Raw genomic sequence first — 56,265 nt, forward strand, 5'->3', positions numbered from 1 at the left:
GTTCGCTCGGTGCAGCGCCGAGCACGGTTCTCCCATGGCGCCGATCGCGCGCATCAACGGCGTCGGCGCGGCCTCCACCACGGTCACCGGGAGACCGCGTTTGCGCGCTGCCGAAGCGACTTCCGAGCCGATGAACCCAGCGCCGATCACCACCGTGCGCGCACCGGCGTCGAGGGCCGCGCGCACGGCGAGCGCGTCGTCGAGGGTGCGCAGCGTGTGCACGCCGGCCAGGTGGCTCGTGCCGGGCAGCGTCCGGGCGGTCGCGCCGGTGGCGATCACAAGGCCGTCGTACGGGATCTCCTTCTCGCCCGCGTGCACCACGCGCTCGGCCGGGTCCAGCGCGTGCGCCCGGGTGCCGAGCACGAGCTCGACGCCGAGCTCGTCCCGCAGCACCTGCTCCTCGCGGAACACCGGCGCGGCGACCGGCCCGTCGAGGAACGCTTTCGACAGCGGCGGCCGGTCGTAGGGCAGGTGTTCCTCGGCGCCGACGAGCGTGACGGGCCCGGTGAACCCGGCCTTGCGCGCGCCCTCCACGGCCCGCAGCCCGGCCAGGGAGGCGCCGACCACCACGAGACGTGTCACTTCTCAAGCCCCGTCACTTCTCAAGCCCCGTCACTTCTCAAGCCTCAGTGCCTCGGTCGGGCACCCCGTCACGGCTTGCTCCACTTCGGACTCCAGCCCGTCGGGCACGGTCTCGGACGAGAGGACCAGGTCACCGTTGTCGTCCACCTCGAACACCTCGGGCGCGAACGACTCGCAGATGCCCAGCCCGGTGCAGCGGGCGCGGTCCACGACGATCTTCACGTGCTCACTCCTTCCGCGCGGAGGGAACCAGGACGGGCTTCACGACCTCGCCCTTCAGGCTCGCCTGCTCGGCTTCGTTGATCTCCTCGAACGGGAACGTCTCCACGAGCCGGTCGAACGGGAACCGGCCCTGGCGCCACAGCTCGATCAGCCGCGGGATCATCACTTGCGGCACAGCGTCGCCCTCGAGGATTCCCATCACGTTGCGGCCCACGGCGAGCGCCGTCGGGTCGAGCACCAGGTCGCCCTGCTGCACCCCGACGAGCCCGCAGGTGCCGGTCGGGCGCAGCACCGCGATCGCCGTGGTGATCACCGACGGCACGCCGGTGGTGTCCAGCGTGTACTGAGCGCCGCCCGTGGCCGCGAGCAGCTGCTCGACCAGGTCGGCCGCGGCGCCGTCGACGACGTGCGTGGCGCCGAGCTCCTTCGCCAGCTCCAGCCGGCGCGGGTTGAGGTCCACGGCGACGATCCGCGCGGCACCGGCCACCCGCGCGGCCATCACCGCGGACAGGCCCACGCCGCCGGCGCCGAACACGACGAAACTCGTGCCGGGCGCCACGCCGAGCGCGCTGAACACCGAGGCCGCGCCGGTCTGGATGCCGCAGCCGAGCGGGCCGAGCAGCTCCAGCGGCAGCTCCGGGTCGACCTTCACCGCGTTGCGTGCGGCGACCACCGAGTGCGAGGCGAACGACGACTGCCCGAACCAGCGGGCGGCCACGGCCTCGCCGGCGGCGTCGAGCACCGGCTGCCCGCCGTCCGGGTCGTGGCCGGTGAGGTTGCGTGGGAAGAAGGTCTCGCAGTACGACGGGTGCCCGGCGACGCAGTTGGCGCAGTGGCCGCAGAAGTCGAACGAGAGCACCACGTGGTCACCCGGCGCCAGGCTCGTGACGTCGGCGCCCACGGCCTCGACGATCCCCGAGCCTTCGTGCCCGGTGATGATCGGCGGCGCGGCCAGGAAACCCGGCGCGCGCGGCAGCAGGTCCGTGTGACAGAGCCCGGCGCCGGCGATGCGCACCAGCACCTGGTCCGTGCTCGGGGCGGGCAGCTCGACGTCCTCGATCCGGTAGGGCCCGTCGGCGGCGCGCAGCACCGCGGCCTTGATCTGCATGATCTTCTCGCTCCTGGTGAGTCCGAGGTGGTCGGTCAGCGGGTGAGCTCGCCCTTGACGAGCTTCCCGGTGGGAGTGCGGGGCAGCCGGTCCACGAAGGTGAACGCCCGGGGGACCTTGTAGTGCGCGATGCGTTCGCGCAGGTACTCGCGCAGCTCGTCGCCGAGCCCGGGCGCGGCCTCGCCCGCGGGTTCGACGAACGCCTGCACCGCCTCGCCCATCTCCGGGTCGGGCACGCCGACCACGGCGACGTCGAGCACCTTCGGGTGCAGCGTCAGCGCGTTCTCGATCTCCTGCGGGTAGATGTTCACCCCGCCGGAGATGATCATGAAGGCCTTGCGGTCGGTGAGGAACAGGAAGCCGTCCTCGTCGACGTAGCCGACGTCGCCGGTGGTGGTCCACGTCGGGTGCTCCGGGTGCTGCGCTTCGGCGGTCTTGCCCGGGTCGTTGTGGTAGGCAAACGGCAGCGCGTCGCGTTCGAAGTAGACGGTGCCGATGCCGCCCGCCGGCAGCTCTTCGCCGTCCTCGCCGCAGATCCGGAGCACGCCGACGCCGGCCGGCCCGACCGAGCCGGGCTTGCGCAGCCACTGCTCGCTGTCGATGAACGTGATGCCGCTGCCCTCGGTGGACGAGTAGTACTCGTGCAGGACCGGGCCCCACCAGTCGATCATGGCGCGCTTGACGTCGACCGGACACGGCGCCGCGGCGTGGATGGCCGCGCGCTGGCTCGACAGGTCGTACTTCGCGCGCGTGGCTTCGCGGAGCTTGAGCATGCGGACGAACATCGTCGGCACCCACTGGCTGTGCGTCACGCGGTGGGTCTCGATCGCGGAAAGCGCTTGCTCCGCGTCGAACTTCTCCATCAGTACCACCGTGCCGCCCAGCGCCTGCACCACACCGCCGAAGCGCAGCGGCGCCGCGTGGTAGATCGGCGCGGGCGAGAGGTAGACCGTGTCGGGGCCGAACCCGTACAGGGGCCCGAAAACCGCGGTGTAGACGTCACCCGGCTCGTCGACCCGGCGCTCGGGCAGCGGCGGCTTGATCCCCTTGGGCCGACCGGTGGTGCCGGACGAGTAGAGCATGTCCATGCCCCGCGGCTGCTCCGGCAGCGGCTCGGCCGACGTGCTCGCCAGCGCGTCCTCATAGGACTCGTACCCGGCCACGCTTGCCCGGTACGCCAGGCGGATGCGCACCTTCGGCGTGTCCGCGACGACGGCCTCGGCCACGTCGGCGAGCCCGGCCGACACGATCAGCGCCTCGGCGCCGCAGTCGTCGACGATGTAGGCGACCTCGGCCGGCGACAGGTGCCGGTTCACGGCGGTGATGTAGAGGCCCGAGCGCAGCGCGGCCCAGTAGACCTCGAACACTTTCGGGTCATTTCCCGAAAGGAGCGCGATGTGGTCGCCGCGGCGCAGCCCCGCGTCGTGCAGGTAGCGCGCCAGCCGCGCCGAACGCTCCTCCAGCTGCCCGTACGTGAGCACCTCGCCGCCCGCCACGACGACGGCGGGCTTGTCGGGGAACTGCTCGGCGTGGACACCGGGGTACATGGGCGCTCCTGGCGGGGGAACCGGACGGGGAGTCGACCGGTGCGCCGCGGGCGCCCGAACCGGTCGGCTGTGACCTCGGAAGAGCTATCTAGCGTTCGTTAAGTTGAGCGTATGGCCCAGCTCACATGTTGTCAAGACAGTATGTCTGGATTCTCTGTCCAGTCAATTCGAGTTGCGAGCCGGTAGGGTGAGAGCGAAGAAAAGGAGGCTGGATGCCGTCGGTGACCCGCAAGCCCCAGACCGCTCGCAAGCAGCAGCGCCGGGAGACGCTCGGCCGTCAGTTGCTGGAGGCCACCGAGCGCCTCATGGGCGAGGGACTCACGTTCACCGAGCTGAGCGTCGACCGCCTGGCGTCCGAGGGCGGCATCTCGCGTGCCACCTTCTACGTCTACTTCGAGGACAAGGGCCAGCTGCTGCGGCTGTTCGCCCAGCACGTGTTCGCCGACCTCACCGAGGCCGCGCAACGCTGGTGGGACAGCGCCGACGCGCGCGATCCGGAGGACCTGCGGGCGTCGATCACGGAGATCATCGCCCGCTACCGCAACCACCGTTCGGTGCTCTACGCCGTGATCGAGATGGCGGCCTACGACTCCGAGGTCGACGAGCTCTACCGCGGCATCATGGATGGCCTCGTCGACGCCATCGCGGCGATCATCGAACGCGGTCAGGCCGCCGGCACGATCGCCCCGATGCCCGTGCGCGCCACGGCTTCCGCGCTCACGTGGATGGTCGAGCGCACGTGCCACCAGACGCTGCGCTTCACCCCGGAGTCCGAGGACGACACGCTGGCCGATTCCATGACCGAGGTCATCTGGCGCACCCTGTACCTGGAGCCGGCGCCGCGTCCGTGACGCGCCTCAGCGTTTGCGCTTCACCGGCCGCGCACCGACCGTGCGCAGCGCGAGGTCCACGTACCGCTCGGCGAGCTCTTCGGGCTTCAGCGGGCCACCGGGCTGGTACCAGCGCGCGATCGACTGGCACATGCCCAGCACGGCCCGCACCGTCTCCTCGGCGTGGGCCACCGTGAACACACCCTCGCGCGCGCCGTCCTCGATGATGCCGGTCAGGACGGTCTCGATCTCCTTGCGGCGCGCGGCGTACCGCTTGCGCGAGTCCGGCGAGAGGTGCCGCAGCTCGAGGTCAAGCGCCGCCAGGCGCGTGCGGTGCGTCATGTGCAGCACCACGGCTTCGACGACGTTGACCAGCTGCTCGCGCGGGCCGGCCGCGTCGGCCGCCGCGGCGTTGACCCGGCTGACGGCTTCGCCGGTGCCCAGGTCGAGCAACGCGGCGAACGCGCCTTCCTTGCTGTCGTGGTGGTAGTACAGCGAAGGCACGGTCTGCCCGACCCGGCGGACGATGTCGCGCACCGAGGTGCCGTGAAAACCGTGCTCGTAGAACGCGTCGAGCGCGGCGGCGAGCAGGGGCGTCAGCTCCAGCTCGTCGTAGTGCCGCCAGCCGGCCCCCGGCTCGACCTCGATCGAGACCGAAGCCGACGCCACCGCCTCCCGCGCACGCACCATGTTCCACCCATCGAGTCCGGAAGCTTCCCCGCCGAGTCTAGGCTCAGCGCGGGGCCATGCGGATGGCGCCGTCGAGCCGGATGGTCTCGCCGTTGAGCATCGGGTTCTCCACGATATGGCAGGCCAGCGCCGCGTACTCCGCCGGATCACCCAGCCGGGACGGGTGCGGCACCTGCGCGCCGAGCGACTCGACGGCCTCGTCGGGCAGCGTCGCGAACAGCGGCGTGCGGAACAGCCCCGGCGCGATGGTCATCACGCGGATCTTGAGGCTCGCCAGGTCGCGCGCGACCGGCAGCGTCATGCCGACGATCCCGCCCTTCGACGCCGAATACGCCGCCTGCCCGACCTGACCGTCGAACGCCGCCACGGACGCGGTGTTCACGATGACCCCGCGTTCGTCGGCCACCGGGTCCACGCCCGCGATGCGCTCGGCGGCCAGCCGGAGCACGTTGAACGTGCCGATCAGGTTGACCGACACGACCTTCGTGAACGCGTCCAGTGGGAACGTGCCCTTCTTCCCGACGGTCTTCACCGCGTTGCCGATGCCCGCGCAGTTCACGACCACCCGCAGGTCGCCCAGCGACGCGGCGGTGTCGACGGCGGCCTGCACGTCGGCCTCGCTCGTCACGTCGGCCGGGGCGAACACGCCGTCCAGCTCCGCGGCGACCGCGGCACCGTCCGAAGTGGGCAGATCGACCACCACCACCTTCGCGCCGCGCTTGTGCAGCTCCTTCGCGGTGGCCAGGCCCAGCCCCGACGCCCCGCCGGTCACGAGCGCGACCGTGTTCGCGATGTCCATCCGTGTCCTCCTCAGGCCAGCACGCCGGCCAGGCGGCCGGCGATGATCTCGTGTGCCTCGGCGACGACGCGGGAAACCAGCTCCGCCACCGTCGGCACGTCGTGGACGAGTCCCTGCACCACACCCGCGGACCAGATGCCGAGGTCGACGTCGCCGGTCTCGTACACCTTGCGGCCGCGGCTGCCCGCCACCAGGTCGCGCACGTCGTCGAAGCCACCGCCGTCGGCGAGGATGCCGACCACCTCTCGGCTCGTGGCGTTGGACGCCACCCGGGCGGTGTTGCGCAGCGACCGGAAGATCAGCTCCGTGTCGCGCTCGGTCGCCTCGACGAGGCGCTGCTTCACGTTGTCGTGCACCGGCGCCTCGGCCGTGGCGAGGAACCGGGTGCCCATGTTGACGCCGTCGGCGCCGAGCGCGAGCGCGGCGACGAGGCCGCGGCCGTCGGCGAACCCGCCGGAGGCGATCATCGGGATGATGACCTGCTCGGCCGCGGCGGGGATCAGCACCAGGCCCGGGACATCGTCCTCGCCGGGGTGCCCGGCGCACTCGAACCCGTCGATGGAAACGCCGTCCACACCGAGGGCCTGCGCCTTCACCGCGTGGCGGACGCTGGTGCACTTGTGCAGCACCTTCACCCCGGCCGCGCGGAACGCGGGCAGGTGCTCGGCGGGGTTGAACCCGGCGGTCTCGACGACAGGCACGCCGGAACTGGTGATCACGTCGCGGTACTCGGCGTACGGCGGCGGGTTGATCGACGGCAGGATCGTGAGGTTCACCCCGAAGGGTTTGTCCGTGAGCTCCCGGCAGCGGACGATCTCCTTCGCCAGATCCTCCGGCGTCGGCTGCGTGAGCGCGGTGAGGAAACCGAGCGCGCCCGCGTTGGCCACAGCGGCCACGAGCTCCGCGCGGCCCACCCACTGCATGCCGCCTTGGACGATGGGGTGCGCCACCCCGAAAACCTCACAGAAGCGCGTGCGCAGCATCCGGACTCCTTCGTTCGGCCTACGTTCGGTTCGGGACTCTGTTTCGCCACCGAAGGTAACTTAGCGATCGTTAGATATACAGTGACCCGTGTCTCTTGACAGCGGCGGGCGCGTTTAACGATCGTTAGATAACTTTCGACGACGCAGGGGGCACCGTGCAGCGCCAGCTCTTCACCGCCGACCACGAGGCCTACCGCGAACTGGTCCGGGAGTTCACCGCACGCGAAGTCGTGCCGAACCTCGACCGGTGGGACGCCGACCGGCTGATCGACCGCGAGGTCTGGCGCGCTGCCGGCAAGCAGGGCGTGATCGGGCTGGCCGTACCCGAGGAGCACGGCGGCGCCGGGCAGCCGGACTACCGCTACCGCGTGGTCGTGGCCGAGGAACTGGCGCGGGTCGGGGCGGCCTCGCTGCACTCGAGTTTCGGGCTGCAGGACGACATTGTCATTCCGTACGTGCAGGACCTCGGCACCGACGAGCAGCGGCGGAAGTGGCTGCCGGGCATGGCTTCGGGCGAGCTGATCGGCGCCATCGCGATGACCGAGCCCGGCGCGGGCAGCGATCTGCAGGGTGTGCGCACCACGGCCGTGCGCGACGGTGGCGAATGGGTCCTCAATGGACAGAAGACGTTCATCACCAGCGGCATCAACGCCGATTTCGTGATCGTGGTGGCGCGCACGGACCCGGCGGCGGGTTCGCGCGGGTTCAGCCTGATCGTGGTCGAGGACGGCACCCCCGGCTTCACGCGCGGACGCAAGCTCGACAAGGTCGGCCTGCACGCCCAGGACACCGCGGAGCTGTTCTTCGAACAGGTACGCGTGCCGGTGGCGAACCTGCTCGGCACCGAGGGCCGCGGGTTCGCGCACCTGATGGAACGGCTGCCGCGCGAGCGCATGTCGATCGCCGTCGGCAGCCTCGCGAGCGTCGACGCGGTGTTCGCCGAGACGCGCGAGTACTGCTTCAGCCGCAAGGCGTTCGGCAAGGCGATCGGCGACTTCCAGAACACCCGCTTCGTGCTCGCGGAGATCGCCACCGAACGCGATGTGACGGCCGCGTACCTCGACGCGTGCGTGCACGAGCTCAACGCCGGCACCCTCACCGCGGTCGACGCGGCGAAGGCGAAGTGGTGGGCCAGCGAGCTGCAGAAGCGCGTGGTCGACCGCTGCTTGCAGCTGCACGGCGGCTACGGCTACATGCTGGAGTACCCCGTCGCGAGGGCCTTTGTGGACTCCCGCATCCAGACGATCTACGGCGGCACCACCGAGATCATGAAAGAGATCATCGGCCGGGACTTGGCCGTCCGGGACTAGCCGCCGCCAACTGACCACCCTCTCTCACGAAAAGGCAGGCGTTACATGGGTTTGCGCACGGCGAAGGAGTACCGGGACGGGCTGCGCGACGGCCGTCGCGTGTTCTACCGCGGGCAGCGGGTGACGAGCGTGGGCGACCACCCGGAGCTGACGCTCGCGGTGGACCACTCCGCGCACTGCTTCGACATCGCGCAGTCGCACCCCGAGCTGGCCGTGGCCGAGGGGTACTCGGCGTTCTACCGGGTGCCGCGTTCGGCCGAACAGCTGCGGGCACGCGGTGAGCTGATCGAGACCGTCTCCCGGCTGGGCGGCGGGATCATCGTGCTCAAGGAGGTGGGCAGCGACGCGATGTTCGCGCTGCTGCGCACGCTCGAAGGTGAGGAGCTGGAGCGCGCGAAGGCGTTCCACGAGCGCGTGTGCCGCGACGACCTGGCGCTGGCCGTGGCGCAGACGGACGTGAAGGGCGACCGTTCGCTCGCGCCGCACCAGCAGGCCGACCCGGACCTGTACGTGCGGATCGTCGACGAGGACGCCGACTCGATCACCGTGCGCGGCGCGAAGTGCCACACGTCGTACTCGGCCAACGCCGACGAGCTGATCGTGCTGCCGACGCGCGCGATGGGACCCGAGGACGCGGACTACGCGGTGTCGTTCGCGATCCCGGTCGACACGCCGGGCCTGGACATCTACGTGTCGCCCTACCTCGCCGGTGAGCGCAACGAGTTCGAGTTCCCGTTGTCGTCGAAGCACAAGATGCTCGAGAGCCTCACGGTGTTCAACGATGTGCGGGTACCGAAGGAGCGCGTGTTCCTGAACCGGCGCCCGGAGCTCGCGGGGCCGCTGGCGATCGCGTTCGTGGACTATCACCGGTTCACCGCGATCAACTACAAGCTGCCGCTGCTCGACCTGCTCGTGGGCTCGGCGTCGCTGATCGCGGAGTACAACGGCATCGCGCGCGCCGGGCATGTGAAGGACAAGATCACGCAGCTCATCGCGTACGCCGAGACGGTGCGCGGGCTCGCGGAGCTGGCCGCGCTGCGGTCGCGGCCCGGGCAGGACGGCATCCAGCAGCCCGACCCCGTCGCGGTGAACACGGCGAAGTACACCTTCGCGCACGGCTTCCACGACGCGGCGGCGAAGCTCATGGACCTCGCCGGTGGCCTGCTCGCCACCGGCCCGGGCGGTGAGGACTGGGCGAACCCGGAGATCCGCGCGGTGCTGGAGAAGTACTACGCGGCCGCCGTGCCGGCCGAGCCCCGGCTGCGGTTGCTGAACCTCATCGCCGACCTCACCGCCCGCGACTACGGTGGCTACCAGGCCGTGCTCGCCACGCACGCGGAAGGTTCGCTGGAGGCGGAGAAACTGCAGATCGCCCGCACCTACGACCCGACGCGCGCCCGGGCGTACGTCAGCCGCCACGCCGGACTCGCCTGAAAGGGGCCTTCCTTGACCGCGCCAGTTGATGTGCCAGTGAAGATCGAGCAGGACGGTGCCGCGCTGCGCATCGAGTTCGACCGGCCCGACCGGCTCAACGCCGTGACGACCGCGATGCTCGTACGCGCCGGCGACGCCGTGGAGGAAGCGCTGGCCGACGCGAGCGTGCGGGTGGTCGTGCTGACCGGAGCCGGGCGCGCCTTCTGCGCCGGCGCCGATCTCGCCGGCAGCGACATCGAAGCCGACCCGGACACGGGCACGATCGACGCCGCCAACCGGCTCACGCGCCTGTTCCGCGACATCCCGAAGCCGGTGGTGGCCGCGGTGAACGGCCCGGCCGTGGGCGTGGGCTGCTCGTTCGCGCTGGCCGCGGACCTGTGCGTGGCGCGGGAGTCGGCGTACTTCCTGCTGGCGTTCGCCAACGTCGGTCTCATGCCCGACGGCGGCTCCACCGCTTTGGTGCCCGCCGCCATCGGCCGCGCCCGGGCGGCGCGGATGGCGATGCTGGCCGAGCGTGTGCCGGCTCCGCAGGCCCTGGAGTGGGGCATGATCTCCCACGTCGTGCCGGACGCCGACTTCGACGCGGAGGTCGCCCGCCTCACTCAGCAGCTCGCCGAAGGCCCCACAGCTTCGTTCGCGCAGACGAAGCGGGCGTTGGCCGCTTCGTCGCTGGCCCAGCTCGACGGCGCGTTCGAGCTGGAGCGGACCGGTCAGTCGTCGTTGTTCGCCACCAAGGACTTCGCCGAAGGCCTGGCCGCCTTCCGCGCCAAGCGTCGCCCCGAGTTCCGCGGCGAGTGAGGTCTACTGCCGCTCGTAGGGCAGCTTCTCCCCCGCCTCCACGGCGAACGGGAGCCGGTTGCCCTCGGGCGGCAGCGGGCACGTCGCGAAGTCGGTGAACGCGCAGGGCAGGTTGCGGGCCCTCGTGAAGTCCACCGTGACGCGGCCGTGCTCGTCCGGCTTGTCCACCGACAGCGACCGGTTGGCCGCGTAGGTGGTGACGCCGCTGGTGGCGTCGGTGAAAAGGATCGTGAACCCGCCTTCGCGCCCGTTGAAGGCGGTGAGCGTGTACTCGGCACCATCGTGGGTGAACCGGACCTTGCCGGGCGCGGTGTACACGTGCGACAGCCCCTCGACCACGGCCCCCACCGTGACCGGCCGCGGCTCCTCGAACGCCTCGAACCGCGCTTCGACGGCCCAGCTCTCATCCGGTTCATACGCCGGCACACCCCGGAACCCGGCGAGCACCGGCGCCTCGGGATCGTGCACCCGAATCAGGTACCCCGACCGCCTCGCGATCTCCACCTCGACGGCCCCGGCCCTCACCCGCGTCCCGGCGCCGCTGTTCACCAGCTCGATCCGCTTGACACCGGTGACCTTCTCGCCCTCGTGCTCGAGGTCGGCACCGTCCGGATCGACGTACGCGGCTTCCTCGTCCTGCCACCACTTCCCTGGCAGGTTCCCGTAGCTGCGCGGCTCGTCCTCCAGCCAGTCGAGGGACACGAGCGCCAGCCAGCCGTAGGGGTCGGCCAGCTCCTTCTCGCGCTGGAGCTTCCAGTCCTGCCAGGCTTGGGTGAAGTCCCTGGTGCTCGCCGTCATGCTTGCCCCTTCCGTCGACCCGTGCTGGGGACAACGCCTCGCTGCGGGCGTTGTTCCGCGTCCCATCATGCGGGCGCCGCCGGGTGGAGCGATGCGGTGGAGCTCCCCCGCAGCGGCACACAGGCGACCCGCGATCTGCGCGAGCTCTTGCGCGCCGCGGCTGTGCCAGGCCCGTATGCACTGGTCGGGCATTCACTCGGCGGCCTGTACGCGCGGCTCTACAGGCCCGCGCCTCGCTGGTCGAGTCCAATCGAGCCAAGCACCGGCTGTACACCGATCTGGCCGCCGCACTCCCTCGAGCCGAAGTCCGCCGCCTGGACGATGCCGGGCACTCGGGCCTCGCCTGGCTCCGGCCGGACGCCGTGGTCCAGGCAATCCGTGACGTGTCGCCGCGCTGACCCGGCCCCGCCGAGTCTCGGGTCGGAAACGTGGGCCCTGTCGATCTCGGAACGGCGTTACGATCCGCCTTCCGGGTGAGGGGGAGCCATGGGGGAAACCGCTTCGGAGACAGCCACGAAGACCAGGGTGCCGTTCGCGGCGGGCGGGGTCGGGGTCGTGGTGCTGGTGCAGGCCGCGGTGCTCACGGTGTTGTCCGGCGGGTACGGCTTCCACCGCGACGAGTTCTACTACGTCGCCGCCGGGAACAGGCTGGCGTGGGGGTACGTGGACCAGCCGCCGTTGACGCCGGCGTTGGCGAGGCTCGCGACGAGCCTGTTCGGGGACACGCCGCCCGGGCTGAGGGTGGTCGCGACGCTCGCCGGGGTGGCGACCGTGATCGTCCTGGCGTTGGTCGCGCGGGAGTTCGGGGCCGGATACGCGGGTCAGGTGATCACCGCCGTGGTCACGGCCCTGTCCGGCTACGTCCTCGTCGTCTCGCACATGCTGTCCACCACCACGATCGACATGCTCGTCTGGTCGGCGCTGGGGCTGTTCACCGTCAAGCTGCTCAAGACCGGCGACGGCCGCTGGTGGCTCGCGATCGGCGCGGCGACGGGCGTCGGGCTGCTCAACAAGTGGCTCGTGCCCCTGCTGCTCGTCGCGCTGGCGGTCAGCGTGTTCGTCACGGGGCCCCGCAAGGTGTTCCGGACGTGGTGGCTGGCGGCCGGCGCGGCCATCGCGCTCGCGGCGGTCGCGCCCGTGCTCGTCTGGGAGGCGCGCAACGGCTGGCCCATGGTCACGTTCGCCGGCGGCATCAGCGAGAACGACGGCGCCGAGAACCGCCTGATGTTCGTCCCGCTGCAGATCGCGTACCTGTCGCCCGCGCTGGTGCCCGTGTGGATCGCCGGGATCGTGCGGCTGTGGAAGATGCCTCGGCTGCGCTCGCTCTCGCTGGCCTATCCGATTCTCTGCGTCATCCTGCTCGCGCTCGGCGGCAAGCCGTACTACTCGCTGCCGCTGCTGATGCTGCTCACCGCCGCCGGCGTGCAACCCGCACTGGAGTGGTTCGCGCGCCGCCGGGCGAGGCGGTGGTGGCTGGTCGCCGCGGCGCTCGGGGCGGCCGTCTCCCTCGCCATCGGGCTGCCGATCGTGCCGGCGCAAGCCCTCGGTCCGGTGCTCGCGCTGAACAAGGAGCAGGGCGAGCAGATCGGCTGGCCGGGGTTCGTCACGACTGTCGCCGACGTCTGGCGGCAGATTCCTGAGAAGGCCGACGCCGTCGTCTTCACCAGCAACTACGGCGAAGCCGGCGCGATCGAGCGCTACGGCCCGGCGCACGACTTGCCCACGCCGTACTCGGGCCACATGTCCTACGCCGACTGGGGCCCGCCGCCCGACCGGATGGACGGGGCCGTGGTGCTCGTCGGCACGTTCGACCGCCCGGCCCGCGCGTTCACCGGCTGCCGCCAGGTCGCCGTGCAGGACGCCGGGATCGACAACGACGAGCAGGGCACCCCGGTCGCCCTGTGCACCGGAACCACGGCCGCGTGGTCGGCACTCTGGCCGAGCCTCCGCCACTTCGCCTGACGCGCTCGGTAGGGTCGCTGCGTGAGCGAAGAGGCCGTGGAGATCTACACCGACGGAGCGTGCAGCGGCAACCCCGGCCCGGGCGGCTGGGGCGCCTTCCTGCGCTACGGCCGCCACGAGCGCGAGCTCTACGGCGGCGAGGACACCGTGACCACCAACAACCGCATGGAGCTGATGGCGCCGATCCGCGCCCTGGAAAGCCTCACGCGACCCTCGGTCGTGCGGATCTACACCGACAGCACCTACGTCCGCAACGGCGTGATGCAGTGGATGCCGCGCTGGAAGAAGAACGGCTGGCAGACCGCGGCGAAGCAGCCCGTGAAAAACGCCGACCTGTGGCAGCGCCTCGACGCCGCGGGCGAGCGCCACGAGGTCGAGTGGCTGTGGGTCAAGGGCCACGCCGGCCTGCCCGAGAACGAGCGCGCCGACCGGCTGGCCGTGAAGGGCGCGCAGGAATCCGCCCAGGCCGGGGTCAAGCGTGCCCGCGGCTGACCCACGCTGTCCCTGCGGCCTGCTTCAGCCCTACGCCGAGTGCTGCGGCCGCTTCCACGACGGCCGCCAGACCGCGCCGACCGCCGAGCTGCTCATGCGCTCGCGCTACAGCGCGTTCGCCGTCGCCGATGCCGCGTACCTGCTGGCGACCTGGCACCCGGACACCCGTCCGAAGCGGCTGCGCCTCGACGACGGCCAGGAGTGGACCGGCCTCGACATCCTCGGCGGCACAGGCGGCGGGCTGCTGCAGAACGAGGGCACCGTCGAGTTCCGCGCGCACTACCGCTTCCGCGGCAACGAAGACGCACTGCACGAGAACAGCCGCTTCGTCCGCGAAGCCGGCCAATGGTTCTACGTCAGTGCCCTCTGAAACTGCCCTCTGAAACTGCGCTCTGACCCGGTCTCAGAGGGAATCCCACAGCCGGCGCTGCTCGGCGTCCGGATCGGACACGGTCGTGCTCACGTCGTCGAACAGCCGCGTGATCCGTGCGCCAGGCTCGTACGGCCCCCAGCCCGGGTCGCCCGTCGCAACGAAGCGGACCCACACGTCGAACATCTGCGTCGCCATCGCCTGCAGCCGAGCCGGATCCGGTTTCGCCAGCGCGAACAGGAAGCGCCAGTTCTTGTTGCCGATGTCGTCGAACATCAGCGGCAGGTCGAGCCCGTGCACGGCGCCGAGCCCCTTGCCGCGCGGCGCGATCCGCCAGTCGAGCCGGTACATCCACGCGGTGCCGCCGGCGGCGTGCTGCGCCTCCGCCAGCCGGATGGCGGGCAGCCACCAGTCGCCGGCCGTCCGCACGCGGTTGCGCAGCTGATCCTCGGGCCAGTCCGGCAGCAGCTCGCGGTAGGCGGCGACGCCCTTGGCGATCGTCTCGTCGTCGAGCATCGTCGAGCCGGTGCCGAGCAGCTTCGCGCGGCCGGTCTGCAGCCAGGAGAACAGGTCCTGCTCGTCGGCCGTCGTGCCGGTGAGAACCCGAACGTCGCGCGCGGCCCCGTCGGCCACGGCCTCACCCGGAAACCGGGGCAGCAGATCTCCGTCCACGATCACGCGGTAGGTCACGAGCTTCCCCGAAGCGGCCGCGACCCGTTGCTGCGCCTCGAGGATCCGCGTCACCGGCAGCGTGGCGAGCTCGCCCGCGGGCACGCCGAGGTCGGCCAGCAGCGCCGCCGCCACGGCCTCGCCCTCGGCCGGCGTGTGCACGACCGAGCCGACGCCCGTGCCGCTCTGCACGATCGCCTGGTGGAAAAGCCCCCGCGTCCGCGGCACCGCCAGCAACGTGCCGACCGTGCGCCCGCCGTTCGACTGTCCGGCGAGCGTGATCCGGTCCGGGTCGCCGCCGAACGCGGCCACGTTGTCGCGCGCCCATTCCAGCGCGAGCACCTGGTCGTGCAGTGAAAGATTGCCCTCGGACACGCCGGGCAGCCGCAGCATGCCCAGCACCCCGAGGCGATAGCCGACGGTCACCACGACCACGCCGCGGCGCGCGTAGGCCGACGCGTCGAACTGGTGCGGCGAGCCCATCACCCCGCCACCGCCGTGGATCCACACCAGCACCGGGTACGGCCCGGGTGAGGCCGGCGCGTAGACGTTGACGTGGAGGCAGTCCTCCTCGCCGGTGAACCCGCGCCCGGTCACCTCCGGCTGCGGAGCCCGCGCGGCGAACCGCCTCGCGTCGCGGACGCCGGTCCAGCTGCCGACCGGCCGCGGCGGCCGGAACCGTAGCGGACCCACGGGCGGCTCGGCATAGGGCACACCCAGGAAATACCCCACCCCGTCGCGCACTTCGCCACGCACCGCACCGGCTCGCGTCTCCACCGTCGTCACGTGGACCAGCCTAGTGACCACGGTGGACACCCGGGCCGGTGGCGAGTTCCGTGTCCCGCGAGCACCCGCGACCGTGCGCGGGTCATGATTACCCCCGTGCACATCGCGGCGGAATTGGTGGCGCTGGTCGTGACGGTCCTCGTCGTCACGGTCATCGCGAGGCGTCTGGACTGGTCGGCGCCCCTGTGTCTGGTCGCGGTGGGGGTCGCGGCGTCGTTCATCCCGAGCTTGCCCGACTACCAGCTCGACCCCGAGGTCGTGCTGATCGGGCTCCTGCCCCCACTGCTGTACTCGGCGTCGATCCAGACGTCGCTGGTCGCGTTCAACAAGCTGCGCGGGCCGATCCTCGTGCTGTCGGTGGGCCTGGTCGTGTTCACCGCGTTCGGCGTCGGTGTGGTCGCCTGGGCCGTGGTGCCGGGCCTGCCGCTCGCCGCGGGGATCGCGCTCGGCGCGGTGGTCGCGCCGCCCGACGCGGTGGCGGCGAGTGTGGTCGCGCGCCGGGTCGGCATGCCGCGCAAGCTCGTGCGGCTGCTGGAGGGCGAGAGCCTGTTCAACGATGCGGCCGCGCTGGTCACCCTGCGCACCGCGATCGCGGCCATCGCCGGGTCGATCAGCCTGTGGCAGGTCGGGCTCGACTTCCTGCTCGCCGCGTTCGGCGGGATCGTGGTCGGCCTCCTGGTCGGCCTGGTCGCGACCCAGCTGCGCAAGCGCCTGGAGGAACCGGTCACGGACACGGCGCTTTCCTTCGCCGTGCCGTTCGTCGCCTACCTGCTGGCCGAGGTCGCGCACGGCTCCGGGGTGCTCGCGGTGGTCGTCTGCGGCCTGATGCTCGGCCACGAGTCGCCGCGCATCCTCTCCGGCTCCACGCGGCTCGCGTCGCGGCTCAACTGGCAGACGGTGCAGTTCCTGCTGGAGAACATGGTCTTCCTGCTGATCGGCCTGCAGCTGCGCGGGATCCTCATCGAGGTCTCCAAAACGGGCCTGTCGGTGTGGGAGCTCGTCGGCATCTGCACCGCGGTGCTCGGCACGGTGATCCTCACGCGCGTGCTGTGGCTGGTCGGCATCGGCGTGCAGAAGCGCCTCACCGCCCGCTTCGTCAAGAAGCCGAAGATCTGGCCCTGGCGCTACTCCGCGGTGATCGCGTGGGCCGGCATGCGCGGTGTCGTCACGCTCGCCGCGGCGTTCGTGCTCCCGGCCGACACCCCGCAGCGCGCCGTGCTGGTGCTGGCCGCGTTCGTGGTCGTGGCGGGCACGCTCGTGGTACAGGGCATGACGTTGCCGACGCTGATCCGGCGCCTGCGTCTGCCGCGGCCCGACCCGGCCGAGGACGCACTGCAGGAAGCCGCCGTGGTCAACGACATGACCCGCGCCTCGCTCGCGAAGCTCGAGGAGATCAGCACCCCGGACGACCCGCCGGACATCATCGAACGGCTGCGCGACCGCCTCCAGTACCGCGCAGACTCGGCGTGGGAGCAGCTCGGCCGCCAGAGCGCGCTCGCCGAGACCCCGAGCGACGCCTACCGGCGGCTGCGCCTGCAGCTTTTGGAGGTCGACCGCGAGCAATTCCTGCTGGCGCGCGACAACGGCACGGCCGACGACACCGTGCTGCGCCGCGTGCTCGCCCGGCTCGACATCGAGGAGTCGCTGCTCGACCGCGTCGAAGAAGAAGCGCCGGTCGTCGCACGCGAGCTGAGCACTCCGGCCGTCACGGCGCGCTCCTGCAAACACTTGGCCCACCCGTGGCGCGACATGGACCCGAGCTCCCCCGACGTCTGCGCCGCGTGCATCGCGGAAGGCACGACCTGGGTGCACCTGCGCATGTGCCTCAAGTGCGGCAACGTCGCGTGCTGCGACTCCTCGCCGCGCAAGCACGCGACGCTGCACTTCCACGACAGCCGCCACCCGGTGATGCGCAGCTTCGAACCGGGCGAGACGTGGCGGTGGTGTTTCGTGGACAAACAGCTGGGCTGAGGACCCCGGCTCGCAACCCGGCCCGGCTAGGGTCGGGGCCATGAGCACGCCCGAGCAGGAAGTCGAATACCGCCAGCACCGGTTCAGCCCCCAGCCGGGAGCGACCGAGATCTTCTTGGTGCGCCACGGAGAATCCGCGCCCGCGCGGATCAACGCGCCGTTCGACCTCGTCGACGGCCAGGCCGACCCCGACCTCGCACCCGAAGGCCGCGACCACGCCCTCCGCATCGGCGAACGGCTCGTCGGCGAGCGCATCGAAGCGCTCTACGTCACCACGCTGCGGCGCACGGTGCAGACCGCCGCGCCGCTCGCCGAGAAGCTGGGCCTCACGCTCGAGGTCGTGCCAGAGCTGCGCGAAATCCACCTGGGCGACTGGGAAAACGGGCTCTTTCGCCAGTACACGACCGAAGGCCACCCGATCGTCGACCGGCTCTGGACCGAGCAGCGCTGGGCGGTGATCCCGGGCGCGGAATCCGACGAGGCGTTCGGACGGCGCATCCGCCGGGCGCTCATGCGGATCGCCGCGGCCAACCCCGACCGCCGCGTCGCGGTGTTCACCCACGGCGGCGTGATCGGCGAAGTCTTCGCGCAGGCGAGCCGCGCGGTCGACCGCTTCGCGTTCCTGGGCGCGGACAACGGGTCCATCTCCCACCTCGTGGTCCAGGGCGACCGCTGGCTCGTGCGGCGCTTCAACGACACCGCTCACCTGGCGGCCCCGCTCGGCTGACGCCGCGGCACCCACGCGAAGGTCCACCGGCGGCGCACCGGCTCGTCGCGGCGGATGAACCCCGCCGCGACGAGCTGCACCGTCGTCAGCACGGCCACGGCCTCCGCGGCCAGCAGCCCGATCAGGACGAGCGCCTGCGCGATACCCGCCTGGATCGGGCCCGCACCGCCGAGCAGCAGACCGACGTACGCACCCGGCAGCGTCACCAGCCCGACCGTGCGCGTCTGGTCGAGCGCCGGGATCAGCGCCTGCCCGGCCGAGGGACGGCAGATCTCCAGCGCGGCCAGCCGGGGCAGGAAACCCAGTGCCAGCGCGGCTTCGTACTCGCCGTGGCGCTGGGCGAGCTCGTCGAGCGCGCGGCGTGCCGACTGCGACGTCGCGGTCATCGTCCCGCCGATCACGATGCCGGCGATCGGCACGACCGTGATCGGTTCGGGCGGCACGACTCCCGAAGCGAGTACCAGGGCCAGCACGGGCGCGACGCCCGAGGCCAGTGCCAGCGCCACCCAGCCGATCCGGCGTGGCACGCCGATGCGGGAAGCCGACGTGACCGCCGCGATCGAGAACATCAGCAGCACGAACAGGCCGGTGAGCCAGCCCGACCGCAGGATCATTGTGATCACCAGGGACACGAGCGCGAGCTGCGCGACCGCGCGGACCGCCGCCAGCAGCACCGCCCGGCCCTGACCCAGCCCGCCGAGGCGCACCACCCCGGCCCCCGCCAGCGTGAGCAACGCCAGGACGATCACCAAGGCGGGCCCGAACCCGATCGCACCGTTCACGCCTGTGATCCTGCCCCAGGAACGGCCTACCTGAGGCGCACGCCGTGGTTCACGCGGTGCAGCTGAGCTGCGCGCCCTCCTCCGACACGGACTTCTCGGCGACGACGGCGCCGTCCACGGTGATGCGGCAGGTCAGCCCGCCCGGCCCGGCGCTCTGCGCGGCGAGGCTCGCGAACTCGGCTTCGCCGGCCGGCGCGGTGCGCGTGACGGTGACCGACCACGGCGTGGTGACCTCGGTCTGCTGCTCGAGGCCCACGTCGGCCGCGACGTAGGTGAGGTTGCGGGCGCCGCCTTCGCCCTCGATCGAGTAGACGATGGCGCGGGTGACGTTCCGGACGGCCACGGGCTCGGCCTGCGCGACCTCGGTCGGGGACACCTGGCCGGGTTCACCGGCCGTCGGCGCCGCTTTGGGCGTGACGTACGAGGCCACAGCGATCGCGACGGCGATGACGCCGACCACGACGACCACGCTGCCGAGCGGCTTGAGCCGGCCCGGACCACCCGCACCCGGCGGCGATGCCGGAGGGGTCGCGGCAGGAACACTCATGGAGAGGTCTTCTCTCGTTCGAGCGCACTTCTGACGAGTACGACGTCTGGTTCTCGTCCGAGCGTCACTCGGCGTTAGCCAACCGCGCAAAGTTGGTGAAACTTCACCCTTACGGGTGCCCCCGTGGACCAGTCACCGGTGTGGTCACCACGGACGATGCCGATAACACCGTCGTAATAACCGGTCACGGAGAGTCAGTCCACGACCCCCTGCTCGGCCAGCATCCGCAGGACGCGCTGCCCAGCGGGCGGACACGCTGCGGCGTCGGCGAAGCCCAGCCACGCCGCCTCGGCAATCTCGGCCGACGGCGCCGGCTCGCCCGTGTGTTCGGCCGTGTAGCAGGTCATGCGCACGCGACGGCCGTCGGCGAACCCGTCGGCCTGCTCGTCGAGCAGCGCGAAGAAGCGGAAGGTCAGCGGGTCGAGCTCCACCCCCAGCTCTTCGCGGATCTCGCGGCACAGCCCCGCGACGTCGCCCTCGCCCGGCTCGCGTTTGCCGCCCGGCAGGTAGAACTTCGCCTTGCCCCGCGTACGCACCGACAGCAGCCGCCGGTCGCGGACATGGACCCAGGCCAGCGCGTCGATCGGGGTCATGGGTCGCATTCTGTCGTACCCGGAGGGGATGATCGGGGGGTGTACTCGGAGACGCTCGCGCCCGAGCCGCTGCGCGCCGTGGTCCGCTGCCTGTGGCGGTCGGTCCCGGCGGGCCCGGAGCGGATCGTGCCCGACGGCTGCGTCGACCTCGTCGCCGGCGACGGCGAGGTCTTCATCGCGGGCCCGGACACCGAGGCGTGGTCGTCGGTCACCTCGCCCGGCGCCCGGCTACACGGCCTGCGCTTCCACCCCGGCGCTGCGCCCGCCGTGCTCGGCGTCGCGGCCGACGAGCTGCGCGACCGCCGGCTCCCGCTGGCCGAGGTGTGGGGCCGCCGCGGGGAACTGCTGACCGACGCGGTGCTCAGCGGCGCGCGTTGCCTCACCGACGTCGTGGCCGGCCGGGAAGCCGACCCCGACCCGGCCGTGGCCGCGCTGCTGTCGCACCTGCACACCGCACCGGCCCGCGTGGGCACCCCGGCGACGGCCGTGGGTGAACGGCAGCTGCGGCGCCGCTTCACCGTCGCCGTCGGCTACGGACCCGCGACCTACCTGCGCGTGCTGCGGTTGCAACGCGCCATCGCCCTCGCGCCGCGCGCGCCCGGGCTGGCCGACCTCGCCGCCGGCGCCGGGTACGCCGACCAGGCCCACCTGTCGCGGGAGTGCCGGGCGCTGACCGGCCTCACGCCGAGCGCCTACTTCTCCGCAGCCTGAGCCGCGCGTTCCTGTTGCGCGGCAAGGAAGTGCGCGATGTCGACCGTCGCGGGGTACAGGGCGCGGTAGCGGGCGTAGAACTCGTCGTAGACGTCGGCGCGCGCGGGATCAGGCCGCACGACGGTGGCGACCGGGTTCCACGCGTCGATGTCGGGCTCGAGCCCCACGGCGAACGCGGCCAGCAACGCGTCCCCGAAAGCCGCGCCGATCGTTTCGGTGGGCACGTGTTGCTCGGCGCGCGTCACGTCGCTCACGATCTGCGTCCACACGCGACCCTGCGTGCCGCCGCCGACCGCGACGAGGCGGCGGCCTTCGGCGGAGCCCATCGTCTCGAGGTTGTGCCGCACGCCGTACGCGGTGCCTTCCAGTGCGGCGCGGTAGAGGTCGGCCTTGGTGTGCGACAGCGTCAGCCCGGCGAGCACCCCGCGCGCGGCCGGGTCCGGCACCGGGGTGCGTTCGCCGGCGAAGTACGGCAGCATCAGCAGTCCGCGGCTCCCGGCGGGCACGTCGCCCGCCTCGGCGACCAGGTCGGCGAACTCACCGCCGACGAGGTCGCGCAGCCAGTCGGTGATCGCACCGGACGTGGCCATGCCGGCGGCCAGCGAGTACGTGTCTTCGAACGCGCCGCGCGTGGCCCACAGGCCCGGCACCGGTCGCGGCTCGGCGGCGGTCTGCACGAGGAACATCGTGGTGCCGTACATGAGCATCGTGTCGCCGGGCGCCCGCACGCCGGCGCTCGCCGCCTCGGCCCACGCGTCAACCGTGCCGCACGTGACGGGCAGGCCCGCGGGCAGCCCGGTCGCCGCGGCCGCCGAGGCGGAAACCGTGCCGGCCACTTCCGTCGGCCACGCCAACCGCGGCAGCCGCACGCCGGGCGCGACCAGCCGGGCCCAGTCCTCGGCCCACGCACCGGCGCGCAGGTCGTACATCGGGTCGCACTGGCTAGCCGAGTGGTGGTCGAGCACGTACTCGCCGGTCAGCCGCAGCACGAGGTAGGAGCTCGCCATGAGGAACAGTTCGGCGCGCTCCGTGACCTCGGGCTCGTGCCGGAACAGCCAGCGCCACTTGGGTCCCACGGCCTGACTGGACAGTGCGCTGCCACCACGCTCCACAATGGACTCTTCACCCAGCTCCGCCGTGAGCTCGGCGATCTCCGTGCCCGCGCGCGTGTCGACGCCGTAGAGGATCGCCGGGCGCAGGGGCCGGCCGTCGGCGTCGGCGGGCAGCAGCACCGGCCCGATGCCGCTCACGGCCAGCCCGGCGAGCGGCCGGTCGCCCGCCGCCGCGGTGAGCTCGTGCGCCAGCGCGATGAAGTCGGCCCACCACACCGTTTCCGCGTCGTGCTCGAACCACCCTGGCCGTGGGCGGGAGGTGGTGTGCGCGCGGCCGGCGCGCGCCAGTATTGTCCCGTCGGCACCGACGAGGACGCCCTTCGAGCTGGACGTGCCGATGTCGATGCCGAGCAGCAGGCCCGGATCCACCGCGACTCCCCGTATGCGGACGGTAAACGATTACCCGGGACGCTATTCTTCGGGGGACGAGGGTGTCAAGGACGGCCGGAGGAGGTCACGGTGGCCACGATCAGCGACGTCGCCGCGCGCGCCGGCGTCTCCACCGCCACGGTGTCCCGGGCCCTCAACGGCAAGTCCACAGTGGACCCGGAGCTCGCCGCGCGGGTGCTCGTGGCGGCCGAGGAGCTCGGCTACCACCCCAACGGCCTGGCCCGGAACCTGCGCCGCCAGGAGACGGCCGTGCTGGCGCTGATCATCTCCGACGTCGAGAACCCGTTCTTCACGGCGATCGCGCGCGGCGTCGAGGACCTCGCACAGATGTCGGGCTACTCCGTGGTGCTGTGCAACTCCGACGAGAACGAGGACAAGGAGCGCCGCTACATCGACGTCGCGCTCCAGGAACGCGTCGCCGGCGTCGTGCTCTCCCCCACAGGCCGCTCCACCAACGTCGACCGCCTGCGCCGCCAGGGCACGCCCGTGGTCGCGGTCGACCGGCCGCTCACCGGCCCGGACGGCGACCAGGTTCTCGTGGACACCCGCCGCGCCGCGCGCGACGCGACCCGCCACCTCGTGGCCGGCGGCTACCGCCGCATCGCGTGCCTGACCGGTCCCGCCGGCGTCCGCACGGCCGACGACCGCCTCGCCGGCTACCTCGACGCCGTCGGCGAGGAGAACGCGCTCTTCCGCCGCGCCGAGTACCGCGCCGAGGGCGCGCGCGTGGCCGCCACTGAGCTGCTCGAACTGCCCGAACCCCCGGACGCGCTACTGGTGGCCAACAGCACCATGACGATCGGCGTCCTGGAAACCCTCGCGAGCCGCGGCGTGCGCCCCGGCCGCGACGTCGGCATCGTCTCCTTCGACGACGCCCCCTGGACGACCCTGATCGACCCGCCGCTGACGGTCGTCGCGCAGCCCGCCTACGAAGTCGGCCGGGTCGCCGCGCAGCTCCTGCTCGCCCGCATCACCGACAGCACCCGCCGCCCCACCACGACGACACTGGAAGCGCGGCTCATCGAACGGCAGAGCTCCCGTCGCTGACGCGCGGAATTCACGTCGCGCGATTCGCTCCCACGGCCCCGAATTGCGTCCACGCCGGCGCGAAACTGCGCGGAAAACCCCCAAAAGACGACGTGCCTGGTGGACCGGCCAGTACCGGTCCACCAGGCACGTCCCACCCCCTGTCCCCCCAGCACCGGCGGCCGAAACCACCGGAGCCCGCAACAGCACGAGGCGGGAAATCGATTACCAACCGAACGTAAAGGGGCCGCGGCGGAGTGTCAAGGGCACGAAAGCCTGGACAGCACCGGCACCGGCAGGGCAGACTGACGCGAAATCGCCTACACCCCGTGTTGGGTTCTGTGCACTGCGTGTCGATCTCTGGTGAATTCACCCACAAATCCGGTGACGAACCGCACGAACCCGCACATGCGAGCTAGTCTGAGCGCATGTCAGTCGCGCTCGAGAACGTCCTCGCCAAGGCGGGGCTCAAGGCCGACGCCACGGAGTTCCTCACGCTCGTCGAGGACGCGGCGCGCAGGCTGTCGCCGCCGAACCCGGACCCGTCGCACTACTTCTCGCCCGACCAGCAGGCCGCGCTGGCGGACGTGGGGCTCGACCTCACGCCCCACGGCGACGACGAGCCCGACTTCCGCGCGCGCACCGTGGCCGCCCACGCCGTGCTCGCCGACTCGGCGCTCACCGTCACCCAGGCCGCGAAGGCGCTGAAGATCGACGACAGCCGCATCCGCCACCGCCTCAAGGAAGGCCGGCTCACGGGCTGGAAAGACCAGGGCTGGCGGCTGCCGTCGTGGCAGTTCAACGGCCCAGGCGTGCTGCCCGGCCTCGAGGTGGTGCTGCACGCGATCCCCGAGGACCAGCCCGCGCTCGTCGTCGCCGCGTTCATGAACACCCCGCAGGACGACCTGGTGATCAGCGACCGGCCCGCGACCCCGCGCCAATGGCTCCTCTCGGGTGGAGATCCCGAGCAGGTCGCGCGCCTCGTCGCCACGCTCGGCTCGCCGTTCTAGGCTGACCCGACGCCCGAGATCACCGACACAGGACGGACGACCCCCGACGCATGGCCCGGCTCCCCTTGCCGCCCGCGCGATCCGTGCTGGTCAAGGAGCTGGACCGCGCCCACGACGTGGTGGCTGTGCAGCCCGAGACCAGGCTGGTCCGCATCTTCACCGCGCACGGCAACCACCCGCAGCAGTGGAACTCGTTCCGCTACACCGGCCCGCTCCCGCACGGCCGGTTCGACCAGCAGCCGCCCGGCCGCGGCGGCCAGCCCGTGACCGACCCGGGCAACGGCGTGCTGTACTTCGGCCTGACCGTGCGCACGAGCGTCGCCGAGGTGTTCCAGACGAGCTCGACGGTCGACCGCAAGACGCGCGGGCCGCGGCTCGTGGTCGTGCGCCCGATGCGCCCGTTGCGGCTGCTCGACCTCACCGGGCTGTGGCCCACGCGCGTGGGCGCGTCGCAGGAGATCTCCAGCGGACCGAAGAAGATCACCCAGGCCTGGGCGCGCGCGATCCGCAGCGCGCTGCCCGACCTCGACGGTCTCTGGTACCGCTCGTCGATGGACTCCGGCGACCCGGCCGTGTGCCTGTGGGACCCGCCGGCGGGCGCCGCGCTGCCGATCGCCCCGGATGTCCTGCTGCCGCTGGACCACCCGGGGCTCGACGTCCCGCTCGGCCGGGTCTGCGAAGAGCTGAACTACACGCTCCTCAACTGAGCACTCAGCCCAGGTGGCGCGACCACCACTCCAGCACCGCGTCGAAGCGCTGCACGCGGTGGCGAGGGCGCCCCGCGCGCGACAGCTCGTGGCCTTCGCCCGGGAACAGCAGGAACTCCGCGTCGGCACCCGCGCGGCGCAGCGCCACGAACATGCGCTGCGCCTGCTCCAGCGGGCAGCGCCAGTCCTGCTCGGAGTGCACGACCGCGAACGGGATGGTGATGTCGGCCGCGTAGGTCAGCGGGCTGCGGTCGCGCAGCACCTCCGGGTCGGTGCCGATGTAGGAGTCGACGAAGAAGTAGCCGATGTCGGAGCTGCCGACCATCGAGTCCCACGCGTTCACCGCGCGCTCGCTCCACGCCGCCTTGAACCGCTCCGGGTGGTGCGAGGCGACCCAGCTGGTCATGAACCCGCCGTACGAACCGCCCATGATGCCGACGCGCGCAGAGTCGAGGTCGGGCCGTTCCAGCGCCTTGTCCAGCAGCGCGAGCACGTCGTCGACGTCGACCGTGCCGAACCCGAAGGTGATCGCGCGGCCGTGGCTCTGCCCGTAGCCCGCCGAACCGCGCGGGTTGCCGAGCACCACGGCGTAGCCGGCCGCGGCGTAGACCTGGGCCTCGTCGAACACGGCCCAGTCCTGCTGCGCGAACGGCCCGCCGTGCACGACCCGCAGCACCGGGTGCGGGCCCTCGCCCTCGGGCAGCACGAGCCAGCCGTGCACGGGGTGGCCGTCGGGCGAGGTCGTGGTGAGCTCCTCGACGGGGCGCAACCCCTTGTCCCGCAACGGCTTCGAGTAGTCGGTGAGCATGCGCGGGCCGCCGGCGTCGAGCACGACCACGTCGCCCGAGGTCTCCGGCGTGGCGACCACGGCGACGATCGTGTCGCCGTCGGCCGCGAACCCGCGGACCACCACGTGGCCGTCGTGCAGCACGCGCAGGTCGGCCAGCACGGCCGCGTCGGCGGAAGCCGGGACCGCGCGCAGCTCCACGGCGCCGCGGTTGCGCACGGCCACGAGCACCTCGCCGTTCACGGGAATGGCGGGGCCGGAGCCGCTCTCCACGTCGACGGTTTCGATGTCAGTCAGCCGCCGCGCCTTCGCGGGACCGCCGGTGTCGATCGTGGCGGCGTACAGGCCGGCGTTGCAGGCCTCGCGGTGGCCGTCCTCGTAGGACGAACCGTAGAAGAACAGGGTGCCATCGGGACCGAACACGGGCTGCTCCGCGTAGCCGTGGCACGCCACGAGCAGCTCGGGCTCCCCGCCGCCGGCCGGGAACGCGACCAGGTCGCGGTAGTCGGTCTCCACGCGGTCCCAGTCCTGCGGCACCGCGACGACCACGCGCTCGCCGTCGGGCGTCCACACGGGATCGTCGACGTCGTAGGTCACCGGCGAGATCGGCTCGAGCGCGGCGAGTTCGGCTGCGTCCAGCGCAGCGACGGCGTCGAGCACGAACAGCCGCTTCATCCGGTCGCGCAGGAAACCGACGTCGTCGATGCGGTAGTCGAAGCGCGTGATCCGGCGCGGCGCTTCGGCGGGCGGCTCCGGCTTCTCGCCGTCGGCGTCCTCGGTGCCGTAGCGGCCCGCGTCCGGCACGCGCGCCGTGAACGCGACCCGCCGCGAGTCCGGCGCCCACACCGGCGCGTCGGCGCCCAGGTGCAGCGCCGTCAGCCGCTTGGCCTCGCCGCCCGCCGCCGGCATCACGTGCACCTGCGCACTGCCTTCGGCACCTTCACCGTCGCCGGCCCGCAGGAACGCGACCCAGCGCCCGTCGGGCGAGATCGCCGGGGCCGCGTCGTGCGGACCCTGCGTCCACGAGGTGTCCCCTCCCCCGAGTCCCACCCGCCGCAGCGCACTGTGGTTGGCGTTGGACTCGAGGTCGGGGTGCTTGACCGCGGTCAGGAGCAGGTCACCCCGGAGTGCGGGGCGGCCGGGAACGACGAGGGCTTCGATGTCGGCTGGTCGCATGCCGACGACCGTACCGGATCATTAGCTAAGCGAAAGACTTATTCCGCCGGTACGCGCGCCCGCTCGTCCTTTTTCGCCTTGGCGAGGCTCGCCACGGTGGTGATCGCCAGCACGACCACGATCACGCCGAGGGACACCCAGTTGTTGATGTCCAGCCAGTCGGGCGCCACGTGGTACTCGTGCAGCGCGTGCACCACCAGCTTCGCGCCGATGAACGCGAGGATCACCGCGAGGCCGTAGGACAGGTACACCAGCTTCTCGACGAGCCCGCCGAGCAGGAAGTACAGCTGGCGCAGGCCCATCAGCGCGAACGCGTTGGCGGTGAACACCAGGAAGGCCTCCTGGGTGATCCCGAAGATGGCCGGGATCGAGTCCACCGCGAACAGCAGGTCGGCCGAGCCGATGGCGACGATCACCACGAGCATCGGCGTGATCATCCGCTTGCCGTCGACCTTGACCGTGTACTTGTGGCCGTGGAAGTCGTCGGTCACCGGGGCGATCTTGCGGACCCAGCGGGTCACGGCGTTCTCGTGGTACTCCTCTTCCTCGTCCTTCTTGCGCAGCATGCTGATCGCGGTCCAGATCAGCACCGCGCCGAAGAGGAAGAACACCCACACGAACTGCGCGATCAGCGCCGCGCCCACCGCGATGAACACACTGCGCATCGCGAGCGCGAGCAGGATGCCCACGAGCAGCACGCGGTGCTGGTGGATGGCCGGCACCTTGAACGACGCCATGATGATCATGAAGATGAACAGGTTGTCGACGCTCAGCGAGTACTCGGTGATGTACCCGGTGAAGAATTCGACGCCCGGGTCGTGCCCGGCGAAGACCCAGATCCCGATGCCGAACACGACGGCGCAGGCGATGTAGAAGATCACCCACCGCGCGGCCTCGGCCGGTTTGATCGCGTGGGGCTTGTGGTCGACGATCACCAGATCGAGTGCGATCAGGGCCAGCAGGCCACCGACCGTCGCGATCCATAACCACAAGGGAACAGTCATCACAGCACATACCTCCGGATAGCGCGTAGCAGCTACTAACCGGAGGTCTCTTCCGCCGGTTCCTTTCTACCGGCCGACGGTGCCGGGGGCCACGCCACCGTGCTGACGACACCGCCGCGAAGGAATACTCCCCTCACAGCGCGTCCAGTTTGCCGGTTACGGCGCGCGAACGCCAGCGGAGGTTGCCCTCGTCACCGAACCGGCGGTGTTACCTCCGTCACCAGGACCGAAGATCACCGGTGCTCGCGTGAAAAAGATGTCTGATCCGTGTGAGCCCCGCGCGCGGCTCTCAGCGAAGCTCAAATAACGTCAGCACGTGCCCCGAATCCCGTTGCCGCGCACGCGCGGTGCCCGGCTGACCGCGCTGGCCGCGGTCGTGGTGGTCGTCGCCGCCGTCGTGGCCGTCTGGACCACGAGCGGCTCGCAGCCCTCGCCCGTCCGGACCCAGGACGCCTTCCTGCAGATGCCGGCAGCGCCCGGCTCGGCCGAGCAGGTCCGCATCGACACCACCACCTACTACCCCGACAAGACCCCCGCCCCCGCCGTGCTGCTGGCCCACGGTTTCGGCGGCGACAAGTCCAGCGTGGACCCCCAGGCCCGTGAGCTGGCCGAGCGCGGGTTCGTCGTGCTGACCTGGTCGGCGCGCGGTTTCGGCCGCAGTACCGGCAAGATCGGCCTCAACGACCCCGACGCGGAGGTCGCCGACGCGAGCCGGCTCATCGACCACCTCGTCGCGAGCCACGACGTCGCCACCCGCGCGGGCGGCGCGCCGGAGATCGCCGTCACCGGCGCGTCTTACGGCGGCGCGCTGTCGCTGCTGCTCGCCGGCACCGACAAGCGCGTGGCCGCCGTCGCCCCGGTGATCACCTACAACGACCTGGCCCAGGGCCTGATCCCCAACGCCGGCGCCACCGCGCCGCCCGCGGCGAAGACCCCGGCGGCGGGCGAGTTCGCGCCCGACGGCGTGTTCAAGAAGAGCTGGGCGGGCATCTTCTTCTCCTCCGGTTCGGGCGCGCCGAGTGCTGGTGCGTCCTCTTCGGCCGAGGCTCCCGAGGCCGGGCAGGAGACCGACGGCAACGGCGGCTCGGTCGGCGGCACCGGAGGCACCGGCGGCGGCATCGATCCGCAGGCGGCCACCACCCCGGTCGCCGGACAGGCCCAGCCGCGTCAGGCGCCGGCCGCGGACCCGTGCGGCCGCTTCACCGCCCAGGTCTGCCAGGCGTACACGGAGCTGGCGACCACCGGGAAGGTGAGCGCGCAGACCGTCGCGCTGCTGCACCGCGTCTCGCCCGTGTCCGTGACGGACAAGATCACCGTGCCGACGCTGCTCGTGCAGGGTGAGAGCGACACGCTGTTCGGTCTGGACCAGTCCGACGCCACCGCGCGGCAGATCGCCGCGGCGGGCGGCAAGGTCCGCACCATCTGGTACACCGGCGGCCACGACGGCGGCGTCCCCGGCCCGCAGCTGCGGGCGAAGATCGGCGACTTCCTGTGGTCGGCGCTGACCGGCGACGGCGACGCGGGCACCGGCTTCAGCTACGACGTGCAGGGCACGCTGCGGGCCAACGGCGCGCCGTCCGTGCGGACGGTCAGCACCGACGCGTACCCGGGCCTCGCGGGCGCGGGCACCGAACGCCGCCAGGTCGCGCTCGCCGGTCCGCCGCAGCCCGCCGTGCGGCCCGCGGGCGCCAACCCCGCGGCCGTGAGCGGCATCCCCGGCCTCAACGGGCTGGCGGCGGGTTCGTCGCGGCTCGCGCCGTTGTTCAGCACCGACCCGCCGGGCCAGGCCGCGCAGTTCCGCAGCGCGCCGTTCGACAGCCAGGTCCTGATCGCGGGTTCCAGCACCGTGCGGCTGCAGGTCGCGACCGACCCGGCGCACCCGCTGCCGGAGGCGGTGCTGTTCGCCAAGCTCTACGACGTCGGCCCCGACGGCACCCGCGTGCTGCCGGCCAACGCCGTCGCGCCGTTCCGCGTGGCGAACCTGCCCACGAACGGCACCCCGGTGGACGTGACGGTGACCCTGCCGGGCATCGTGCGCCCGATCGAGGCCGGGCACTCGCTGCGGCTCGTGGTCGGCACCACGGACCAGTCGTTCTCGACGCCGACCGCGCCGGGCGTGTTCCGCATCGCGCTGGCGTCGGGTTCGTCGCTCGCCGTGCCGGTCGTGCCCGGGACGTCGGTGGGCACGCCGGCGCCGAAGGGCCAGCTGATCGGCATCGGCGTGACACTGCTCGTCGGCATCGTCGCGCTGCTGTTCGCCGCGATCCGCCGCCGGCGCGCGCACGACGTCGACCCGGACCTGGCGGGCACGCCGCTCGTGATCAAGGGGCTGCGCAAGCAGTACGCGGGCGGGTTCGTGGCTGTGAAGGACCTGTCCTTCCGCGTCGAGCCGGGCCAGGTGCTCGGCCTGCTCGGCCCGAACGGCGCCGGCAAGACGACGACGCTGCGCATGCTGATGGGTCTGATCACGCCGACCGAGGGAGAGATCCGCGTGTTCGGCCACAAGATCTCCCCCGGCGCGCCCGTGCTGTCGCGAATCGGGTCCTTCGTGGAGGGATCCGGGTTCCTGCCGCACCTGTCGGGCAAGGCGAACCTCGAGTTGTACTGGGCGGCGACCGGGCGACCCGCCGAGAAGGCCCACTTCTCGGAAGCGCTCGAGATCGCGGGCCTGGGCGACGCGGTGAACCGCCGCGTGAAGAACTACAGCCAGGGCATGCGCCAGCGCCTCGCCATCGCGCAGGCGATGCTCGGCCTGCCGGAGCTCATGGTGCTCGACGAACCCACCAACGGGCTCGACCCGCCCCAGATCCACCAGATGCGCGAGGTCCTGCAGCGCTACGCCGCGACCGGGCGCACGGTCGTCGTCTCGAGCCACCTGCTGGCCGAGGTCGAACAGACGTGTTCGCACGTGGTCGTGATGCACCGCGGGACGCTCGTGGCCTCGGGCGAGGTCGGCGAACTGGCGGCCGCGAGCGGCGAGGCGACGTTCCGCGTCGGCGACCCGGCGGCGGCCTCGGCGGCGCTCAAGGGCATCGGCGGCGTCACGGACATCGACGTCGAGGGTGACCTCGTGCACGCGAACCTCGACGGGCTCGCGCGCGCCGACGCGGTGGCGGCACTCGTGCGCGCGGGTGTCGCGGTGGAGCAGGCCGGGCCTCGGCGCCGGCTGGAAGACGCGTTCCTGCAGCTGGTCGGAGACAACTCATGAGCAACACCAACGGTTCGGGCGGGGTCCACACCGACCCCGCCGCCCTGCGGGAGCTGAGCGAGCTGGCGACGGCCGAGCAGGCGGAGGTCGGCCCGGACGGCGCCGTCGCCGGCTACCGCGCCGAGCGCACGCTGCGCCTCGGCGTGGAGCTGAAGCGGCAGTTCAAGCGGCGGCGCACCCAGCTGGTGCTGGGGTTCGTGGCGATCCTGCCGTTCATCCTCGTGATCGCGTTCGAGGTCGGGCAGTCGAACCCGAACCGCCGCTCGGGCGGGTTCGTGGACCTCGCGACGGCGAGCGCGCCGAACTTCGTGGTGCTCGCGCTGTTCGTGTCCGGCACGTTCCTGCTGCCGATGATCGTGGCGCTGTTCTTCGGCGACACGATCGCGAGCGAGTCGTCGTGGTCGAGCCTGAAGTACCTGCTGGCGATCCCGGTGCCGCGGCACCGTCTGCTGCGACAGAAGGCGATCGTGTCGGGCCTGCTGTCCGCCGCGGCGCTGGTGCTGCTGCCGCTGGTGTCGCTGCTGGTGGGCGTGATCTGGTACGGCGCGGGTGACGCGATCAGCCCCACGGGCGACGCGGTCACCTTCGGCGACAGCATGATCGCGCTCGTGCTGTCCACTGTGTACATCATCGTGCAGCTGGCGTGGGTGGCCGGGCTGGCGCTCCTGCTGAGCGTCTCCACCGACGCCCCGCTGGGCGCGGTGGGCGGCACGGTGCTGGTGGCGATCCTGTCGCAGATCCTCGACCAGATCACCGCGCTCGAGGGGCTGCGCAATTACCTGCCCACGCACTTCTCGTTCGCCTGGATCGACCTGATCTCGACCGACATCGACTGGTCGGACATGGCGAGCGGCGTGCTGTCGTCGCTCATCTACACCACGATCTTCCTGCTGCTGGCCGGTCGCCGGTTCGCGACGAGGGACATCACGAGCTGACGGGCGAGTCCGGCCGCCCCGCGCGGGCGGCCGGACGCCGGTAACGTCTCCTCGCGTGACCATCCACCTCGCAGTCGAAGACGGCGTCGCCGTGCTCACGCTCGAGCACGGCCGCGGCAACACCCTCGACACCGCCACCTGCCAGGAGCTCGTGCTCAAGCTCGAGGAAGCGGCCGACGGCGCGAAGGCCACGGTGCTGACCGGATCGGGCGACATGTTCTCCGCGGGCGTCGACCTGCTCAGCATCGACGCCGGCGGCGCGAGCTACGTCGGCGAGTTCCTGCCCGCGCTCTCCGACGCGCTGCTGGCGGTCTTCGGCTTCCCCCACCCGCTCGTGGCCGCGGTCAACGGCCACGCGATCGCGGGCGGGATGGTGCTGGCCGCGGGGTGCGACCACCGTGTCGCCGCCACCGGCCCCGGGCGCATCGGCGTGACCGAACTGCTCGTGGGCGTGCCCTTCCCGCTGGCCGCGACGGAGATCCTGCGCTGCGCGTACGGCACGAACCCGCTCGCCGCGCTCATGTACAGCGGCGCCACGCTGACCATCGACGACGCCCTCGCCCGCGGCCTGGTCGACGAGGTCGCGGCGCCGGAAGAGGTGCTCGGCCGCGCGCGTGAGCTCGCAGCCCGCCTCGGCGAGCTGCCGGCCGACGCGTTCGCCCACACCAAGGCGCAGCTGCGCCAGCCCTACCACGAGCGGATCGCGGAGAACCGGGCCGCCGACGACGCGCACGTGGACCGGATGTGGCGGTCGGAGCGGTCACTGGCGAACGTCAAGTCCTATGTGGACCGTGTGCTGAAGCGCTAGTTCCGACCCTACGGAAGTCGGCGCCCGACCGGATGGTGCGCCTTGCCGGGCACGGCCGGGTCTGTGAGGATCCGGAAGTTGATCTCGGGGCCGTCGAGGGGGAACCACGTGCGCAGGCTGCTCACCGTCTTGTCCACCGCTGTGCTGGCTGCCGTGGGGCTCACGCCGGTCGCGAGCGCGGCCGGCGAGGAGGACATCACGGCCGCCCTCGCCACGATCCCGGGCCTCACGGTGGTCAAGGAGGATCCGGCGCCGGCGGGCTACCGATTCTTCGAGCTGACGTTCACGCAGCCGGCCGACCACCGCCACCCGGACGGGCCGAAGTTCGAGCAGCGGTACACGCTGCTGCACCGCGACTTCTCCGCGCCGACAGTCGCGTTCACCAGCGGGTACAACGTGTCCCTTGCCCCGAACCGCTCCGAGCCGACGCGGATCGTCGACGGCAACCAGCTTTCGATGGAGTACCGCTACTTCACGCCTTCGCGGCCGCAGCCGGCGAACTGGTCGCATGACCTCACGATCTGGCAGGCCGCGGCCGACGAGCACGCCGCTGTGCAGGCGTTCAAGAAGATCTACCCGGGCAAGTGGCTCGCGACGGGCGGGAGCAAGGGCGGGATGACCGCCACGTACTTCCGGCGGTTCTTCCCGGACGACGTGAACGGCACGATCCCCTACGTCGCGCCCAACGACGTGATCGACCCGATCGACAAGTACAACCGCTTCCTCGCGAACGTCGGCGACCCCGCGTGCCGCGCTTCGCTCAAGGCGATCCAGCGAGACGCGCTGAAGCGGCGCGACGAGCTCGGCGAGCTGGCGAAGGCCGACGCCGCGAGCAAGGGGTACACGTTCACCACGGTGGGCTCGATCGACGAGTCGCTGGAGATCTCGGTGATCGACTCGTACTTCGCGTTCTGGCAGTACCAGCCGGCGTCGGCGTGCGCGTCGATCCCGAAACCGGGCGCGCCGGCGGGCGACGTGTGGGCGTGGTTCGAGCAGGTCGAGAGTCTCAACACGTACTCCGACCAGGAGCTCGAGCCGTTCGTGCCGTACTACTACCAGGCCGCGGTGCAGCTCGGCTCACCCGAGGCGTACGACAGCTACCTGCGCGACCTGCTGCGCTACCCGGGCACCGACGTGCCGTCGACGTTCGTGCCCGCGTCGGTGAAGCTGCCGCGCTTCGACTACCTGGCCATGCCGGATGTCGACGTCTGGGTGAAGGCGCACGGGCGGCAGCTGCTGTTCGTGTACGGCTCGAACGACCCGTGGGGCGCCGAGCCGTTCGAGCTCGGGTACGGCTCGCGCGATTCCTACCGCTACTTCGTGCCGGGTGGCAACCACGGCTCGACGATCGCGCAGCTGCCGGCCGCACAGTCCGCGGAGGCGACCGCGACGATCCGCCGCTGGGCTGGTCTGCCGGCTGCTTCTTCGCGGTCACTGGCGTCGGTTGCGGCTCCTGCGGGGTTCCCGGACTTCGACACGAACCAGGTCATGGCGGACCGCCCGCGCTTGTGAGGCGGGTGCGGTGAGTCCTTTGTGGATCTTGGCGGGATCGCTGCTCAGGTGAGGGCGGGCGGGGGCGCGAGGGCGTAGTCTCGGGCGCGCCCTGTCGGCCCGGTCTGAGGAGGCAGCCATGCCCCGGCCCGTCCACTTCGAAATCCACGCCGGCGACCCGCAGCGCGCGGTCGCCTTCTACACCGCCGTGTTCGGCTGGAAGATCGAACAGTGGGGCGAGGTCCCGTACTGGGTCGTCTCGACCGGCGACGGCGAAGGCATCGACGGCGGCCTCCTCCCCCGCCGCGGCCCCGCCCCCGCCGAGGACGCCCCGGTCTCCGGCTTCATCAACACGATCGAGGTCACCGACGTCGACGCCACCATCGACGCCGTGGCCAAAGCCGGCGGCACCATGGCGCTGGCGAAGGACCCCGTCCCGGGCGTCGGCTGGCTCGCGTACTGCAAGGACACCGAGGGCAACATCTTCGGCGTGCTCCAGCCGGACGAGAACGCCCCCGCCCCGTCCCGCCCCTGACCGCCCCCGTGACCGCTCAGTCCTGACCACTCAGGGGCGGCGCGCCTTGGGCAGCTTCGCCCGCACAGCCGCGTAGGAAGCGTCGAGCAGCTCGTTCAGCTCCTCGCCGGGCACCGCGGCGGTTCGGCTCGCGCCCAGATCCACGCGGTTCCACCCGTAGCGGCCGAGGTAGTCCAGCACGGCCACCGACTCCGGGTAACGCTCCCGCAGCTCGGCCGCCTCCTCACGCGTGCCGCCGCACTTGAGCCCCACCGAGCCCGGCCGCTCCAGCCCGATGAACGCGAAGGCCTTGCCCGCGACCTTCACCACGAGCACGTGCTCCCCGAACGGGTAAGCCTCCACGGCCCCGGGCTTGCCCAGGCAATGCTCGATCACCTCGTCGAGCCGCACCGCCGCTCACCTCCGTCGAGCAACCGGCAGCCCCGGCTCGGGCAGCCGCGCCCACCGCTCCCCCGGGGCCGGATCCGCCGGGCCGAACCGCCCGCGGCCCCGGCGCACCCGGAGGGCAGCGGGCCGCGGGAGGGCGTCAGCGGATGCCGGCCGCGTCCATGCCGCGCAGTTCCTTCTTCAGGTCGGACACCTCGTCGCGCAGGCGGGCGGCGAGCTCGAACTGCAGGTCGCGCGCGGCTTGCATCATCTGGTCGGTCATCTGCTGGATGAGGTCGGCCAGCTCGGCGCGCGGCATGCCCGACACGTCCTTGTCCACGAGCATGCCGGAGCTGCGCACGCGGTCGCCCTGTTCGGGTTTCTTGCCGCGCGAGGTGTTGCGGCCCGAGCCGCCGACGGCGACCGTCTGGTCGGAGTCGTCGGCTTCGCTGTAGACGCGGTCGAGGATGTCGGCGATCTTCTTGCGCAGCGGCTGCGGGTCGACGCCGCGTTCCTCGTTGTAGGCGACCTGCTTCGCGCGGCGGCGGTCGGTCTCGTCGATGGCGTGCTGCATCGAGTCGGTGATCTTGTCCGCGTACATGTGGACCTCACCGGACACGTTTCGCGCCGCGCGGCCGATCGTCTGGATCAGCGACGTGCCGCTGCGCAGGAAGCCTTCCTTGTCCGCGTCGAGGATCGCCACCAGCGACACCTCGGGCAGGTCGAGGCCCTCGCGCAGCAGGTTGATGCCGACCAGCACGTCGAAGTCGCCCGAGCGCAGCTGGCGCAGCAGCTCGACTCGGCGCAGCGTGTCGACCTCCGAGTGCAGGTAGCGCACGCGGATGCCGAGCTCCAGCAGGTAGTCGGTGAGGTCCTCGGCCATCTTCTTGGTGAGCGTGGTGACCAGCACCCGCTCGTCCTTCTCGGCGCGCTCACGGATCTCGTGCACCAGGTCGTCGATCTGGCCCTCGGTGGGCTTCACGACCACCTTCGGGTCGACCAGGCCGGTCGGCCGGATGACCTGCTCGACGAACTCGCCGCTCGTCTGCCCCATCTCGTACGGACCCGGCGTGGCCGACAGGTACACCGTCTGCCCGATCCGGTCGGAGAACTCCTCCCACGTCAGCGGCCGGTTGTCGACCGCGCTCGGCAGCCGGAACCCGAAGTCGACGAGGTTGCGCTTGCGCGACATGTCGCCCTCGAACATGCCGCCGATCTGCGGCACGGTCTGGTGCGACTCGTCGATCACGAGCAGGAAGTCGTCCGGGAAGTAGTCGATCAGCGTCGCGGGCGCGGACCCGGCCTCGCGGCCGTCGATGTGGCGCGAGTAGTTCTCGATGCCGGAGCAGAACCCGACCTGCCGCATCATCTCGATGTCGTAGGCCGTGCGCATGCGCAGCCGCTGCGCCTCCAGCAGCTTGCCCTGCTTCTCCAGCTCCGCCAGGCGCTGCTCGAGCTCCTCCTCGATGGTCTTGATCGCCTTCTCCATGCGCTCCGGCCCCGCGACGTAGTGCGTGGCCGGGAAGATCCGCACCTCGTCGACCTCACGCACGATGTCGCCGGTCAGCGGGTGCAGGTAGTACAGCTTTTCGATCTCGTCGCCGAAGAACTCGACGCGGATCGCCAGCTCCTCGTACGCCGGGATGATCTCCACCGTGTCGCCCCGCGCGCGGAACGTGCCGCGGGCGAACGCGATGTCGTTGCGCGTGTACTGGACGTCGACCAGCGCGCGCAGGAACACGTCACGGTCGAGCCGCTCGCCGACCTTCAGCATCGAAGACCGGTCGAGGTAGGACTGCGGGGTGCCGAGGCCGTAGATGCAGGACACACTGGCCACCACGATCACGTCGCGGCGCGAGAGCAGGTTCATCGTGGCCGAGTGGCGCAGCCGCTCGACGTCGTCGTTGATCGACGAGTCCTTCTCGATGTAGGTGTCCGTCTGCGCGATGTACGCCTCGGGCTGGTAGTAGTCGTAGTAGCTGACGAAGTACTCGACCGCGTTGTTCGGGAAGAGTTCCCGCAGCTCGTTGGCCAGCTGCGCCGCCAGCGTCTTGTTCGGCGCCATGACCAGCGTGGGCCGCTGCACGCGCTCGATCAGCCACGCGGTGGTGGCCGACTTGCCCGTGCCCGTGGCGCCCAGCAGCACGACGTCCTTCTCACCCGCCCTGACCCGGCGTTCGAGCTCGTCGATGGCCGCCGGCTGGTCGCCGGCGGGCGTGTACTCGCTGATCACTTCGAACCGGCCGCCGGAACGGGGGACGTCGGAAACCGGCCGGAAGTCGGACTGCGCGAGGACGGGGTGTTCGGTTGCGAAAGCCACGTCCACCAGAGTAGGCCGACCCCCCGACAGTTTTCAGCCGAGGCGCCACCACAGGCCTGCTGACCTGGGCCGGAACCCTGTTCAGCAGCCGTCACAGCAGGCGCAGAGCAGCACGCACGGGTCGCAATCGCAGTGGTTCTGCCGCACCTTCCCGGTCCAGGGGCCCGGAAACGGATCGCGGCAGCAGAACTGGCAGCTGCAGCACATGTACGTCGCCACCGCGCAACCCGCGAAGAACCCACGCGGTCGTGACGGCACGGCGAACTTCGGCACCCAGCACCCACCGCCGTCACCGTCCTCGGGCCCGTCCCCGGGCTTGCGCTTCTTCTTCGGCGGCTTCGGCGGAGGCGGGGGCTGAGGCGGCGAAGCGGGCGGCCCTCACCCGGGCTGACCACCGGCCCAGGCACCTCCCGGCGCGGGCGGCACCCCGGGCGGCAGCGGTCCCGGTCCGAGCCACCCGGGCGGCGGCTCCTGCCGGTGCCCGAACGCCCGGGTCACGGCCTGGCGCAGCTCGTGCACCAGGAGCATGTGGACCAACGCCGGCTGCGCGAACGCCGCCTCCCGCACCGCGAGCCCGACCCCGAGCACCGCGTCCTCGGCGAGCCGCCGCGCCTCGGCGAGCCCGGTGCCGGTGACCGTCAGCGGGTTCCAGCTGCCCGCCGCGTCGTCCGCGGGCTGGTCCTCCACCGCGTCGAGCAGGTGCGCGACCCGCCCGAAGAGCCGCCCGGCCTCGGCGAGCGGCGCGACGTTGCCGGGCCGTCCCGCCAGCACGGCCGTCTGCGCGAACGCCGCCGACGCGGCCACCTCGGCCGGCTCGGTGACCAGCAGCAGCGAGTCCCCCGCGGTCACCTCGTGCTCCAGCGTGCCTTGCCGCGTCACCGCATCCACCAGCACCGCCGTGTCGAAGCCGATGCGCGCGCCCTGTGCGGCCCACCGGGCCGCGAGCTTCTTCGCCGGTGTTCGCAGCGCCGCCCGGCCGAGCGCACCATCGCCGTCGGCGACGTGGTCACCGACCTTGGCCGGCGCGAGCACCAGCGACACGGCCGCGGCGAGCTGCGCCCCGTCCCCTCGCGCGACGGACGCCGAACGCATCCCGCGCAACGCGCACGGCCCCGGGTTCCGGCGCCGGCCCGCGGCCTGTGCCTCCACGAGAGCGGAGATCACCAGCGAGTCGTAGTTCGTCACGACCCGCGCGAGGTGTCCGTGCTCGTCGCGCAACGCGAGGCACAGCCCGCACAGGTGCGCGAGCCAGTCGGCGTTCAGCCGCGCGGACAGCCGGTGCCGGCACGGCCGGATGATCCCTCCCCAGGTCCGGGCCAACCTAACCGGCGAACCGGACATCCGGTGCGGAAGTGGCCGAGCCGTGACCACCCCGGCAACCGGGTGGATTTCGCGGACACCCGGCCGCACGGACCGCTCCGGACGCCCCGCGCCCGGCAGGATGGGCGGATGACCGACGTGCACCCGCCGAAGGTGGAGAGCTTCGACCCGGCCGCCGGCGTCAACGTGGACCCCAAGGGCATCGAACGCGAGGTCGAGGAGTTCCGGACCGAGCCGTTCGGGCTGTACCTCGCGCGCCCGACGCCGGGGCGTGAGCAGTTCCGCTACCTCGAATCGTGGCTGCTGCCGGGCCTCGGCCTGCGCATCACCGACTTCTGGTTCAACCCCGGCCACGAACGAGACCAGACCTTCTATCTCGATGTGGTGCGCGTGCGCCGCGAAGGCACCCGGTGGTTCTCCACGGACCTCTACCTCGACCTCGTGCTCAAGGACAAGGTCTCCGTGCGGGTGATCGACTCCGACGAGCTGCTCGCCGCCGTCTCGGCGGGCCTGCTGCCTCAGGCCGACGGCGAGTACGCGCTCGAAACCGCCTACGCCACCGTGGAAGGGCTGGCCGCGCACGGCTACGACCTCGCGGCCTGGCTGTCCACAAAGGACATCACGGCCACCTGGCGCCGGCACCCCTAGGGGACCCCGGGTCCACCGATCGGTGGATGCTCGCCGCCTGGCGGTGGATGCCGGTTGTGGCCGTTCCGGCGATCCGCCGCACCCCTTCCTCACGGGACTCTTCTTCAGCACAGACGAAGAGTTCGAGAGGGGACGGCGGACATGCCGGTGATCGAGGTCCAGCACCTCCACAAGACCTACGGGGACAAGGTGGCGGTGGACGACGTGTCGTTCACCGTCGAGCGGGGCGAGATCTTCGGGATCCTCGGCCCGAACGGCGCGGGCAAGACCACCACGGTCGAATGCCTGGAAGGCCTGCGCACGCCCGCCGGCGGCACGCTGTCGGTGCTCGGGCTCGACCCGCGGCGCGACCGGCACGAGCTGCGCCAGCGCCTCGGCGTGCAGCTGCAGGAGAGCCGGCTGCCCGACCGGTTGCGGGTGGGCGAGGCGCTGGAGCTGTACTCGTCCTTCTACCGCAAGCCGGCGGACACCGAGCGGCTGCTCGGCCTGCTCGGGCTCACGCACCAGCGCGACACCGCCTACAAGAAGCTCTCGGGCGGGCAGCAGCAGCGCCTGTCGATCGCGCTCGCGCTCGTGGGCAGCCCCGAGATCGCGGTGCTCGACGAGCTCACCACGGGCCTCGACCCGCAGGCCCGCCGCGACACGTGGGACCTGGTCGAGGCGGTGCGCGACGAGGGCGTGACGGTCGTGCTCGTCACCCACTTCATGGAGGAAGCCGAGCGCCTCTGCGACCGCATCGCCGTGATCGACTCGGGCCGCGTCGTCGCCATCGACACGCCCGCCGGGCTGGTCCGCCAGGTCGGCGACGAGCAGCGCATCCGGTTCCGCCCGTCGGCGCCGGTCGACCTCGCACAACTCGAAGCGCTGCCCGACGTGCTCGAGGTCGAACGCCACGGCTCGCAGCTCGTGGTCACGGGGCGCGCCACCGCGCTGCAGACCGTGACGTCGTTCCTCGCCCGCAACCAGGTGCTCGCGGGCGACCTGCGCGTGGACCAGGCGAACCTCGACGACGCCTTCGTCGCGCTGACCGGCCGGAAACTGGACTGAGGGAACGAGGAGAAATGCTCACGAAGATGACCGCCGTCGAGGCGAAGCTGTTCCTGCGCGACCCGGGGGCACCCGTCACCGTGGTCGGCATCCCGCTGGCGCTGCTGCTCGTGTTCGGCCTGATGCCGGGTTCGAGCAAGCCCAGCGCCGAGTTCGGCGGCCACGCGCCGCTGCCGACCCTGATCGCGCCGATGGCCGTGGCGATCCTCATCGCGATGCTCGCGGTGATGATGTTCCCGGCCGCCGTGGCCACCTACCGCGAGAAGGGCGTACTCAAGCGCCTTTCGGCCAGCCCCGTCCCACCCGGACGGCTGCTCGCCGCACAGCTGCTCGTGAACCTCGCCGCCGCCGCGGTCGCGATCCTGCTCGTCCTGGGGGTGGGCAGGATCGCGCTCGGCATGGCGCTGCCGGAGAACCTCGGCGGGTTCCTGCTCGTGATGGTGCTCGGCGCGCTGGCACTGTTCTCCGTCGGCACGCTGATCGCGGCGCTCGCGCCCACCAACCGCGCGGCCAGCGGCATCGGCGCCGCGGCGTTCTTCCCGATGCTCGCGCTCGGCGGCGTCTGGGTGCCGAAGGAGCAGCTCCCGCCGGTGCTGCAGCACGTGGCCGACGTCCTGCCGCTGGGCGCGACCATCAACGGCCTGCGCGAAGCGGCCGCCGGGAACTCGCCCGAGCTGCTGCAGCTCGGTTCGCTCGTCGCCTTCGCCGTGGTCTGCTCGGCGATCGCGGCCCGCACCTTCCGGTGGGAGTGAGCATGTCCGTGACGACGCTGCCGGCCGCCCGGCGCGTGGCCGCCCCGTTCGCCCGTGTCCCGGTGTTCGTGCTCGCCGGCCTGCTCGGCGCGGCGCTGCTGCTCACCGCCGGCCGCTACGGCTACATGGGCGACGAGCTCTACTTCCTCGCCGCCGGCAGGCACCTGGCCTGGGGCTACGTGGACCAGCCGCCGATGCTGCCCCTGCTGGCGCGGGCCATGGACACGATCGCGCCCGGCTCGGTCTTCGTGCTGCGGCTCCCGGCGATGCTCGCGATGGTCGCGTCGGTGGTGTTCGCCGCCCTGATCGCCCGCGAGCTCGGCGGTCGCGCGAAGGCCCAGACCCTGACCGCGGCCACGTGTGCGGTCAGCACCGCAGTTCATCGCGTCGGGCCACTACCTGGCCACCTCGACGCTGGACCCGTTCCTGTGGACCGTGGTGATCTGGCTGCTGGTCCGCTGGATCCGCACCCGCAGCGACAACCTGCTGCTCTGGGCCGGGGTGGTCACGGCCGTGGCGCTGTACGTGAAGTTCCTGATCGGCGGCTTCTGGGCCGTCGCGATCATCGCGCTGCTGGTCTTCGGGCCTCGGGAGCTGCTGCGCCGCCCGAAGCTGTGGATCGGCGCGGCCATCGCGGTGGCCGCGCTCGTCCCGACGTTGATCTGGCAGGCGACGCACGGCTGGCCGCAGCTCGGCATGGGCGAGGCGATCTCGGCCGAGGTGGACCAGACGTGGGGCGGGCGCCTGCTGTGGCTGCCTTCGGCGCTGCTCACCGCCGGGTTCCCGATCGGGATCGTGCTCCTCTGCTACGGCCTGTGGCGCCTGCTGCGCTCGCAGCAGCTGATGCCGTACCGCTTCCTGGCGTGGACCACGCTCGGCCTGGCCCTGGTGTTCGTGGTGGTCAACGGCCGGTCGTACTACATCGCCGGCATGTTCGCGCCGTGCTGGGCGGCGGCCGCCGTCGAGCTGGAGACGGGCCGGGCCTCGCGCTGGTGGCGCTGGCTCGCGACCTGGCCGGTGTACGTCGTCGCGGTGCTACTGGCCCTGCCGATCTCGCTGCCGGTGTGGCCGAAGCCGTGGCTCGCCGCGAACCCCGCGCTGCCGTCGCCGACGTTCGCGTTCGCCGAGATCGGCTGGCCGCAGGCCGCGCGCTCAGTGGCGGACCAGTTCGCGAAGCTGCCCGACCCGGCGCACACGGCCCTGGTCGGCGAGTCCTACTGGTCAGCGAGCGCGCTCGAGGAGTACGGCCGCCCGCTGGGCCTGCCCGAGCCCGCGAGCCCGAAACGCGGCTACGCGACGCTGGTCGTGCCGCCGGACTCCGACACCAGCGTGCTCTATGTCGGCGCCGACCCGCGGCCGCTGCTCGGCCACTTCACCGACCTGCGCCAGATCGGAAAGGTCGACACCGGCACGGCCCTGCCGAGCGTCGCCGACGACACGCCGCTGTGGCTCGCCACCGGGCGCCGGCAGCCGTGGCAGCAGATCTGGCCGCACTTGGTGAACACGCACAGCTGACCCCGGTGTGCCCGGCGCCACACACCAGCCGGTGGCGCCGGGCCACGGCCCGTAGGGTGCCGCGCAGCGGGCCCGGACAGCAGCAGGGAGCACGATGGACGCCGTGACCACGGCAGGCACACCGACCAGGCACGACACGGCCGTCACCGAGTTCGCCCGGCGTCCGGTCGCGCTGCTCGCGGCCGGGACCGCGGCGATCCTGCTGGCCACGGCCGGCCGGTACGGCTACTTCGGCGACGAGCTGTACTTCCTCGCCGCCGGCAAGCACCTGTCATTCGGGTACGCCGATCAGCCCCCGGTGCTGCCGCTGCTCGCCGCGCTGATGGACGCGATCGCGCCGGGCTCGCTGGTGGTGTTCCGGCTGCCGGCGATCCTCGTTACCGCCGCCGGGGTCGTGGTGACCGCGCTGATCGCGCGTGAGCTCGGCGGCGGCCGGAAGGCTCAGACGCGAGCAGCCGCCGCGTACGCGATGTGCGGCCAGTTCGTGGGCAGCGGCCACTACCTCGCCACGTCGACGGTCGACCCGCTGCTGTGGACGCTGGTTCTCTGGCTTCTCGTCCGCTGGCTGCGCACCCGCGACGACAATCTCCTGCTGTGGCTGGGCCTGGTCACCGCCGTGGCACTCAACGTGAAGTTCTTGATCGGCGCGTTCTGGGCCATCACCGCCGTGACGGCGCTCGTCTTCGGCCCGCGCGAGCTGCTGCGCCGCCCGAAGCTCTGGGCCGGCGCGGGGATCGCCGCGCTCGCGTGCGTGCCGACGCTGCTGTGGCAGTCGCTCAACGGCTGGCCCCAGCTGGGCATGGGCGACGCGGTTTCGCACGAGGTCGCCGAAGCAGGCGGGCGCGCGGAGTTCCTGCCGGGTCTGCTCGCCGGCGCCGGACTCGTGATCGGCGCGCTCGGCGTCTGCTACGGCCTCGGTGTGCTGCTCGCCGCGCGAAGCCTGCGGCCGTACCGGTTCCTCGGCTGGACGGCGATCGGCGTGGTCGCGGTGTTCCTAGTCGCAGGCGGCCGCTTCTACTACGCCGCCGGCATGTTCCCGATCCTGTGGGCAGCCGCGGCCGTGCACCTGCAGGACCGCCGGCCCGCCCTGTGGTGGCGGTGGGTGCCGACGTGGCCGGTCTTTGTGCTGTCAGCGCTCTACAGCCTCCCGTACGCGTTGCCGGTGTGGCCGGCGCAGTGGCTCGTGGAGCACCCCGACGCACCGCATCCCGCGTACGCGACCGAAGAGGTCGGCTGGCCGGACCTCGCGACCTCCGTCGCGGACGTGTACCGGCTGCTGCCACCCGAGCAGCGCTCGCACACCGCGCTCGTGACCGCGGGCTACTGGCAGGCGGGCGCGCTCGACCGTTACGGCCCGGAGGCCGGTCTCCCGGAGGCCTACAGCGGCAGCCGCGGCTTCTGGTACTTCGGAAGGCCGGCCGACGACGCCGACACTGTGCTGTTCGTGGGCGCCGACCCCGCGAAGCTCGCGCCGCACTTCCGCGACGCCCGCGTCGTCGGCTCGGTGCGGAACCGCCTGGGCGTGCCCAACGCCAGCGAGCACCTCCCGATCTGGCTGCTCACCGGTCGCACGGAAAGCTGGCCGGTGGTCTGGCCCCAGGTGAAAGATCTGAAGGCATGAGGTCGGAAGACGCGCGGGACGTGAAGCTCGATTGGCGGGGCTCACTCCTGGCGCCCCTGTCACCGCGTGAAGGGGATCCTCCGCTGCGGTGGCACTCGTGGTTCAACCGCGCCGAGACGACCGCCCCGTTCGTGCTGCTGGCGATCCCCACCGTGCTGAGCCTGCTGCGGCTCGACCAGACGGGCGCCCACCGGCTCACCACGCTCGCGATCGCCGCCGGCGCCGCGGTGTGGCTCCTGCTGACCCACAAGCTGCCCAGCGACCGGGTGCGCGAGAACGCCGCCTTCGCGGCGCTGAGCTTCGTCGGCGTCGTCAGTTTCGGCTCGGTACTCGAAGCGCGCGAGACGTACTTCTTGATCTTCATGGTGCACGGCTTCTTCGCGGCCATGCGGTTGCGGCCGCTGGTGATGTCGATCCTCGGCGTGGCCGTCACGTCGCTGCTCATCAACACCGTCGCCAACGGCGGCCCGATCGAGGCGCTGGCCACGGCCCCGGCGATCTGGGTGACGCTGGTGATCGTGCAGACGGCCGCGATCGGCGGAGGCGGCGCAGTGTTCGCGGCCGTCGGCAGGCAGAGCGCCGAACGCAAACGGGCGCTCGACAAGCTCGCCGCCGCCGAGGCCGAAAACCGGGGCCTGCAACGGCAACTGCTCACCCAGGCGCGCGAAGCCGGCGTGCTCGACGAGCGGCAGCGGCTGAGCCAGGAGATCCACGACACGCTTGCCCAGGGCTTCACCGGGATCATCACGCAGCTCGAAGCCGCCGCCCAGGCCCGGGAAAACCCCGCCGAGTGGCAGCGGCACCTCGACACCGCGAAGGCGCTCGCGCGCGAGAACCTGACGGCGGCGCGGCGGTCCGTGCACGCGTTGCGGCCGGAGCCGCTGGAGTCGGCGACGCTGCCCGACGCGCTCGCCGAGGTGGCGCGGCTGTGGAGCGAGCGCACCACCGTGCCCGCCGCGTTCTCGACCACGGGCACGGCCGAGGCGCTGCACCCCGAGATCGAGGCGACGCTGCTGCGGATCACGCAGGAAGCACTGTCCAATGTGGCCAAACACGCCCGGGCCGGCCGCGTGGGGCTCACGTTGTCGTACATGGGCGACGAGGTCACGCTCGACGTGGTCGACGACGGCGTCGGCTTCGATCCCGAAAACCCGCCCCCGAGCGAAGGCGGCTTCGGGCTGCCCGGCATGCGAAGCCGCGTGCAACGGCTCGCGGGCACGCTGCACGTGGAGTCGGAACCCGCTGGCGGCACGGCGATCTCGGTGAACCTGCCCGCCGTGCCGGCTGCCACACTGGGCGGGCTGAAGGACGGCGGGATCGACCACGAGGGGGCGTCAGCATGACCGTCACGCTGCTCATCGCCGACGACCACCCGATCGTCCGCGACGGCCTGCGCGGCATCTTCACCGGCGAGCACGGGTTCGAGGTACTCGGCGAAGCCGCGAACGGCGCCGAGGCCGTGACCCTCGCGGTGTCGCTCAAGCCCGACGTGGTGCTGATGGACCTGCGCATGCCGGGTACCGACGGCGTCTCCGCCATCACCGAACTCGCCCGCCTCGGCAACCCGGCGCGCGTGCTGGTGCTGACCACGTACGACACCGACTCCGACGTCCTGCCCGCCATCGAGGCCGGCGCCACGGGCTACCTGCTCAAGGACGCACCGCGCGAGGAGCTGTTCCGCGCCGTGCGCGCGGCGGCCCGCGGCGAGGCCGTGCTCTCCCCCGCCGTCGCGAGCCGGCTCATGGGCCAGATGCGCGCGCCGGCGAAGGAGCCGTTGTCGCAGCGCGAGATCGAGGTGCTCACGCTCGTCGCGCGCGGCTCCACGAACAAGGACGCGGCGAAGAAGCTCTTCATCAGCGAGGCGACGGTGAAGACGCACCTGATCCACGCGTACGCGAAGCTCGGCGTGAAAGACCGGGCCGCCGCGGTGGCGGTGGCGTTCGAACGAGGCCTGCTCGGCGGCTGATTCCTGTGGTTGGCTGAGCGCATGTTCCCCGAGACGCCCGCCACCGCGGCCGCGCTGACCGTGGCCACGCGGTTCTGCTCGGCCGCGCTGCTCAACCACTCCGTCCGCTCGTACCTCTGGGGCGCGCACTACGCGGCCGCCCAGGGGATCGCCTTCGACGACGAGCTGTACTACGTGTCGGCCCTGCTGCACGACCTCGCGCTCACGGCCGAATTCGACAACCACGGTCTCCCGTTCGAGACCGCCGGCGGCCACCTGGCCTGGGTGTTCGGGGCCGCGGCGGGGTGGCCGGCCGAGCGCGCCGCGCACGTCGAGGAGATCATCCTTCTGCACATGCGCGACGACGTCGCCGCGACCGCCGATCCCGAATCCCACCTGCTGCAGGTCGCGACGAGCTGGGACGTCTCCGGCCGGCGCCCGGAGGAGTTCCCGCCCGACGTGCGGACGCCGATCCTCACGCACTACCCGCGGCTCGGCTTCGGCGCGGAGTTCCTGGCGTGCTTCGAGGACCAGGCGGCGCGCAAGCCCGACAGCGCGGCGGGCGGGGCCGTCGCGAGCGGGATCGCGGCCCGGATCGCCGCGAACCCGCTCGGCTGACGAGTCAGAGCCACAGCACCGCGCCGCGGGCGGCGACTCGTTCGGCGACCGCGGCCACGAAGTCCGCCGCCGGTAACGGATCCAGGCGCCGGGCGTCGCGCAGCCGGGGTGCGACGAGGTCCGCCTCGGCCTCCCGGTTGCCAATCACCGCCTGGTACGGCACGAGCCGGTGGTCCCGGATCCGCGCGCCCAAGCTCCCCTGGTCGGGCGAGGAGAGCTCCACCCGCAGACCGGCTTCCTGACCGCGGCGCACGAGCGCGCAAGCCCCCGGCAGCTCAGCCTCCGAGACCGGCAGCACCACCACCTGCACCGGGGCGAGCCACGGCGGCAAGGCCCCGCCGTGCTCTTCGAGCAGCTGCGCCATCGCGCGTTCCAGGCTGCCCAGAAGGCTGTGGTGCACCAGCACCGGCCGGTGGACGGCGCCGTCGGGGCCGACGTACCCGAGGTCGAACCGCTCGGGCTGGTGGAAGTCCACCTGGACGGTGGAGAGGGTGGCCGAACGCCCGGCGCTGTCGGTGACCTGGACGTCGACCTTCGGGCCGTAGAACGCCGCTTCGCCCGGCGCCACGTCGTAGTCGAAGCCCTGCAGCGCCTCGACGAGCAGGGCTTCGGCGCGCGCCCAGTGCTCGGCGGAGCCCACGTAGTCCCCCGAGCCGCCGGCGAGCGAGAGCCGGTAGCGCGCCGGGCGCAGCCCGAGGTCCGCGTGGACGCGGCGGATGCGCTCCAGCGCACCGCGGGCCTCGTCGGCGACCTGGTCGAGGCGGCAGAACAGGTGGGCGTCGTTGAGCTGGATCGCGCGCACCCGGCCGAGCCCGCCGAGCACCCCGGACAGCTCCGCGCGGTACATCCCGCCCAGCTCGGCGATCCGCAGCGGCAGCTCGCGGTAGCTGCGCGCTCGGGAGCGGTAGATCAGCGCGTGGTGCGGGCACAGGCTGGGCCGCAGCACGAGCTGCTCGCCGCCGACGTCCAGCGGCGGGAACATGTCGTCGCGGTAGTGCGCCCAGTGCCCCGAAATCTCGTACAGCTCGCGTTTGCCGAGCACCGGTGAGTACACGTGGCGGTAGCCCGCGCGGCGCTCGACATCGCGGACGTACTCCTCCAGCTCGTGCCGGATCACGGCCCCGTCGGGCAGCAGGTAGGGCAGGCCTGCGCCGAGCAGCGGGTCAGTGCCGAACAGGCCGAGCTCACGGCCGATCCTGCGGTGGTCGGGCATCGGGGTCTCCTCGTGGACGGCCGAGGCGGAAACCCGTGGGACACGACGAAGCCCCGGGGTGACCACCCCGGGGCTTGGTTCGCTCAGGTTTCAGCGCGCCGGGACGGTGTCCGGCGTCGTCGTGCTGGCCGAGCGCTGCATGCCGGCGACGCTAGCAGCGCCACCGCCGGCCGCGCACCCGGATTTCACGGCTGCCACGACGTCTGCTCGGCCCAGATCCCGGCGCGGGTGAACGCGTCGTTGACCCAGCCCTGCTTGGCGTCGGCGTAGTCCGCGACGGTGCCGTCGGCCGAGTGCTCGCGCGCGAGCTGCTCCTTCACCGCCGCGTACGCGTCGCGCTCGGCCGGGTTCGCGCGAATCCAGTCGCGGAACAGCAGCGCGAGGCGCCACGCCGGGGTCTCGGGCGTACGGACGTGCAGATTCACCGGGCGCTTCGGGTCGGCACCCACGTGGAGGCGCTTCGGCCACGGCGCGGCGGAGCCGTCCTGCGGGTCGTCCCACCAGTCGCCCTCCAGCCGGGGGAAGCCGGCGTCGGCCAGCGGTTCGGCGAGCGCGTCGGCGTCGGCCGGCGTGGGAACGGTCAGCTGCAGGTCGAGGACGTCCTTGGCGGGCAGGCCGGGCACGGCGGTGGACCCGATGTGGTCGGCGCGCAGCAGCCGCTCCCCCGCGATCTGCCGCAGGCGCGCGAGCCGGCGTTCGGCCTGCAACGGCCACGTCGGGTCGGAGGGCACGATCACGGGCGACATCGGCGGGCGCGGCTTGCGCAGCCGCAGGTTGGCCTCGAACGGCACCAGCCGGTCGGCCCACAGCGCGTCGACCTCGGCGAGCACGCCGTCCTGCGGGCCGCCGTTGTCGAGCCAGACGTCGGCGATCGCGCGGCGCTGCTCGTCGCTGGCCTGCGCGCGGATCCGCGCCCGCGCGTCGGCCTCCGCCATGCCACGCGCCTCCACGAGCCGGCGCACGCGGACCTCCACGGGCGCGTCGACGATCACCACGAGGTGGTACGCCGGCGCCAGGTTGCCCTCCACGAGCAGCGGGATGTCGTGGACGATCACCGCGTCGTCGGCTGCCTCGGCCATCAGCTCGGCCGTGCGCGCCCCGACGAGCGGGTGCACGATCCCGTTGAGGCGCTTGCGCGACGCGTCGTCGGCGAACGCCTTCGCGGCCAGCGCCGGACGGTCGAGCGACCCGTCAGCGGACAGGATGTCCTCGCCGAACGCCTCGACCAAGGCCGCCAGCCCAGGCGTGCCCGGCTCCACGACCTCACGCGCGATCCGGTCGGAGTCCACCAGCACGGCACCGTGCTCCGCGAACCGGTTCGCCACCGTCGATTTCCCCGCGCCGATCCCGCCCGTCAGACCCACTCGCAGCATGACCTCACCCTAGCCAGACCCGTGCGCCACCCGATCAGGGGACGTCAGAGCCCTGCACGTGCACTCGCACGGGTAGAGGCACACCCCAAGTCGAAAATCAAGGACATTGTCCGGAACTGGCTGACTGATCCGGGTGACACGCCGGGCGGCTCCCCGGATTTACCGGCGCGATTGCGTACCGTGCGCGGCGGAAGGGTCGCCCACACGGAGGAACGATGGCGGAAAAGCACGTCGGCAAGCACCGGCTCGGAACGCCGGGACTGGTGCACTGCGTCGGCTACCGCCCCGTGGCGGAAGCCCTCGCCGAATACCGGCGCACGTGGCTCAGTGCCCTCCTCGTACCCGCCCAGCACAGCTTCGCCGGCCTCCGCCGCCGCGCCCGTGCCGCGGCGCTGGAACGCATCTGGGTTCCGGTCGTCTCGACCTCCTAGCTTCGCCGCGCGCACGCCGTCACGTGACCCGGTCACCGCGGCGAGAACTTGGACCCGCACGTCGCGTGACTTCAGCTGTCCCAGGACCTTGCGCTGTGCTAGCGGCCCGCACCGGCCAACGCCGGTGTGCCCGTGGTCCGGAAGCGGGCCCGGTAGGCGCTCGGCGGCACACCCAGCTCCCGCGTGAACACCCGGCGCAGCGTCTCCGCCGAGCCGAACCCCGTGCGGCGCGCGACCACGTCGAGCGGGTCCGTGCCCGTCTCCAGCAGCTGCCGCGCGGCCTCCAGGCGCGTGCTCTCCACGAACCGGGCGACCGAGGTGCCCATCTGATCGCGGAACAGCCGCGTGAGGTGGCGGACGCTGACGCCCGCGTCGTCGGCGAGCAAAGACAGGCTGTGGTCGGCCGAAGGGTCGGCCGTGATGCGGTCCATGATCCCGCGCAGCAGATCGTTGCGCGCGGGCTGGGCCGCCAGGCGCACGCTGAACTGCGACTGCCCGCCGGGCCGCTGCAGGAACACCACGAGGTGCTTCGCGACGAGCCGCGCGGCCTCGGAGCCGAGGTCCTCCTCCACGAGGGCCAGCGACAGGTCGATGCCGGAGGTGACGCCGGCCGAGGAGATCACCGAACCGTCGCGCACGAAGATCGCTTCGCAGTCCACCTCGACGCCGGGGTAACGGCGCGCGAGCTGGTCGGCGAGCTCCCAGTGCGTGGCCGCGCGGCGGCCCTCCAGCAGTCCGGCGGCGGCGAGCGTGAAGGCGCCCGCGCACACCGACGCCGTGCGCCGCGCCTGGCGGGAAAGGCGGCGGACCTCGTCGAGCAGGTGCTCGTCGGTCACGGTGATCTGCCAGTTCGGGCTGCCCGGCACCACGAGCGTGCCGCCCTCGACGTCGACGTCCTCTAGCGCCACGTCGGCACCCAGGCGCGTACCGGTGGTGGTGCGCACGTCGGTGCCGCCCGGCGACGCGGTGAGCAGCTCGTAGTGCGCGCCGTGCTCGTTGGCCATCCCGAACACCTCGAGCGGCCCGGTCACGTCCAGGAGCCGCACCGCGTCGTAGACGACCACGACAACCCGCTCGCTTCGCTCCATGGCGCGCACCCCGTTTCCTCAGACCAGCTTGGTCTGGACGTCGATCTCGTGCTCCAGCGTGCGGTGCACGGGGCACTTGTCCGCGATCTCCAGCAACCGCGTGCGCTGCTCTTCGTCGAGGTCACCCTCGAGCTCGATCTCGCGGCTGATGCGGCTGACCATGCCCACCTCGGTCTCGCAGCGCTCGCAGTCGCGCGCGTGGATGCGGTCGTGGCGCAGCCGGACGGTCACGTTCGCCAGCGGGATGTTCTTGCGGTCCGCGTACATCCGCAGCGTGATCGCCGTGCAGGAACCCAGCGCGCCGAGCAGCAGGTCGTACGGAGTCGGGCCGCTGCCGTCGCCGCCGACCGACTTGGGCTCGTCCACGACGAGCTCGAAACCGCCCGCGGTCACGTGCTGAGTGAAGCGGCCTTCGCCTGCTTCACTGACGACAACAGTGCCCGGTTCCGGCTCAGTCATCCGGTTCGCCTCCTGGTCGGGGTTCTCGACGGTGCCGCTGCACCGCTGCAGCTAACCGAACGTCGCTTGTGGACGAAGTGGTGCCACGCCGTGGCGAGGTCCACAGGACGAAGATCCCACAGATCCGGCCGCATGGCGAAGTTCCCAAGCGAGCGCGAATATCGTATCTTCGGCAGGCGAGACGCGGACCTGTCCTGCGCGCACGGGCGAAGGGGGTAACGGTCGTGGCCACCCGCCATCTGTCGACGCAACCTGCCGACCAGCACAACCGGAGCCGCTTCCTCGACGCCGCCCTCAACGTGCTCACCGACCGCGGCGTCGCCGGCCTCACCGTGCGCGGCGTGGCCGAGGCGGCCGGGGCGTCCACCATCACCGTCTACACGCGCTTCGGCGGCCGCACCGGCCTGCTCGACGCGCTGTACGAGCGCGCGTTCGACCTCCTGCGCGACGAGCTGCTCGACGTGCCACCGGAGACCGACGACGGCGTCGCGGACCTGCTCGAGGTCGCGCTGGCCTACCGCCGCTTCGCGCTGGAAAGCCCGGCCCGCTACGCGATGATGTTCGAACGCTCGGTCCACGGCTACGACCCGGACCCGGAGCTGCGCACGGCGGTGCTGCGCACGACGTTCGCGATGTTCGTCGGCAAGATCCGCCGCATCGGCGATCCCGGCAGGGACTCGCGCGACTACGGCTATCTGCTGTGGACGTCGATGCACGGTCTGGTCAGTGTCGAGCTCACGATTCGCTCGCAGACGCCGCTGAGCGACTGGTTCATCGAGCCGACCGACGAAGCCAACGAGGTCATGTACCGCACCGGAGTGCTGTCGATGATCACCGGGCTCGGGCTCCACAACTGACACCGGCAACGCCACCGCGCCGGCCGGGTTCTGTCGACCTTCCTCCACCCCGGCCTCGGGATCGTCCACTTCGAACACCTTGAGCGCAGACGAAAAACACCGCGGCCCCGGTCCGAACTGGACCGGGGCCGCGGTGTCAGAGCTCAGTGGTGCTCAGCGTCAGGCGTGACTCAGCCCTGGCCGCCCGACAGCTTCTCGCGCAGAGCCGCGAGCTGCTCGTCGCTGGCCAGCGTGCCGCCGCTCTTGGCCTCGGCCGGAGCGGAGGTGTACGTCTGGTCGCCGCCCCCGCTGCCACCCTCGATGCCGGTGGCGGCGTCGGCAGCGGCTTCGGCGTCGGCCTCGGCAGCCTTCTTGACCTGCGCCATGTGGGCCTCGTAGCGCGTGAGGGCCTCGGCGTACTGCCGCTCCCACTCCTCGCGCTGCTTGTCGAAGCCGTCCTGCCACTCCTGGGTGTCCGGGTCGAAGCCTTCGGGGTAGATGTAGTTGCCCTCGGGGTCGTACTCGGCGGCCATCCCGTACTGGGTCGGGTCGAACTCGGTCTCGGCCGTGACGCCCTCGTTGGCCTGCTTCAGCGACAGCGAGATGCGACGGCGCTCGAGGTCGATGTCGATGACCTTGACCATGACGTCGCCGTTGACCTGGACGACCTGCTCCGGGATCTCCACGTGGCGCTCGGCCAGCTCGGAGATGTGCACCAGGCCCTCGATGCCCTCCTCGACGCGCACGAACGCACCGAACGGGACGAGCTTGGTGACCTTGCCCGGCACGATCTGGCCGATCGCGTGGGTGCGGGCGAACTGGCGCCACGGGTCTTCCTGGGTCGCCTTCAGCGACAGCGAGACGCGCTCGCGGTCCATGTCGACGTCCAGAACCTCGACCGTGACCTCCTGGCCGACCTCGACGACCTCGGACGGGTGGTCGATGTGCTTCCAGGACAGCTCGGAGACGTGCACCAGGCCGTCGACGCCACCCAGGTCCACGAAGGCACCGAAGTTGACGATGGAGGACACGACGCCCTTGCGGACCTGGCCCTTGGCGAGGTTGTTGAGGAACTCGCTGCGGACCTCGGACTGCGTCTGCTCGAGGTAGGCGCGGCGGGACAGGACCACGTTGTTGCGGTTCTTGTCCAGCTCGATGATCTTCGCCTCGAGCTCGCGGCCGACGTACGGCTGCAAGTCGCGCACACGGCGCATCTCGACCAGCGAGGCGGGAAGGAAGCCGCGGAGGCCGATGTCCAGGATGAGACCACCCTTGACGACCTCGATGACGGTGCCCTTGACGGGCTCGTCCTTCTCCTTGAGCTCTTCGATCGTGCCCCAGGCGCGCTCGTACTGAGCGCGCTTCTTGGACAGGATCAGGCGGCCTTCCTTGTCCTCCTTCTGGAGAACGAGAGCTTCGACCTCATCGCCGACGGAGACAACCTCAGCCGGGTCGACATCGTGCTTGATGGAAAGCTCGCGCGAGGGGATGACACCCTCGGTCTTGTAGCCGATGTCGAGCAGGACCTCGTCGCGGTCGACCTTGACGATCGTGCCTTCAACGATGTCGCCATCGTTGAAGTACTTGATGGTCTTGTCGATAGCCGCGAGGAAGTCTTCCTCCGACCCGATGTCGTTGATGGCGACCTGCGGGGCCCTGGTGGGGGCGGTCGGGGCGGTGGCGGTGTCGGTGGTCATTAGGCGGGTTGCTCCGGTGGATGGGATCGTAGGGTGTTTGGTTGGCAGCGCGTCCGGGCGCGAATACGGGACATACGACGACCTCACGAGCAACGTCCACCAGTGAACGACCGCGGCATGACCCGCAAACAGTGCGCTCCCCCGGCAAGTGAAGACCCAGGCAGCGCGAACCCACTGCGCTAACACGTATCGTACGCGGGCCCCGGTAGGGCACACAATCAGGGTCCCCACAGCTCCCGGTACCCTTCCGGCAACGATTCGGCCGGCGCCGGCATTCCCCGTCATTCCCGGAAGGACCCAGCATGTCCGACCACTCGGCAGCCCCCGCAGCGGACACAGCCGACACAGCCGACCGCCACGCCCACGCCGAGCTGCAGCTCGGCACGGCCGGCGTCGCGTACCGCACGGTCGCCGGCGGCGAGGCGGCCGCGGCGAACCTCGCCTGGTGGGACGCCGACGCCGACGACTACCAGGCCACCCACGGCGAGTTCCTGGGCGACGCCGACTTCGTCTGGTGCCCGGAGGGCGTGCGCGAGGAGGACGTGCGGCTGCTCGGCGACGTCCGCGGCCGGCGGGTGCTGGAGGTCGGCTGCGGCCAGGCAGCGTGCTCGCGCTGGCTCTCCTCGGCGGGAGCCGACGCCGTGGCGACCGACCTGTCCGGCGGGATGCTGCGCCACGCGCACGAGGGCAACGAGCGCACCGGCGTCACGGTGCCCCTGGTCCAGGCCAACGCCGAGTACCTGCCGTTCGCCTCGGGCAGCTTCGACGCCGCGTGCTCCGCGTTCGGCGCGCTGCCGTTCGTGCCCTCGCTCGCGACGGTGTTCGCCGAGGTGCACCGCGTGCTGCGCCCGGGTTCGCCGTGGGTGTTCTCGGTGACCCACCCGATGCGGTGGATCTTCCCCGACGACCCGGGCCCGCTGGGGCTCACCGTCACGCAGCCGTACTTCGACCGCACGCCGTACGTGGAGGTCGACGACGACGGCGAGGCCACCTACGTCGAGTACCACCGCACGCTCGGCGACTACGTGCGCGCGCTGGCCGCCGGCGGCTTCGCGCTCGAGGACCTGCTGGAGCCCGAGTGGCCCGAGGGCCACACGCGCACGTGGGGCCAGTGGAGCCCGCTGCGCGGCAAGCTCTTCCCCGGCACGGCGATCTTCCGCACGCGCCGCTCCTGAGCGGCTACGCTGCGCTTTCGTGGCCACCACCGAACCCGCGGCGCGGTTCGCCGCGCTCGACCCGCTGCTGCCGCCGCCCGCGCCGTCGATCAGCGACGCCGCCGGCGAGCGGGTCGGCGCGGTGACGGGGGCGGGCGCGCGCGTGTCCGGGGTCGTGCAGCGCCACCGCCACGGCCCCGGCGACACTCCCCTGCTGTGGTCGGCCGCGCAGGTGTGGCAGCTGTTCCCCGACCCGGACACCGCCGGCACCGAGGGGTTCGACCTCCTGCTGGGCGAGCTGCGGTCCCTCGTGGACACCGAGCCGGCCGAAGCCGACTCCGCGTGCGTCGTGAACTGGCCGAGCCGCGACGCGGAGGCGATCCGGGCGTTCCTCGACCACGGGCTCGCCCCGATGTCCGCGCTCGCCGTGCGGACGGACCCGCCGCCGGCCGCGCCGGATGCCGCCGGCACCGACGGGATCGCCGTGCGCCCGGCCGGGCCGGCCGACTTCGACACCGTGCTCCGGCTGTGCGCGGCCACGTTCGACTACACCGGGCTGGTGGCGCACCGCCGTCGCGACCAGACGGCGGAATTGCTGGCGCCCGCGCTGCGCCGCGCGCTCGACGAACCGGCCACCTGGCTCGCGGAAGCCGGCGGCCGTCCGGTGGCGCTCGCCCAGTGCGCGTGGGTGGACTCGGCTCCCGGCACCGAGGCTGCCGAGCTCCTGCCGCCGGGGCTGTGGGCGTACGTGAACAACGTCGTGACCGCGCCCGGCCACCGCGGCGGCGGGATCGGGCGCGTTCTCATGGACCGAGTGCACCGCGAGCTGCTGCGTTCCGGCACGGTCGGCGCGTACCTCTACTACAACCCGATGAACCCCCTGTCCTCGGTGTTCTGGCACCGGCAGGGCTATCGTCCACTGTGGACGTCGTGGGAAGCCCACCCGGCGACCGCGCTGCGCT

53 protein-coding genes and 1 pseudogene (2 of these 54 running past the window's edge) are annotated in these 56,265 nt (G+C 71.7%); 30 read left to right on the plus strand and 24 right to left on the minus strand.

Annotation, left to right across the window (positions count from 1 at the left end; genetic code table 11):
• The 4 genes in view from AB0H62_RS13305 to AB0H62_RS13320 are tightly spaced (at most 35 nt apart) and all read right to left on the minus strand, a layout consistent with a single transcriptional unit that may run on beyond the window.
• Window positions 1–582, minus strand: partial view of an FAD-dependent oxidoreductase gene (locus tag AB0H62_RS13305; protein WP_360586090.1) — the 5' portion only. It extends 633 nt beyond the left edge of the window; the window shows 582 of its 1,215 coding nt (coding positions 1–582); its start codon is at window positions 580–582; its stop codon lies beyond the left edge, outside the window.
• Between the two features lie 30 nt (window positions 583–612).
• Window positions 613–804 carry a ferredoxin gene (locus AB0H62_RS13310; RefSeq protein WP_220241991.1) on the minus strand — a complete coding sequence of 64 codons (192 nt, stop codon included), beginning with the start codon at window positions 802–804 and terminating at the stop codon, window positions 613–615.
• 4 nt (window positions 805–808) lie between these two features.
• Window positions 809–1,912, minus strand: a complete 1,104-nt coding sequence (locus AB0H62_RS13315) for an NAD(P)-dependent alcohol dehydrogenase (protein WP_360586093.1) — start codon at window positions 1,910–1,912, stop codon at window positions 809–811.
• A gap of 35 nt (window positions 1,913–1,947) precedes the next feature.
• Window positions 1,948–3,459, minus strand: coding sequence for an acyl-CoA synthetase (locus AB0H62_RS13320; RefSeq protein WP_360586095.1), 1,512 nt, complete (start codon window positions 3,457–3,459; stop codon window positions 1,948–1,950).
• A 212-nt stretch (window positions 3,460–3,671) separates the two neighbouring features.
• Between AB0H62_RS13320 and AB0H62_RS13325 the strand changes: the two genes are divergently transcribed.
• The gene (locus tag AB0H62_RS13325) at window positions 3,672–4,310 is read left to right on the plus strand and encodes a TetR/AcrR family transcriptional regulator (RefSeq protein WP_220241994.1); all 639 of its coding nucleotides are present in this window, start codon (window positions 3,672–3,674) and stop codon (window positions 4,308–4,310) included.
• Window positions 4,311–4,316: 6 nt separating this feature from the next.
• Here AB0H62_RS13325 and AB0H62_RS13330 read toward each other — a convergent pair whose 3' ends face one another.
• From AB0H62_RS13330 to AB0H62_RS13340, 3 genes are read right to left on the minus strand one after another with little or no spacing between them, the layout of a single operon-like run.
• Complete coding sequence (locus AB0H62_RS13330) at window positions 4,317–4,979, minus strand: TetR/AcrR family transcriptional regulator (RefSeq protein ID WP_220241995.1); 663 nt, start codon at window positions 4,977–4,979, stop codon at window positions 4,317–4,319.
• Window positions 4,980–5,022: 43 nt separating this feature from the next.
• Entirely contained in the window at window positions 5,023–5,778 is a 756-nt protein-coding gene (locus tag AB0H62_RS13335) for a 3-hydroxyacyl-CoA dehydrogenase (RefSeq protein ID WP_360586098.1), read from the minus strand.
• A gap of 11 nt (window positions 5,779–5,789) precedes the next feature.
• Entirely contained in the window at window positions 5,790–6,761 is a 972-nt protein-coding gene (locus AB0H62_RS13340) for a nitronate monooxygenase family protein (RefSeq protein ID WP_360586100.1), read from the minus strand.
• 155 nt (window positions 6,762–6,916) lie between these two features.
• Between AB0H62_RS13340 and AB0H62_RS13345 the strand changes: the two genes are divergently transcribed.
• Genes AB0H62_RS13345 through AB0H62_RS13355 form a run of 3 tightly spaced genes read left to right on the plus strand, consistent with a single transcriptional unit; the run spans window position 6,917 to window position 10,303 of the window.
• The gene (locus AB0H62_RS13345; RefSeq protein WP_220241998.1) at window positions 6,917–8,071 is read left to right on the plus strand and encodes an acyl-CoA dehydrogenase family protein; all 1,155 of its coding nucleotides are present in this window, start codon (window positions 6,917–6,919) and stop codon (window positions 8,069–8,071) included.
• Window positions 8,072–8,116: 45 nt separating this feature from the next.
• A complete protein-coding gene (locus AB0H62_RS13350; protein WP_220241999.1) occupies window positions 8,117–9,505 on the plus strand; it encodes a 4-hydroxyphenylacetate 3-hydroxylase N-terminal domain-containing protein in 1,389 nt (462 codons plus the stop codon).
• Window positions 9,506–9,541: 36 nt separating this feature from the next.
• A complete protein-coding gene (locus AB0H62_RS13355; protein WP_220242000.1) occupies window positions 9,542–10,303 on the plus strand; it encodes an enoyl-CoA hydratase in 762 nt (253 codons plus the stop codon).
• A gap of 3 nt (window positions 10,304–10,306) precedes the next feature.
• Here AB0H62_RS13355 and AB0H62_RS13360 read toward each other — a convergent pair whose 3' ends face one another.
• Entirely contained in the window at window positions 10,307–11,101 is a 795-nt protein-coding gene (locus tag AB0H62_RS13360) for a DUF1684 domain-containing protein (protein ID WP_220242001.1), read from the minus strand.
• Window positions 11,102–11,587: 486 nt separating this feature from the next.
• On the opposite strand from AB0H62_RS13360, the gene AB0H62_RS13365 reads away from it, so the two are divergent.
• The 3 genes from AB0H62_RS13365 to AB0H62_RS13375 are packed head-to-tail and all read left to right on the plus strand — an operon-like array spanning window position 11,588 to window position 13,925.
• Complete coding sequence (locus AB0H62_RS13365; RefSeq protein ID WP_220242003.1) at window positions 11,588–13,063, plus strand: glycosyltransferase family 39 protein; 1,476 nt, start codon at window positions 11,588–11,590, stop codon at window positions 13,061–13,063.
• A gap of 21 nt (window positions 13,064–13,084) precedes the next feature.
• Window positions 13,085–13,555 (plus strand): ribonuclease HI, encoded by a 471-nt coding sequence (gene rnhA, locus AB0H62_RS13370; protein WP_255638179.1) that lies wholly within the window; start codon window positions 13,085–13,087, stop codon window positions 13,553–13,555.
• Window positions 13,542–13,925: a YchJ family metal-binding protein gene (locus AB0H62_RS13375; RefSeq protein ID WP_255638180.1), complete on the plus strand. Its 384-nt coding sequence runs from the start codon at window positions 13,542–13,544 to the stop codon at window positions 13,923–13,925. Before rnhA ends, AB0H62_RS13375 begins: the two co-directional genes overlap by 14 nt.
• 33 nt (window positions 13,926–13,958) lie before the next feature.
• Here AB0H62_RS13375 and AB0H62_RS13380 read toward each other — a convergent pair whose 3' ends face one another.
• Window positions 13,959–15,380, minus strand: a complete 1,422-nt coding sequence (locus AB0H62_RS13380) for a carboxylesterase family protein (RefSeq protein WP_220242004.1) — start codon at window positions 15,378–15,380, stop codon at window positions 13,959–13,961.
• 84 nt (window positions 15,381–15,464) lie between these two features.
• On the opposite strand from AB0H62_RS13380, the gene AB0H62_RS13385 reads away from it, so the two are divergent.
• Window positions 15,465–17,351 (plus strand): Na+/H+ antiporter, encoded by a 1,887-nt coding sequence (locus tag AB0H62_RS13385; RefSeq protein WP_360586105.1) that lies wholly within the window; start codon window positions 15,465–15,467, stop codon window positions 17,349–17,351.
• A 40-nt stretch (window positions 17,352–17,391) separates the two neighbouring features.
• On the plus strand, window positions 17,392–18,078 hold the full coding sequence (locus tag AB0H62_RS13390; protein ID WP_220242006.1) for a histidine phosphatase family protein: 687 nt from the start codon (window positions 17,392–17,394) through the stop codon (window positions 18,076–18,078).
• On the opposite strand, the gene AB0H62_RS13395 is transcribed toward AB0H62_RS13390, so the two are convergent.
• The 3 genes from AB0H62_RS13395 to AB0H62_RS13405 all read right to left on the minus strand — a co-directional run bounded on the left by AB0H62_RS13395 (window position 18,054) and on the right by AB0H62_RS13405 (window position 20,000).
• Window positions 18,054–18,860, minus strand: a complete 807-nt coding sequence (locus tag AB0H62_RS13395) for an ABC transporter permease (RefSeq protein WP_360586107.1) — start codon at window positions 18,858–18,860, stop codon at window positions 18,054–18,056. The genes AB0H62_RS13390 and AB0H62_RS13395 overlap by 25 nt on opposite strands.
• A gap of 49 nt (window positions 18,861–18,909) precedes the next feature.
• Window positions 18,910–19,407, minus strand: a complete 498-nt coding sequence (locus AB0H62_RS13400; RefSeq protein ID WP_360586109.1) for an MmpS family transport accessory protein — start codon at window positions 19,405–19,407, stop codon at window positions 18,910–18,912.
• A 194-nt stretch (window positions 19,408–19,601) separates the two neighbouring features.
• Window positions 19,602–20,000, minus strand: coding sequence for an NUDIX domain-containing protein (locus AB0H62_RS13405; protein WP_354881713.1), 399 nt, complete (start codon window positions 19,998–20,000; stop codon window positions 19,602–19,604).
• A gap of 39 nt (window positions 20,001–20,039) precedes the next feature.
• On the opposite strand from AB0H62_RS13405, the gene AB0H62_RS13410 reads away from it, so the two are divergent.
• On the plus strand, window positions 20,040–20,711 hold the full coding sequence (locus tag AB0H62_RS13410) for a helix-turn-helix domain-containing protein (protein WP_360586112.1): 672 nt from the start codon (window positions 20,040–20,042) through the stop codon (window positions 20,709–20,711).
• On the opposite strand, the gene AB0H62_RS13415 is transcribed toward AB0H62_RS13410, so the two are convergent.
• Window positions 20,693–22,192 (minus strand): FGGY-family carbohydrate kinase, encoded by a 1,500-nt coding sequence (locus AB0H62_RS13415; protein ID WP_360586114.1) that lies wholly within the window; start codon window positions 22,190–22,192, stop codon window positions 20,693–20,695. The two genes, AB0H62_RS13410 and AB0H62_RS13415, sit on opposite strands and share 19 nt — an antisense overlap.
• Before the next feature lie 90 nt (window positions 22,193–22,282).
• On the opposite strand from AB0H62_RS13415, the gene AB0H62_RS13420 reads away from it, so the two are divergent.
• The 3 genes from AB0H62_RS13420 to AB0H62_RS13430 all read left to right on the plus strand — a co-directional run bounded on the left by AB0H62_RS13420 (window position 22,283) and on the right by AB0H62_RS13430 (window position 24,956).
• On the plus strand, window positions 22,283–23,260 hold the full coding sequence (locus AB0H62_RS13420; RefSeq protein ID WP_220242011.1) for a LacI family DNA-binding transcriptional regulator: 978 nt from the start codon (window positions 22,283–22,285) through the stop codon (window positions 23,258–23,260).
• Window positions 23,261–23,667: 407 nt separating this feature from the next.
• Entirely contained in the window at window positions 23,668–24,249 is a 582-nt protein-coding gene (locus AB0H62_RS13425; RefSeq protein ID WP_220242012.1) for a DNA-binding protein, read from the plus strand.
• A gap of 50 nt (window positions 24,250–24,299) precedes the next feature.
• The gene (locus AB0H62_RS13430) at window positions 24,300–24,956 is read left to right on the plus strand and encodes an RES family NAD+ phosphorylase (protein ID WP_220242013.1); all 657 of its coding nucleotides are present in this window, start codon (window positions 24,300–24,302) and stop codon (window positions 24,954–24,956) included.
• Window positions 24,957–24,960: 4 nt separating this feature from the next.
• On the opposite strand, the gene AB0H62_RS13435 is transcribed toward AB0H62_RS13430, so the two are convergent.
• Both AB0H62_RS13435 and AB0H62_RS13440 read right to left on the minus strand, forming a co-directional pair.
• A complete protein-coding gene (locus AB0H62_RS13435) occupies window positions 24,961–26,919 on the minus strand; it encodes a S9 family peptidase (RefSeq protein WP_360586117.1) in 1,959 nt (652 codons plus the stop codon).
• A gap of 38 nt (window positions 26,920–26,957) precedes the next feature.
• On the minus strand, window positions 26,958–27,923 hold the full coding sequence (locus AB0H62_RS13440) for a TerC family protein (protein WP_220242015.1): 966 nt from the start codon (window positions 27,921–27,923) through the stop codon (window positions 26,958–26,960).
• A 316-nt stretch (window positions 27,924–28,239) separates the two neighbouring features.
• Between AB0H62_RS13440 and AB0H62_RS13445 the strand changes: the two genes are divergently transcribed.
• From AB0H62_RS13445 to AB0H62_RS13465, 5 genes are all read left to right on the plus strand, one after another.
• Window positions 28,240–31,131 (plus strand): alpha/beta fold hydrolase, encoded by a 2,892-nt coding sequence (locus AB0H62_RS13445; protein WP_360586120.1) that lies wholly within the window; start codon window positions 28,240–28,242, stop codon window positions 31,129–31,131.
• Window positions 31,128–32,066: an ABC transporter permease subunit gene (locus AB0H62_RS13450; protein WP_220242017.1), complete on the plus strand. Its 939-nt coding sequence runs from the start codon at window positions 31,128–31,130 to the stop codon at window positions 32,064–32,066. The genes AB0H62_RS13445 and AB0H62_RS13450 overlap by 4 nt, the downstream gene beginning before the upstream one ends.
• A 55-nt stretch (window positions 32,067–32,121) precedes the next feature.
• The gene (locus AB0H62_RS13455; RefSeq protein ID WP_360586122.1) at window positions 32,122–32,874 is read left to right on the plus strand and encodes an enoyl-CoA hydratase/isomerase family protein; all 753 of its coding nucleotides are present in this window, start codon (window positions 32,122–32,124) and stop codon (window positions 32,872–32,874) included.
• 108 nt (window positions 32,875–32,982) lie between these two features.
• Complete coding sequence (locus tag AB0H62_RS13460) at window positions 32,983–34,386, plus strand: S28 family serine protease (RefSeq protein ID WP_360586124.1); 1,404 nt, start codon at window positions 32,983–32,985, stop codon at window positions 34,384–34,386.
• 118 nt (window positions 34,387–34,504) lie between these two features.
• Window positions 34,505–34,900: a VOC family protein gene (locus AB0H62_RS13465; protein WP_220242020.1), complete on the plus strand. Its 396-nt coding sequence runs from the start codon at window positions 34,505–34,507 to the stop codon at window positions 34,898–34,900.
• A gap of 30 nt (window positions 34,901–34,930) precedes the next feature.
• Here AB0H62_RS13465 and AB0H62_RS13470 read toward each other — a convergent pair whose 3' ends face one another.
• The 3 genes and pseudogenes from AB0H62_RS13470 to AB0H62_RS13480 form a co-directional block, all read right to left on the minus strand.
• Entirely contained in the window at window positions 34,931–35,290 is a 360-nt protein-coding gene (locus AB0H62_RS13470) for an MmcQ/YjbR family DNA-binding protein (RefSeq protein WP_360586127.1), read from the minus strand.
• Between the two features lie 136 nt (window positions 35,291–35,426).
• Window positions 35,427–37,586, minus strand: coding sequence for an excinuclease ABC subunit UvrB (gene uvrB / locus AB0H62_RS13475; RefSeq protein ID WP_220242022.1), 2,160 nt, complete (start codon window positions 37,584–37,586; stop codon window positions 35,427–35,429).
• A gap of 81 nt (window positions 37,587–37,667) precedes the next feature.
• Window positions 37,668–38,927, minus strand: a pseudogene (locus AB0H62_RS13480) (DUF5685 family protein).
• A gap of 108 nt (window positions 38,928–39,035) precedes the next feature.
• Here AB0H62_RS13480 and AB0H62_RS13485 point away from each other — a divergent pair.
• The 3 genes from AB0H62_RS13485 (at window position 39,036) to AB0H62_RS13495 (ending at window position 41,353) form a co-directional block, all read left to right on the plus strand.
• A complete protein-coding gene (locus AB0H62_RS13485; RefSeq protein WP_360586129.1) occupies window positions 39,036–39,554 on the plus strand; it encodes a DUF402 domain-containing protein in 519 nt (172 codons plus the stop codon).
• 141 nt (window positions 39,555–39,695) lie between these two features.
• On the plus strand, window positions 39,696–40,601 hold the full coding sequence (locus tag AB0H62_RS13490; protein ID WP_360586131.1) for an ABC transporter ATP-binding protein: 906 nt from the start codon (window positions 39,696–39,698) through the stop codon (window positions 40,599–40,601).
• 14 nt (window positions 40,602–40,615) lie between these two features.
• On the plus strand, window positions 40,616–41,353 hold the full coding sequence (locus tag AB0H62_RS13495; RefSeq protein ID WP_220242025.1) for an ABC transporter permease: 738 nt from the start codon (window positions 40,616–40,618) through the stop codon (window positions 41,351–41,353).
• 175 nt (window positions 41,354–41,528) lie between these two features.
• Here AB0H62_RS13495 and AB0H62_RS13500 read toward each other — a convergent pair whose 3' ends face one another.
• Entirely contained in the window at window positions 41,529–41,726 is a 198-nt protein-coding gene (locus AB0H62_RS13500; protein WP_360586134.1) for a hypothetical protein, read from the minus strand.
• Between AB0H62_RS13500 and AB0H62_RS13505 the strand changes: the two genes are divergently transcribed.
• From AB0H62_RS13505 to AB0H62_RS13525, 5 genes are all read left to right on the plus strand, one after another.
• On the plus strand, window positions 41,714–42,868 hold the full coding sequence (locus tag AB0H62_RS13505; RefSeq protein WP_360586136.1) for a glycosyltransferase family 39 protein: 1,155 nt from the start codon (window positions 41,714–41,716) through the stop codon (window positions 42,866–42,868). The genes AB0H62_RS13500 and AB0H62_RS13505 overlap by 13 nt on opposite strands.
• Window positions 42,869–42,962: 94 nt before the next feature.
• A complete protein-coding gene (locus tag AB0H62_RS13510; RefSeq protein WP_360586138.1) occupies window positions 42,963–44,489 on the plus strand; it encodes a glycosyltransferase family 39 protein in 1,527 nt (508 codons plus the stop codon).
• Window positions 44,486–45,832 (plus strand): sensor histidine kinase, encoded by a 1,347-nt coding sequence (locus tag AB0H62_RS13515; protein WP_360586140.1) that lies wholly within the window; start codon window positions 44,486–44,488, stop codon window positions 45,830–45,832. The genes AB0H62_RS13510 and AB0H62_RS13515 overlap by 4 nt, the downstream gene beginning before the upstream one ends.
• Complete coding sequence (locus AB0H62_RS13520; RefSeq protein WP_220242029.1) at window positions 45,829–46,455, plus strand: response regulator transcription factor; 627 nt, start codon at window positions 45,829–45,831, stop codon at window positions 46,453–46,455. Before AB0H62_RS13515 ends, AB0H62_RS13520 begins: the two co-directional genes overlap by 4 nt.
• Window positions 46,456–46,476: 21 nt before the next feature.
• Window positions 46,477–47,052: an HD domain-containing protein gene (locus AB0H62_RS13525; protein ID WP_220242030.1), complete on the plus strand. Its 576-nt coding sequence runs from the start codon at window positions 46,477–46,479 to the stop codon at window positions 47,050–47,052.
• A gap of 4 nt (window positions 47,053–47,056) precedes the next feature.
• Here AB0H62_RS13525 and thrS read toward each other — a convergent pair whose 3' ends face one another.
• Window positions 47,057–48,331, minus strand: coding sequence for a threonine--tRNA ligase (thrS, locus tag AB0H62_RS13530; protein WP_255638182.1), 1,275 nt, complete (start codon window positions 48,329–48,331; stop codon window positions 47,057–47,059).
• Window positions 48,332–48,450: 119 nt separating this feature from the next.
• Complete coding sequence (gene coaE / locus AB0H62_RS13535) at window positions 48,451–49,638, minus strand: dephospho-CoA kinase (RefSeq protein WP_220242032.1); 1,188 nt, start codon at window positions 49,636–49,638, stop codon at window positions 48,451–48,453.
• 215 nt (window positions 49,639–49,853) lie between these two features.
• Here coaE and AB0H62_RS13540 point away from each other — a divergent pair, with 215 nt between their 5' ends.
• Window positions 49,854–50,069: a hypothetical protein gene (locus AB0H62_RS13540; protein ID WP_220242033.1), complete on the plus strand. Its 216-nt coding sequence runs from the start codon at window positions 49,854–49,856 to the stop codon at window positions 50,067–50,069.
• 98 nt (window positions 50,070–50,167) lie between these two features.
• Here the strand turns inward: AB0H62_RS13540 and AB0H62_RS13545 are convergent, their stop codons facing one another.
• Both AB0H62_RS13545 and AB0H62_RS13550 read right to left on the minus strand, forming a co-directional pair.
• Window positions 50,168–51,157, minus strand: coding sequence for a DJ-1/PfpI family protein (locus AB0H62_RS13545; protein ID WP_220242034.1), 990 nt, complete (start codon window positions 51,155–51,157; stop codon window positions 50,168–50,170).
• A gap of 18 nt (window positions 51,158–51,175) precedes the next feature.
• The gene (locus AB0H62_RS13550; protein WP_220242035.1) at window positions 51,176–51,616 is read right to left on the minus strand and encodes an OsmC family protein; all 441 of its coding nucleotides are present in this window, start codon (window positions 51,614–51,616) and stop codon (window positions 51,176–51,178) included.
• Window positions 51,617–51,840: 224 nt separating this feature from the next.
• On the opposite strand from AB0H62_RS13550, the gene AB0H62_RS13555 reads away from it, so the two are divergent.
• The gene (locus AB0H62_RS13555; RefSeq protein WP_220242036.1) at window positions 51,841–52,473 is read left to right on the plus strand and encodes a TetR/AcrR family transcriptional regulator; all 633 of its coding nucleotides are present in this window, start codon (window positions 51,841–51,843) and stop codon (window positions 52,471–52,473) included.
• Window positions 52,474–52,643: 170 nt separating this feature from the next.
• On the opposite strand, the gene rpsA is transcribed toward AB0H62_RS13555, so the two are convergent.
• On the minus strand, window positions 52,644–54,149 hold the full coding sequence (gene rpsA / locus AB0H62_RS13560; RefSeq protein ID WP_220242037.1) for a 30S ribosomal protein S1: 1,506 nt from the start codon (window positions 54,147–54,149) through the stop codon (window positions 52,644–52,646).
• A 302-nt stretch (window positions 54,150–54,451) separates the two neighbouring features.
• On the opposite strand from rpsA, the gene AB0H62_RS13565 reads away from it, so the two are divergent.
• Window positions 54,452–55,324, plus strand: a complete 873-nt coding sequence (locus AB0H62_RS13565) for a class I SAM-dependent methyltransferase (RefSeq protein ID WP_360586145.1) — start codon at window positions 54,452–54,454, stop codon at window positions 55,322–55,324.
• A gap of 19 nt (window positions 55,325–55,343) precedes the next feature.
• Window positions 55,344–56,265, plus strand: partial view of a GNAT family N-acetyltransferase gene (locus AB0H62_RS13570; protein ID WP_220242039.1) — the 5' portion only. Its footprint extends 2 nt past the window's final position; 922 of the gene's 924 nt are visible here — the first part of the coding sequence; its start codon is at window positions 55,344–55,346; its stop codon straddles the right edge of the window (only 1 of its three bases is visible, at window position 56,265).

The organism is Amycolatopsis sp. NPDC050768 (genome assembly GCF_040654155.1).
Taxonomy (GTDB): Bacteria; Actinomycetota; Actinomycetes; order Mycobacteriales; family Pseudonocardiaceae; genus Amycolatopsis.

Coding starts and splice junctions, on each gene's coding strand:
- AB0H62_RS13315 (WP_360586093.1), bottom strand. CDS start 1,912: ATGCAGATCAAGGCCGCGGTGCTGCGCGCCGCCGACGGGCCCTACCGG.
- AB0H62_RS13320 (WP_360586095.1), bottom strand. CDS start 3,459: ATGTACCCCGGTGTCCACGCCGAGCAGTTCCCCGACAAGCCCGCCGTC.
- AB0H62_RS13325 (WP_220241994.1), top strand. CDS start 3,672: ATGCCGTCGGTGACCCGCAAGCCCCAGACCGCTCGCAAGCAGCAGCGC.
- AB0H62_RS13330 (WP_220241995.1), bottom strand. CDS start 4,979: ATGGTGCGTGCGCGGGAGGCGGTGGCGTCGGCTTCGGTCTCGATCGAG.
- AB0H62_RS13335 (WP_360586098.1), bottom strand. CDS start 5,778: ATGGACATCGCGAACACGGTCGCGCTCGTGACCGGCGGGGCGTCGGGG.
- AB0H62_RS13340 (WP_360586100.1), bottom strand. CDS start 6,761: ATGCTGCGCACGCGCTTCTGTGAGGTTTTCGGGGTGGCGCACCCCATC.
- AB0H62_RS13350 (WP_220241999.1), top strand. CDS start 8,117: ATGGGTTTGCGCACGGCGAAGGAGTACCGGGACGGGCTGCGCGACGGC.
- AB0H62_RS13360 (WP_220242001.1), bottom strand. CDS start 11,101: ATGACGGCGAGCACCAGGGACTTCACCCAAGCCTGGCAGGACTGGAAG.
- AB0H62_RS13365 (WP_220242003.1), top strand. CDS start 11,588: ATGGGGGAAACCGCTTCGGAGACAGCCACGAAGACCAGGGTGCCGTTC.
- AB0H62_RS13385 (WP_360586105.1), top strand. CDS start 15,465: ATGATTACCCCCGTGCACATCGCGGCGGAATTGGTGGCGCTGGTCGTG.
- AB0H62_RS13390 (WP_220242006.1), top strand. CDS start 17,392: ATGAGCACGCCCGAGCAGGAAGTCGAATACCGCCAGCACCGGTTCAGC.
- AB0H62_RS13400 (WP_360586109.1), bottom strand. CDS start 19,407: ATGAGTGTTCCTGCCGCGACCCCTCCGGCATCGCCGCCGGGTGCGGGT.
- AB0H62_RS13405 (WP_354881713.1), bottom strand. CDS start 20,000: ATGACCCCGATCGACGCGCTGGCCTGGGTCCATGTCCGCGACCGGCGG.
- AB0H62_RS13425 (WP_220242012.1), top strand. CDS start 23,668: ATGTCAGTCGCGCTCGAGAACGTCCTCGCCAAGGCGGGGCTCAAGGCC.
- AB0H62_RS13430 (WP_220242013.1), top strand. CDS start 24,300: ATGGCCCGGCTCCCCTTGCCGCCCGCGCGATCCGTGCTGGTCAAGGAG.
- AB0H62_RS13435 (WP_360586117.1), bottom strand. CDS start 26,919: ATGCGACCAGCCGACATCGAAGCCCTCGTCGTTCCCGGCCGCCCCGCA.
- AB0H62_RS13440 (WP_220242015.1), bottom strand. CDS start 27,923: ATGACTGTTCCCTTGTGGTTATGGATCGCGACGGTCGGTGGCCTGCTG.
- AB0H62_RS13450 (WP_220242017.1), top strand. CDS start 31,128: ATGAGCAACACCAACGGTTCGGGCGGGGTCCACACCGACCCCGCCGCC.
- AB0H62_RS13465 (WP_220242020.1), top strand. CDS start 34,505: ATGCCCCGGCCCGTCCACTTCGAAATCCACGCCGGCGACCCGCAGCGC.
- AB0H62_RS13485 (WP_360586129.1), top strand. CDS start 39,036: ATGACCGACGTGCACCCGCCGAAGGTGGAGAGCTTCGACCCGGCCGCC.
- AB0H62_RS13490 (WP_360586131.1), top strand. CDS start 39,696: ATGCCGGTGATCGAGGTCCAGCACCTCCACAAGACCTACGGGGACAAG.
- AB0H62_RS13495 (WP_220242025.1), top strand. CDS start 40,616: ATGCTCACGAAGATGACCGCCGTCGAGGCGAAGCTGTTCCTGCGCGAC.
- AB0H62_RS13510 (WP_360586138.1), top strand. CDS start 42,963: ATGGACGCCGTGACCACGGCAGGCACACCGACCAGGCACGACACGGCC.
- AB0H62_RS13515 (WP_360586140.1), top strand. CDS start 44,486: ATGAGGTCGGAAGACGCGCGGGACGTGAAGCTCGATTGGCGGGGCTCA.
- AB0H62_RS13520 (WP_220242029.1), top strand. CDS start 45,829: ATGACCGTCACGCTGCTCATCGCCGACGACCACCCGATCGTCCGCGAC.
- AB0H62_RS13525 (WP_220242030.1), top strand. CDS start 46,477: ATGTTCCCCGAGACGCCCGCCACCGCGGCCGCGCTGACCGTGGCCACG.
- coaE (WP_220242032.1), bottom strand. CDS start 49,638: ATGCTGCGAGTGGGTCTGACGGGCGGGATCGGCGCGGGGAAATCGACG.
- AB0H62_RS13540 (WP_220242033.1), top strand. CDS start 49,854: ATGGCGGAAAAGCACGTCGGCAAGCACCGGCTCGGAACGCCGGGACTG.
- AB0H62_RS13545 (WP_220242034.1), bottom strand. CDS start 51,157: ATGGAGCGAAGCGAGCGGGTTGTCGTGGTCGTCTACGACGCGGTGCGG.
- AB0H62_RS13550 (WP_220242035.1), bottom strand. CDS start 51,616: ATGACTGAGCCGGAACCGGGCACTGTTGTCGTCAGTGAAGCAGGCGAA.
- rpsA (WP_220242037.1), bottom strand. CDS start 54,149: ATGACCACCGACACCGCCACCGCCCCGACCGCCCCCACCAGGGCCCCG.
- AB0H62_RS13565 (WP_360586145.1), top strand. CDS start 54,452: ATGTCCGACCACTCGGCAGCCCCCGCAGCGGACACAGCCGACACAGCC.